The 51,173-nt window shown below is 66.8% G+C and carries 65 protein-coding genes and 2 tRNA genes (2 of these 67 running past the window's edge); 23 read left to right on the top strand and 44 right to left on the bottom strand.

The features are described from left to right. The 25 genes from secY to EOHIBHHM_RS11990 form a co-directional block, all read right to left on the bottom strand. Positions 1–351, bottom strand: the start of a protein-coding gene (gene secY / locus EOHIBHHM_RS12110; protein ID WP_497250896.1) for a preprotein translocase subunit SecY. 1,122 nt of this gene lie to the left of the window's left edge; 351 of the gene's 1,473 nt are visible here — the first part of the coding sequence; it begins with the start codon at positions 349–351; its stop codon lies beyond the left edge, outside the window. A 191-nt stretch (positions 352–542) separates the two neighbouring features. Further along, positions 543–1,034: an uL15m family ribosomal protein gene (locus tag EOHIBHHM_RS12105; RefSeq protein WP_497250894.1), complete on the bottom strand. Its 492-nt coding sequence runs from the start codon at positions 1,032–1,034 to the stop codon at positions 543–545. Next, positions 1,034–1,498 (bottom strand): 50S ribosomal protein L30, encoded by a 465-nt coding sequence (locus EOHIBHHM_RS12100; protein ID WP_497250892.1) that lies wholly within the window; start codon positions 1,496–1,498, stop codon positions 1,034–1,036. Before EOHIBHHM_RS12100 ends, EOHIBHHM_RS12105 begins: the two co-directional genes overlap by 1 nt. Further along, positions 1,495–2,148: a 30S ribosomal protein S5 gene (locus tag EOHIBHHM_RS12095; protein WP_497250890.1), complete on the bottom strand. Its 654-nt coding sequence runs from the start codon at positions 2,146–2,148 to the stop codon at positions 1,495–1,497. The genes EOHIBHHM_RS12100 and EOHIBHHM_RS12095 overlap by 4 nt, the downstream gene beginning before the upstream one ends. Next, entirely contained in the window at positions 2,145–2,699 is a 555-nt protein-coding gene (locus EOHIBHHM_RS12090; RefSeq protein WP_497250888.1) for a 50S ribosomal protein L18, read from the bottom strand. The genes EOHIBHHM_RS12095 and EOHIBHHM_RS12090 overlap by 4 nt, the downstream gene beginning before the upstream one ends. Next, positions 2,700–3,161 carry a 50S ribosomal protein L19e gene (locus EOHIBHHM_RS12085; RefSeq protein ID WP_089820831.1) on the bottom strand — a complete coding sequence of 154 codons (462 nt, stop codon included), beginning with the start codon at positions 3,159–3,161 and terminating at the stop codon, positions 2,700–2,702. Further along, the gene (locus tag EOHIBHHM_RS12080) at positions 3,158–3,871 is read right to left on the bottom strand and encodes a 50S ribosomal protein L32e (protein ID WP_497250886.1); all 714 of its coding nucleotides are present in this window, start codon (positions 3,869–3,871) and stop codon (positions 3,158–3,160) included. Before EOHIBHHM_RS12080 ends, EOHIBHHM_RS12085 begins: the two co-directional genes overlap by 4 nt. Further along, a complete protein-coding gene (locus EOHIBHHM_RS12075) occupies positions 3,872–4,408 on the bottom strand; it encodes a 50S ribosomal protein L6 (RefSeq protein WP_497250884.1) in 537 nt (178 codons plus the stop codon). Position 4,409: 1 nt separating this feature from the next. After that, the gene (locus tag EOHIBHHM_RS12070) at positions 4,410–4,802 is read right to left on the bottom strand and encodes a 30S ribosomal protein S8 (protein ID WP_089820828.1); all 393 of its coding nucleotides are present in this window, start codon (positions 4,800–4,802) and stop codon (positions 4,410–4,412) included. 2 nt (positions 4,803–4,804) lie between these two features. After that, positions 4,805–4,981 (bottom strand): 30S ribosomal protein S14, encoded by a 177-nt coding sequence (locus EOHIBHHM_RS12065; RefSeq protein WP_089820827.1) that lies wholly within the window; start codon positions 4,979–4,981, stop codon positions 4,805–4,807. Then, positions 4,978–5,502: a 50S ribosomal protein L5 gene (locus EOHIBHHM_RS12060; protein ID WP_497250881.1), complete on the bottom strand. Its 525-nt coding sequence runs from the start codon at positions 5,500–5,502 to the stop codon at positions 4,978–4,980. Before EOHIBHHM_RS12060 ends, EOHIBHHM_RS12065 begins: the two co-directional genes overlap by 4 nt. Then, positions 5,499–6,230 (bottom strand): 30S ribosomal protein S4e, encoded by a 732-nt coding sequence (locus EOHIBHHM_RS12055; protein WP_497250879.1) that lies wholly within the window; start codon positions 6,228–6,230, stop codon positions 5,499–5,501. Before EOHIBHHM_RS12055 ends, EOHIBHHM_RS12060 begins: the two co-directional genes overlap by 4 nt. Further along, positions 6,227–6,583, bottom strand: coding sequence for a 50S ribosomal protein L24 (gene rplX, locus EOHIBHHM_RS12050; RefSeq protein ID WP_497250877.1), 357 nt, complete (start codon positions 6,581–6,583; stop codon positions 6,227–6,229). The genes EOHIBHHM_RS12055 and rplX overlap by 4 nt, the downstream gene beginning before the upstream one ends. A 1-nt stretch (position 6,584) precedes the next feature. Next, positions 6,585–6,983 carry a 50S ribosomal protein L14 gene (locus EOHIBHHM_RS12045; RefSeq protein ID WP_497250875.1) on the bottom strand — a complete coding sequence of 133 codons (399 nt, stop codon included), beginning with the start codon at positions 6,981–6,983 and terminating at the stop codon, positions 6,585–6,587. After that, complete coding sequence (locus tag EOHIBHHM_RS12040) at positions 6,983–7,405, bottom strand: 30S ribosomal protein S17 (protein ID WP_497250873.1); 423 nt, start codon at positions 7,403–7,405, stop codon at positions 6,983–6,985. Before EOHIBHHM_RS12040 ends, EOHIBHHM_RS12045 begins: the two co-directional genes overlap by 1 nt. Further along, the gene (locus EOHIBHHM_RS12035) at positions 7,396–7,926 is read right to left on the bottom strand and encodes a ribonuclease P protein component 1 (RefSeq protein WP_497250871.1); all 531 of its coding nucleotides are present in this window, start codon (positions 7,924–7,926) and stop codon (positions 7,396–7,398) included. The genes EOHIBHHM_RS12040 and EOHIBHHM_RS12035 overlap by 10 nt, the downstream gene beginning before the upstream one ends. 3 nt (positions 7,927–7,929) lie before the next feature. Further along, positions 7,930–8,136 carry a 50S ribosomal protein L29 gene (rpmC, locus tag EOHIBHHM_RS12030; RefSeq protein ID WP_497250869.1) on the bottom strand — a complete coding sequence of 69 codons (207 nt, stop codon included), beginning with the start codon at positions 8,134–8,136 and terminating at the stop codon, positions 7,930–7,932. Next, positions 8,136–9,074: a 30S ribosomal protein S3 gene (locus tag EOHIBHHM_RS12025; protein ID WP_497250867.1), complete on the bottom strand. Its 939-nt coding sequence runs from the start codon at positions 9,072–9,074 to the stop codon at positions 8,136–8,138. Before EOHIBHHM_RS12025 ends, rpmC begins: the two co-directional genes overlap by 1 nt. Then, complete coding sequence (locus EOHIBHHM_RS12020; RefSeq protein ID WP_497250865.1) at positions 9,075–9,533, bottom strand: 50S ribosomal protein L22; 459 nt, start codon at positions 9,531–9,533, stop codon at positions 9,075–9,077. Between the two features lie 3 nt (positions 9,534–9,536). Then, entirely contained in the window at positions 9,537–9,959 is a 423-nt protein-coding gene (locus EOHIBHHM_RS12015; RefSeq protein WP_089820817.1) for a 30S ribosomal protein S19, read from the bottom strand. Beyond that, positions 9,959–10,690, bottom strand: coding sequence for a 50S ribosomal protein L2 (locus EOHIBHHM_RS12010; protein ID WP_497250863.1), 732 nt, complete (start codon positions 10,688–10,690; stop codon positions 9,959–9,961). Before EOHIBHHM_RS12010 ends, EOHIBHHM_RS12015 begins: the two co-directional genes overlap by 1 nt. Positions 10,691–10,693: 3 nt before the next feature. Further along, the gene (locus EOHIBHHM_RS12005; protein ID WP_089820815.1) at positions 10,694–10,945 is read right to left on the bottom strand and encodes a 50S ribosomal protein L23; all 252 of its coding nucleotides are present in this window, start codon (positions 10,943–10,945) and stop codon (positions 10,694–10,696) included. Next, positions 10,942–11,688, bottom strand: a complete 747-nt coding sequence (rpl4p, locus tag EOHIBHHM_RS12000; RefSeq protein ID WP_497250861.1) for a 50S ribosomal protein L4 — start codon at positions 11,686–11,688, stop codon at positions 10,942–10,944. The genes EOHIBHHM_RS12005 and rpl4p overlap by 4 nt, the downstream gene beginning before the upstream one ends. A 3-nt stretch (positions 11,689–11,691) precedes the next feature. After that, positions 11,692–12,708 (bottom strand): 50S ribosomal protein L3, encoded by a 1,017-nt coding sequence (locus EOHIBHHM_RS11995; RefSeq protein ID WP_497250859.1) that lies wholly within the window; start codon positions 12,706–12,708, stop codon positions 11,692–11,694. Positions 12,709–12,712: 4 nt separating this feature from the next. After that, the gene (locus EOHIBHHM_RS11990) at positions 12,713–13,561 is read right to left on the bottom strand and encodes a putative RNA uridine N3 methyltransferase (protein ID WP_497250857.1); all 849 of its coding nucleotides are present in this window, start codon (positions 13,559–13,561) and stop codon (positions 12,713–12,715) included. 236 nt (positions 13,562–13,797) lie between these two features. Between EOHIBHHM_RS11990 and EOHIBHHM_RS11985 the strand changes: the two genes are divergently transcribed. Both EOHIBHHM_RS11985 and EOHIBHHM_RS11980 read left to right on the top strand, forming a co-directional pair. Continuing rightward, positions 13,798–13,868, top strand: a tRNA-Gly gene (locus tag EOHIBHHM_RS11985). An 18-nt stretch (positions 13,869–13,886) separates the two neighbouring features. Then, positions 13,887–13,957, top strand: a tRNA-Gly gene (locus EOHIBHHM_RS11980). A gap of 418 nt (positions 13,958–14,375) precedes the next feature. On the opposite strand, the gene EOHIBHHM_RS11975 is transcribed toward EOHIBHHM_RS11980, so the two are convergent. Next, on the bottom strand, positions 14,376–14,669 hold the full coding sequence (locus tag EOHIBHHM_RS11975; RefSeq protein ID WP_497250855.1) for a hypothetical protein: 294 nt from the start codon (positions 14,667–14,669) through the stop codon (positions 14,376–14,378). 55 nt (positions 14,670–14,724) lie between these two features. After that, the gene (locus EOHIBHHM_RS11970; RefSeq protein ID WP_497250853.1) at positions 14,725–15,798 is read right to left on the bottom strand and encodes a YhjD/YihY/BrkB family envelope integrity protein; all 1,074 of its coding nucleotides are present in this window, start codon (positions 15,796–15,798) and stop codon (positions 14,725–14,727) included. 201 nt (positions 15,799–15,999) lie between these two features. Between EOHIBHHM_RS11970 and EOHIBHHM_RS11965 the strand changes: the two genes are divergently transcribed. The 4 genes from EOHIBHHM_RS11965 (at position 16,000) to EOHIBHHM_RS11950 (ending at position 18,779) form a co-directional block, all read left to right on the top strand. Next, on the top strand, positions 16,000–16,314 hold the full coding sequence (locus EOHIBHHM_RS11965; RefSeq protein WP_497250851.1) for an MTH1187 family thiamine-binding protein: 315 nt from the start codon (positions 16,000–16,002) through the stop codon (positions 16,312–16,314). A gap of 178 nt (positions 16,315–16,492) precedes the next feature. Beyond that, complete coding sequence (mch, locus tag EOHIBHHM_RS11960) at positions 16,493–17,425, top strand: methenyltetrahydromethanopterin cyclohydrolase (RefSeq protein ID WP_497250849.1); 933 nt, start codon at positions 16,493–16,495, stop codon at positions 17,423–17,425. After that, complete coding sequence (locus EOHIBHHM_RS11955) at positions 17,422–17,916, top strand: double winged helix-containing putative transcriptional regulator (RefSeq protein WP_497250847.1); 495 nt, start codon at positions 17,422–17,424, stop codon at positions 17,914–17,916. The genes mch and EOHIBHHM_RS11955 overlap by 4 nt, the downstream gene beginning before the upstream one ends. A 140-nt stretch (positions 17,917–18,056) precedes the next feature. Continuing rightward, on the top strand, positions 18,057–18,779 hold the full coding sequence (locus EOHIBHHM_RS11950) for a P-loop NTPase (RefSeq protein WP_497250845.1): 723 nt from the start codon (positions 18,057–18,059) through the stop codon (positions 18,777–18,779). Between the two features lie 60 nt (positions 18,780–18,839). On the opposite strand, the gene EOHIBHHM_RS11945 is transcribed toward EOHIBHHM_RS11950, so the two are convergent. Continuing rightward, positions 18,840–20,450 (bottom strand): GTPBP1 family GTP-binding protein, encoded by a 1,611-nt coding sequence (locus tag EOHIBHHM_RS11945; RefSeq protein WP_497250843.1) that lies wholly within the window; start codon positions 20,448–20,450, stop codon positions 18,840–18,842. 137 nt (positions 20,451–20,587) lie between these two features. Then, positions 20,588–21,094, bottom strand: coding sequence for a J domain-containing protein (locus tag EOHIBHHM_RS11940; RefSeq protein ID WP_497250841.1), 507 nt, complete (start codon positions 21,092–21,094; stop codon positions 20,588–20,590). A gap of 132 nt (positions 21,095–21,226) precedes the next feature. Between EOHIBHHM_RS11940 and EOHIBHHM_RS11935 the strand changes: the two genes are divergently transcribed. After that, entirely contained in the window at positions 21,227–21,442 is a 216-nt protein-coding gene (locus EOHIBHHM_RS11935; protein WP_497250839.1) for a hypothetical protein, read from the top strand. 75 nt (positions 21,443–21,517) lie between these two features. After that, complete coding sequence (locus tag EOHIBHHM_RS11930) at positions 21,518–21,646, top strand: C2H2-type zinc finger protein (RefSeq protein ID WP_497250837.1); 129 nt, start codon at positions 21,518–21,520, stop codon at positions 21,644–21,646. A gap of 12 nt (positions 21,647–21,658) precedes the next feature. On the opposite strand, the gene pyrF is transcribed toward EOHIBHHM_RS11930, so the two are convergent. Continuing rightward, entirely contained in the window at positions 21,659–22,456 is a 798-nt protein-coding gene (pyrF, locus tag EOHIBHHM_RS11925) for an orotidine-5'-phosphate decarboxylase (protein WP_497250835.1), read from the bottom strand. Positions 22,457–22,591: 135 nt separating this feature from the next. On the opposite strand from pyrF, the gene EOHIBHHM_RS11920 reads away from it, so the two are divergent. Beyond that, complete coding sequence (locus EOHIBHHM_RS11920) at positions 22,592–23,488, top strand: winged helix-turn-helix domain-containing protein (protein WP_497250833.1); 897 nt, start codon at positions 22,592–22,594, stop codon at positions 23,486–23,488. 102 nt (positions 23,489–23,590) lie between these two features. Next, positions 23,591–24,400, top strand: coding sequence for a formate/nitrite transporter family protein (locus EOHIBHHM_RS11915; protein ID WP_497250831.1), 810 nt, complete (start codon positions 23,591–23,593; stop codon positions 24,398–24,400). A gap of 13 nt (positions 24,401–24,413) precedes the next feature. Here EOHIBHHM_RS11915 and nadC read toward each other — a convergent pair whose 3' ends face one another. The 4 genes from nadC to EOHIBHHM_RS11895 form a co-directional block, all read right to left on the bottom strand. Next, positions 24,414–25,235, bottom strand: a complete 822-nt coding sequence (gene nadC / locus EOHIBHHM_RS11910) for a carboxylating nicotinate-nucleotide diphosphorylase (RefSeq protein WP_497250829.1) — start codon at positions 25,233–25,235, stop codon at positions 24,414–24,416. Further along, positions 25,222–26,802: an L-aspartate oxidase gene (locus EOHIBHHM_RS11905; RefSeq protein ID WP_497250827.1), complete on the bottom strand. Its 1,581-nt coding sequence runs from the start codon at positions 26,800–26,802 to the stop codon at positions 25,222–25,224. The genes nadC and EOHIBHHM_RS11905 overlap by 14 nt, the downstream gene beginning before the upstream one ends. Continuing rightward, complete coding sequence (gene nadA, locus EOHIBHHM_RS11900; RefSeq protein WP_497250825.1) at positions 26,799–27,929, bottom strand: quinolinate synthase NadA; 1,131 nt, start codon at positions 27,927–27,929, stop codon at positions 26,799–26,801. The genes EOHIBHHM_RS11905 and nadA overlap by 4 nt, the downstream gene beginning before the upstream one ends. A gap of 181 nt (positions 27,930–28,110) precedes the next feature. After that, entirely contained in the window at positions 28,111–29,658 is a 1,548-nt protein-coding gene (locus EOHIBHHM_RS11895; RefSeq protein ID WP_497250823.1) for an amidohydrolase, read from the bottom strand. A 90-nt stretch (positions 29,659–29,748) separates the two neighbouring features. On the opposite strand from EOHIBHHM_RS11895, the gene hmgA reads away from it, so the two are divergent. Together hmgA and EOHIBHHM_RS11885 are read left to right on the top strand one after the other, a co-directional pair. Next, the gene (gene hmgA / locus EOHIBHHM_RS11890) at positions 29,749–30,960 is read left to right on the top strand and encodes a hydroxymethylglutaryl-CoA reductase (NADPH) (protein ID WP_497250821.1); all 1,212 of its coding nucleotides are present in this window, start codon (positions 29,749–29,751) and stop codon (positions 30,958–30,960) included. A gap of 214 nt (positions 30,961–31,174) precedes the next feature. Further along, the gene (locus EOHIBHHM_RS11885; RefSeq protein WP_497250819.1) at positions 31,175–31,309 is read left to right on the top strand and encodes a hypothetical protein; all 135 of its coding nucleotides are present in this window, start codon (positions 31,175–31,177) and stop codon (positions 31,307–31,309) included. A 10-nt stretch (positions 31,310–31,319) separates the two neighbouring features. Here the strand turns inward: EOHIBHHM_RS11885 and EOHIBHHM_RS11880 are convergent, their stop codons facing one another. After that, complete coding sequence (locus tag EOHIBHHM_RS11880) at positions 31,320–31,850, bottom strand: DUF5817 family protein (protein ID WP_497250817.1); 531 nt, start codon at positions 31,848–31,850, stop codon at positions 31,320–31,322. A 157-nt stretch (positions 31,851–32,007) separates the two neighbouring features. On the opposite strand from EOHIBHHM_RS11880, the gene EOHIBHHM_RS11875 reads away from it, so the two are divergent. Beyond that, positions 32,008–32,748, top strand: a complete 741-nt coding sequence (locus EOHIBHHM_RS11875; RefSeq protein WP_497250815.1) for a YihY/virulence factor BrkB family protein — start codon at positions 32,008–32,010, stop codon at positions 32,746–32,748. Positions 32,749–32,770: 22 nt separating this feature from the next. Here the strand turns inward: EOHIBHHM_RS11875 and EOHIBHHM_RS11870 are convergent, their stop codons facing one another. Continuing rightward, a complete protein-coding gene (locus EOHIBHHM_RS11870) occupies positions 32,771–33,439 on the bottom strand; it encodes a hypothetical protein (protein WP_497250813.1) in 669 nt (222 codons plus the stop codon). 145 nt (positions 33,440–33,584) lie between these two features. Between EOHIBHHM_RS11870 and EOHIBHHM_RS11865 the strand changes: the two genes are divergently transcribed. Both EOHIBHHM_RS11865 and EOHIBHHM_RS11860 read left to right on the top strand, forming a co-directional pair. Next, complete coding sequence (locus EOHIBHHM_RS11865) at positions 33,585–33,929, top strand: cupin domain-containing protein (RefSeq protein ID WP_497250811.1); 345 nt, start codon at positions 33,585–33,587, stop codon at positions 33,927–33,929. Between the two features lie 113 nt (positions 33,930–34,042). Further along, a complete protein-coding gene (locus EOHIBHHM_RS11860; RefSeq protein ID WP_497250809.1) occupies positions 34,043–35,275 on the top strand; it encodes an ABC transporter substrate-binding protein in 1,233 nt (410 codons plus the stop codon). Between the two features lie 205 nt (positions 35,276–35,480). Here EOHIBHHM_RS11860 and icd read toward each other — a convergent pair whose 3' ends face one another. Beyond that, entirely contained in the window at positions 35,481–36,737 is a 1,257-nt protein-coding gene (icd, locus tag EOHIBHHM_RS11855) for an isocitrate dehydrogenase (NADP(+)) (RefSeq protein ID WP_497250807.1), read from the bottom strand. Positions 36,738–36,860: 123 nt separating this feature from the next. Further along, on the bottom strand, positions 36,861–38,246 hold the full coding sequence (locus EOHIBHHM_RS11850; protein WP_497250805.1) for an outer membrane protein assembly factor BamB family protein: 1,386 nt from the start codon (positions 38,244–38,246) through the stop codon (positions 36,861–36,863). Positions 38,247–38,418: 172 nt separating this feature from the next. Between EOHIBHHM_RS11850 and EOHIBHHM_RS11845 the strand changes: the two genes are divergently transcribed. Then, complete coding sequence (locus EOHIBHHM_RS11845) at positions 38,419–39,345, top strand: isoaspartyl peptidase/L-asparaginase (protein WP_497250803.1); 927 nt, start codon at positions 38,419–38,421, stop codon at positions 39,343–39,345. A 12-nt stretch (positions 39,346–39,357) separates the two neighbouring features. Here EOHIBHHM_RS11845 and EOHIBHHM_RS11840 read toward each other — a convergent pair whose 3' ends face one another. After that, the gene (locus tag EOHIBHHM_RS11840) at positions 39,358–40,023 is read right to left on the bottom strand and encodes a helix-turn-helix domain-containing protein (protein ID WP_497250801.1); all 666 of its coding nucleotides are present in this window, start codon (positions 40,021–40,023) and stop codon (positions 39,358–39,360) included. Between the two features lie 111 nt (positions 40,024–40,134). Between EOHIBHHM_RS11840 and EOHIBHHM_RS11835 the strand changes: the two genes are divergently transcribed. Together EOHIBHHM_RS11835 and map are read left to right on the top strand one after the other, a co-directional pair. Beyond that, the gene (locus EOHIBHHM_RS11835; protein ID WP_497250799.1) at positions 40,135–41,790 is read left to right on the top strand and encodes an NADH-quinone oxidoreductase subunit D; all 1,656 of its coding nucleotides are present in this window, start codon (positions 40,135–40,137) and stop codon (positions 41,788–41,790) included. 107 nt (positions 41,791–41,897) lie between these two features. Beyond that, entirely contained in the window at positions 41,898–42,791 is an 894-nt protein-coding gene (gene map, locus EOHIBHHM_RS11830) for a type II methionyl aminopeptidase (protein WP_497250797.1), read from the top strand. A 72-nt stretch (positions 42,792–42,863) separates the two neighbouring features. Here map and EOHIBHHM_RS11825 read toward each other — a convergent pair whose 3' ends face one another. Continuing rightward, positions 42,864–43,064, bottom strand: a complete 201-nt coding sequence (locus EOHIBHHM_RS11825; RefSeq protein WP_089820784.1) for a DUF7835 family putative zinc beta-ribbon protein — start codon at positions 43,062–43,064, stop codon at positions 42,864–42,866. A gap of 237 nt (positions 43,065–43,301) precedes the next feature. Between EOHIBHHM_RS11825 and EOHIBHHM_RS11820 the strand changes: the two genes are divergently transcribed. Next, entirely contained in the window at positions 43,302–43,841 is a 540-nt protein-coding gene (locus EOHIBHHM_RS11820) for an HIT family protein (RefSeq protein WP_497250795.1), read from the top strand. A 94-nt stretch (positions 43,842–43,935) separates the two neighbouring features. Then, entirely contained in the window at positions 43,936–44,892 is a 957-nt protein-coding gene (locus EOHIBHHM_RS11815) for a cation diffusion facilitator family transporter (protein ID WP_497250793.1), read from the top strand. Between the two features lie 208 nt (positions 44,893–45,100). Here the strand turns inward: EOHIBHHM_RS11815 and EOHIBHHM_RS11810 are convergent, their stop codons facing one another. The 3 genes from EOHIBHHM_RS11810 to EOHIBHHM_RS11800 form a co-directional block, all read right to left on the bottom strand. After that, entirely contained in the window at positions 45,101–45,505 is a 405-nt protein-coding gene (locus EOHIBHHM_RS11810; protein WP_497250791.1) for a CBS domain-containing protein, read from the bottom strand. Between the two features lie 68 nt (positions 45,506–45,573). After that, the gene (locus EOHIBHHM_RS11805) at positions 45,574–46,188 is read right to left on the bottom strand and encodes a S26 family signal peptidase (RefSeq protein WP_497250789.1); all 615 of its coding nucleotides are present in this window, start codon (positions 46,186–46,188) and stop codon (positions 45,574–45,576) included. Positions 46,189–46,245: 57 nt separating this feature from the next. Beyond that, positions 46,246–46,830 (bottom strand): S26 family signal peptidase, encoded by a 585-nt coding sequence (locus EOHIBHHM_RS11800; protein WP_497250787.1) that lies wholly within the window; start codon positions 46,828–46,830, stop codon positions 46,246–46,248. A gap of 177 nt (positions 46,831–47,007) precedes the next feature. Here EOHIBHHM_RS11800 and EOHIBHHM_RS11795 point away from each other — a divergent pair, with 177 nt between their 5' ends. After that, positions 47,008–47,757 carry a winged helix-turn-helix transcriptional regulator gene (locus tag EOHIBHHM_RS11795; RefSeq protein WP_497250785.1) on the top strand — a complete coding sequence of 250 codons (750 nt, stop codon included), beginning with the start codon at positions 47,008–47,010 and terminating at the stop codon, positions 47,755–47,757. A 2-nt stretch (positions 47,758–47,759) separates the two neighbouring features. Here EOHIBHHM_RS11795 and EOHIBHHM_RS11790 read toward each other — a convergent pair whose 3' ends face one another. Next, positions 47,760–49,010 (bottom strand): tRNA (N(6)-L-threonylcarbamoyladenosine(37)-C(2))-methylthiotransferase, encoded by a 1,251-nt coding sequence (locus EOHIBHHM_RS11790; RefSeq protein ID WP_497250783.1) that lies wholly within the window; start codon positions 49,008–49,010, stop codon positions 47,760–47,762. 121 nt (positions 49,011–49,131) lie between these two features. Between EOHIBHHM_RS11790 and EOHIBHHM_RS11785 the strand changes: the two genes are divergently transcribed. Then, on the top strand, positions 49,132–50,337 hold the full coding sequence (locus EOHIBHHM_RS11785) for an outer membrane protein assembly factor BamB family protein (RefSeq protein WP_497250781.1): 1,206 nt from the start codon (positions 49,132–49,134) through the stop codon (positions 50,335–50,337). Positions 50,338–50,381: 44 nt separating this feature from the next. After that, a protein-coding gene (locus EOHIBHHM_RS11780; protein ID WP_497250779.1) for a PQQ-binding-like beta-propeller repeat protein crosses the window boundary here: on the top strand, positions 50,382–51,173 show its 5' portion. 309 nt of this gene lie beyond the right edge of the window; the window shows 792 of its 1,101 coding nt (coding positions 1–792); its start codon is at positions 50,382–50,384; the stop codon falls past the right edge of the window.

The following is a 51,173-nucleotide window of genomic DNA, read 5'->3' as shown; positions in this document are numbered from 1 at the left end:
CAGCACCTTCTGGAGACCCTGATAGAGGATCTGGTCGCGGGGGTCGTTGGTGTCGAGTCCCAAGAGGTCGGCCCCGCCGAGCAGCTGGAGGACGATGCTCGCCGTGACGATCGGTCCGATCCCCAACTGGAGGATCGACCCTTGCGACCCGGCGAGGATCGATCGGAAGTTGCCGTAGAAGTCACCGCTGACGTTACCGAGTCCGAACAGGGTGACGTTCGTCAGGAAGAAATACAGTACCAAGATACCCGCTGTCCAGCCGAGTTTCCGTCGGAAGGGTACGTGACCTTCCGGACGGGCAACTGACGGCATACGCGTCAGCACTGGTTCAGCGGCTTCTTTCCATCCCATATACGGACATACTCTACACCGTGGTTTGTAGGTGCTTCGCTTTAGCCCCTTTTGGAGTGTACAGAACTGATCTGTCGCTCAGTGAGAAATAAAACCCGACAGCGCCCCCCGGCGGCTGGAGACCGCTGGCGCTGGCCAGTTGTCGAAAAATCGAGAAGTGTGCGAAACGGTAGCGTTCGGCGTGCGACGAGTTACTCGTCGGCTTCGGCGTCTTCGGCGTCAGCCTCGTCGGCCTCTTCCTCGGCGCGCTCCGAGAGGTCGGCGCTACCGCCGGCCTCTTCGATGAGTTCGACCGCGCCCGCGGTGAACGCATCGGCGACGACGTGCAGTTCCTGACGGACCTGCCCGCTGCCGAGCACCTTCACGGCGTCGGCGTCGTAGCCGTCCTCGACGACGTCGCGCGCGTCGATGTGGTAGGCGTCGCCGTCCTTCTCGGCGAGACCGTCTGCGGCGAGCAGCGCGGCGTCCTCGTCGAGCTTCTGGACGGTGACCTCGAGGACAGTCGTCTGGGCGTCCTCGGGACGCTTGAAGCCGTACTTGCCGAGCGGTTCGTAGTTGTGGAACTCGTGCTTGGCGCGACCCGCGCGGCCACGGCCACCGCGGTGACCGGCACCACGCCGGTTCTTGTGGGTACCGCCGCCGTGCGTGCGGGAGCCACGCTGGCGTCGTTTCTTGTTCGTCATTATCGCATCGCCTCCAGGAGGTCGTCGATCTGCTCGTCGTCGTGCTTGCCGAGCTGACCACCTTCCTTCGTCGGATGCTTGATGCCGTCGTGGCCACCGCGCGGCGGGTGGAGACGGAGCACCGGGGAGAGACCCTGCTCTCTCAGCGTGGTCTCTTCCTCGACGAGCGCCTCGGCGAGTGCGCCGAAGTCGTCGTAGTCGGTGTTCTCCGAGAGCCACTCGGCGTCGACGTCTTCCTTGCCCTGGAACGGTTCCGCGCGCTTCTGCAGGAGCGTCTCGACGACGTCGACGCTGGGTTCGCCGTAGGCGACCCAGTCGTTGACCTTCGTCACCATCCCACGGTACGTGTCCGTCCACGGGACGAGCGTACAGTGGTTGACGCGGTGGAGGTTGAGCATGCCGAGCGTGTCGCGCACGTCGGAACTCTGGTCGATCTCACCGCGGAGCTGGACGACCGCTTTCATCGGTCGCTCACCTCACGCTGCTTCTCGCGAGCGCGACGGGGCGTCCGCGACTGCGAGGCGTTCTGCAGTGCGTTGTAGGTCGCCTTCGCGAGGTTGACCGTCGTCCGGGTGTTGCCGTCGGACTTCGTCCAGGCGTCCTGCACGCCGGCGAGTTCGAGGATCTTCCGGACGGTCTCTGCGGCCGCGAGCCCCAGCCCCATCGGGGCGGGGATGATCTCGACGGTGACCGAGCCGGCTTTCCCCTTCGCCTTCCGCGTCAGCGAGTGGGTGCCGCCGGGACGGTCCTCCCACGAGCCCGAGCCGCGGTCGACCTTGATGATGTTCAGCTTCGCCACTTCGATGGCCTTCTGGATGGCGCCACCGACCTGGTCGTCGCGGGCCTCGGCGTAGCCGAGATAGCCGTCGCGGTCACCGACTGCGCAGACGCAGCGGAACTTGACGCGGCGGCCGGAGTCGGTCATGCGCTGGACCATGTTGATGTCGAGCACCTCGTCGTCCAGTCCACCGAGGAGCTGGTCGACGATCTCCGGCTCCTTCAGCGGGAGACCGGATTCGAGTGCCTGGTCCATCGAGCTGATGTCACCGTTCTGTACCTTGCGGCCGAGTCGTGTCCGCGGCTCCCAGCCGTCGTTGTTGTTTCGTCTGCTCATGCGTCCTCCTGAAGTCGCTCGAGCACGTCGTCGAAGTGCCCGGGCAGTTCAGTGGCGTCGAACTCCCCGCTGTAGAGCGGCTCGTCGAGCTGCTCGGCGTACTCGGCGATGTGCTCGCCGCGGTTACGCGACCAGTCTGCGAGTACGCTCTCGTTGTGCGGGATCTCGAGCCCTGCGTCGATTGCTCCTTCCTGTACTGCGAACACCTTGTTGCCGGGCGTCGCCGTGTTCAGACCGATGTCGAGGACCGCCTCCTCGAGTCCAGCGTCCAGCGCGCGCTTGCCGGCGAGATACCCCGTCAGGTACGCACTCGGGAGATTGCCCGTCGGGGCCTCCCAACCGTACTCTGCGAGGTCTTCGCTGGAAGCGGCGGCGTGGATCTCGTCACCCTGCGGTCCGGGAGTAGCCAGCTGCGCCCTGACGTGCTTGTTGCTCACGCGAGCGACAAGGCGGGGCTTGCCCGATTTCAACAGGCGCAACCTCTGGTGGTAATCCGTCCGGACCTCACGGCGGCGCCGCATCGGCACCTTGTATCGTGGTCCAGTTGCCATTTAGTTGTCCTCCAGTTCGATGTCGTAGTTGTTCTGGATGAACGCCTCGAGACGGTCGACGCTGTCGAACTCGCCACCGCTCGCCTTGTTGTAAAGCGTGCGGTACTGCGTCCGGTTCAGCGGACCGTCGTCGCGGAGTTCCTTCAGCCGGCGTCGCTGTGCGCGAATCCGGCTGACCCATTCGTCCTTCGAGTCACGCCGACCGCCCTTCTTCCCTTTGCGGGAGCCCGGGCCCTTGCGGTGGCCGTACGCACGCTTGTCTGCGCGCTCACGAGCGCGGCCGCGAGAGTTGCCTTTCGCGTCCTTGGCACGGATGGTGCCCTGCTCGATGAGTTCGCGGATGTCCTCGCGCGTGATGGCGTCGGCGATCTCGCCCTGTGCTTCGGGGTCGAACCAGACGCGGCTCTTGCCGACGTCGAGTTCGTCCGCGGCGAGTCGCTTCTGTGCTCTCAGGTTGCTCATTCCTCGACCTCCACTTCGACGTAGGTCGGGTTGAGGACGCGGATCTCGCGGTCCTCGGCGACCTCCTCGATGCGCTCGCGCTTGCGAGCGCCGACCTTGCTGGCGATGCGGACGGCCTGGGTGTCACCGTCGACGCCCTCGAGGTCGTCCACGTTGTTGACGTAGACCTCCTCGAAGCCGCTCGGGTGCAGCCCACGGGCACGTTTCGGCGTGCGGTAGCCGGCCTCGACCATCGGGCCCTTGCCCTTGATTCCACGGCGCTGCTTCGAGAGGTTGCCGCGGGGCTTGCGCCACGAGGTGGGGGTGCGCTTCTTCTTGTGGTAGTCCTGCCGGTTGAACTGCGGCATGCCCTCGCGGTGCTTCTGTGCGAGCGCGCGGGCCGTGTCCGCGTCCAGTTCGGGCGTCTTGTCGGCGTAGCCGCGCGGGCGCAGCTCCGTCTCGACGTCCTCTTCCGGCTCTTCTTCTTCGGCTTCGGTCTCGTCTTCGACCTCTGCCTCGGTCTCTTCTTCCTCTTTGACCTCGAGGCCACCGACGTCGGCCTTGATACGAGCGGCGAGGGCGTTACCGATACCTTCGACCTCGGCCAGCTCCGACTGGCTCGCGGCCTTCACGTCCTCGACGGACTCGTAACCGGCCTCACGCAGTGCCTCGGCCTTCGAGGGACCGACACCGCTGATGTCTTCGAGTTCCTGAATGTCGTCTTCAGCCATCTAGGCACCTCCTGCGGTGGGCTTCTCTACGATGTAGACGCCGTCTTGGAAGACACGAGTGTCCTTGTCCGAGACGCGCGTCAGCTGTTCAATGTCGGCGGCTGTCTGCCCAACGTCCTCCTTGTTGGGACCGGAGAGCGAGATCTCCTCGCCGTCGACCTGTACTTGTGTGTCGCCGCGAATCTGTGCGCGTCGCGGCGCCTTCTCGCCGAGGAAGTTCGAGATGACGACTTCGTCGCCCTCGACTTTGACCTGCATCGGGAAGTGAGCGTAGAAGACTTCCATCTTGTACTCCCATCCGTCGGTGACGCCGTGAACCATGTTCTTGACGTGGCTCTCGAACGTACCGATGGTGGAGTTCGTCTTCGCGTTCTCCTCGTCGGAGGCGACGACGACGTGGTCGTCTTCGACGCTCACGGAGACCGACGGATACCAGAGGCGTCGCGTGACGCTTCCGTTCGGTCCCTCCACGGTCAGGTCGAGATGGTCGACCTCGGCCGAGACGTCTTCTGGGATTTCGATTTCGACTCGACTCATGTTAGTAGACGTATGCGATGACTTGGCCACCGATGCCCTGTTCTCGGGCGTCGTAGTGGCTCATGACGCCGTGGCTCGTCGTGACGATGAGCGTCCCGTAGTCACGGGCGGGGAGGAACCGCTTCTCCCACTTCTCGAACTCGTCTGCGCCCGCGGAGTAGCGGGGCTTGACGGCGCCACATTCGTTGATCGCGCCTTTCAGTTCGACCTCGAACCGACCGGACTTGCCGTCGTCGACGAACTCGAAGCCGTCGACGTACCCGCGGTCGTAGAAGACCTCGAGGACGGAGCCGATCATGTTCGAGGCGGGCTCAACCGTGTGCGACAGATGCCCAACACTCTCGGCGTTGTTCACACCGGAGAGGGCGTTGCTGAGGGGGTCGTTGCCTGCCATTGTTATCGATACTTCTTGAAGCCCATGCTGCGGGCGACCTCGCGGAAGCACTGCCGACACAGGTTGATGTCGTACTTGCCGACGAGGCCCTGCTTTCGGCCACATCGACGACACTCGTTCTGCTGGCCCGTGCGACGCGTCGCGTGCTCGCCCGTGGCTTCACTTTCGCTTTCGCTCATTCTGAGACCTCCACGTCGAACGTCTGTTCGAGGAACGCCGCTGCGTCCTCGGGTGTCAGGCGGTGGCTCGACGGGATCGAGCGCGCCACCTTGTCACGCTTCGTGATGCGGTAGCCGGGGCGGACCATGTTGACCGTGACGTCCAGCCCGTAGATACCGATCTGCGGGTCGTACTCCTGGCTCGGGAAGTCGGTGTGCTCCTCGACGCCGAAACTGAAGTTGCCGTTGTCGTCGAACTGCGACGTCTGCAGGTCGGTGAGCGGCAGCGCCGTCTCGAGGAACTCGTGGGCCGCCTCGCCGCGAAGGGTGACCTTCGCGCCGACGGGCGTCCCGCGGCGGACACCGAAGTCCTGTCCCGCGCGACCGGACTGCGTCCGGACGCTCTGTTGGCCGGTGATCGCTTCGAGGATCTCCTCGGCCTGCGCGAGCGTGCGACCACCCTCGCCGACGCCCATGTGGACGACGACCTTCTCGACGCGCGGCTGGCGCATCTCGTGGAACTCGCCTTCGCTCTCGCTCATTCGTCATCACCCGTCGTGGTGACGGCCTCGTCGTCGTCGCCGGTGAAGTTCTCGTCGATGACGACGACGTAGTCTTCGACCGTCTCGAACTCGCCGTCGTCGGTCTCGACGCGGACGGTGTTCGGACCGCTGCCGGGCGTGACGGTGATCTCGGCGAGCGTGCCGATCTCGCCGGCGTGGCTGCCGGCGACGGCGGTGACGAGCGCACCCTCCTCGTAGGCGAAGTGCGCGACGATCTCCTTGGACTCGTTGTCGACGACGATCGAGTCGTTGGTGCCGTACTCGCTGCCCTCGTCGACGCGGACGTTCGTTCCGTCGTGGAGCTGCAGCTGGAAGGCACCGCCGGAGACCTGCCGCTTGCCGGCGATCTTGCCGAGTCGGCTCGACGCCGAGTCGGCGTCGACGGGGGTGAGCGCGAGACGGCCACCCTCGTCGGGGAAGACGCGGTAGTACTCCTCACGCTGCGTGAACGCTAGGATGTCGAACATCCCGATGGGGCGGCGGTGGTCGACGGACGTCTCCCCGTTGACCAGCACCGTCCCCTCGTTCAGCGCGTAGCGCGCTTCTTTCACGGAGTCGACGTAGCCGAGCACGTCGCGCAGGATGATGACGAGCGGGACGCCCGCCTCACCGTGCGGTCCGGCACCGGCTTTGATCGTGAACGTCGATTCCTTTCGCTCGATCGGCCAAGAGTTCGGAACCGAGAGTCGCTTCTGGTGGTTACTCATTCGTTACCCTCCTCGAGACGCGCCTCCCGGCGGTCGTCCTCCAGGTCGAGTTCGACGACTCGAACGTTCGAGGCGTCGAGCGGCCGCGGCGTCTCCTCGCCGTCGGCCTTCGCGACGGTGACGTCCTCGACGTGGATGACCTCGTCTGCGAGGTCGACCTTGAGGACTTCACCTTCCGTCCCGGCGTAGTCGCCGCGGAGCACCTCGACGGTGTCGCCGGCGTTGACCCGGACGTTTCGCTGGCCGTACTCCTCGCGGAGGTCACCGGACAGCGTCGCGCGAACCTGCTTCTGCCGCTCGTGGAGCGGGGCGTCTCGCTTCTGGGTTCGCTGTTTGTGTGGTTGGCGGCTCATACTATACGATCATCGTTGCCGTGCTGGCGATGCTCCCGAAGCGTTCGGCGACTTCACGCGCGACGGGACCCTTGATCTCGGTCCCGCGAGGCTCTTCCATCTCGTCGATGATGACGGCGGCGTTGTCCTCGAACTTCAGGCGCGTTCCGTCGGGTCGCCGGATGGGTTTGCGCTGTCGGACCACGACGGCCTCCAGCACCTGACGCCGCATCTCCGGCGTCCCCTTGGTGACCGAGACGGTCACCTTGTCGGCGATCCCCGCTTTGGGGTGTCGATTCTTCGTTCCGGAGTAGCCCGAGACGCTGATAACCTTCAGCTGGCGGGCTCCGGTGTTGTCTGCACACGTGATGAGGGAGCCTTTCTCCAGGCCCTGCGTGACGTCGGCCTTCAGTGCCTCCATCAGGCATCACCCTCCGAGGCGCCGGTGACACCCTCCGCGACGTCGCTCGACGTGTCCTCTTTGGACTCGTCGGCGTGGGCGGTGTCACTCGGGACGCCGTCCGTGGCAGCTAGTTTCTCGACGACCACGTGTGACTTCGTCTTCGACAGTGGTCGGGTCTCTGCGATACGAACCGTGTCGCCTTCCTGAAGCTCCATGCACGGGGGTGCGTGGGCCGGAACGCGACTACGCCGCTTCATGTAGCGGTCGTACTTGGGAACGCGAACGTCGTATTCGCGTTCGATAACGACGGTTTTGTCCATGTCTGTGGAGGCAACGGTGCCCTCGAGCGTCTGACCGCGCACGGAAAGTGAGCCGTGGAACGGACAGTTCGCGTCGGAGCATGCTTCCTCCGGTTCTGGTACGTTCAATCCTAACGCCATTTCGAATCACCTGCGTTCTCGGTGCGGTGGGCGGGTCGTGAGAGCAGTCGTGCGCCATCCACCGTAACGTAGACCACGTCCTCGCAGTCACCGGGCGGAGACGAACGTCGTCCGTCTCCGTCCGGCGAGCCCGTCCGGGTCGAATCAGACTGACCGGGGAACCCCCCGGCAGTTTCCGACTCCCGTTTGAACGTGGACCCTGGGGCCTTGCGGCGGCGTCGAGCGATCGACGACTCGTCGAGCGATCGACGAGTCCCAGCGGCTTCATCTGTGCACTGATCCGGCGACGGATACACTCCGTCGGCGAACTCCGGCTCACCCGCGGTGAGCGCGAATTCGAGGGTCACCCCTCGCTTCGGCACCTGACGTACCCGAGTCCCGTCGTCGATATGCAGCGTCTGCATGGTCTCGACGACGACACGGCCGGCGATCCCGACGAGGTCGGGGTTCGCGGCGTCGACGACCCGCACCGAAAGGCCGTTGAGTTCGTGTCGTGTGAGGGTCTCGGGTGTCAGTGCCATGTGTTACTCGTGGTCGCCTTCTTCGTGCTGGATCGTCTTGATCCGCGCGATCGTCTTCTTGAGTTCCTTGACGCGACCGGGGTTCTCCGGCGCGCCACCCGCGGCCTGGACGGCCTTGGTGTTGAGCAGTTCGGTCTCGAGCTCTTCGAGCTCGGCCTCACGCTCTGCGGCCGTCATGTCGCGGATCTCGTCGTTGTAGAGGATCGCCATCAGTTATCCTCCTCCTCGTCTTCGTCTGCTTCCATCTCGGCGACGAGGTCGGCTGCTTCCTGTTCGACCTCCTCGTCGAGTTCGTCGAGCTCTTCTTCGACGTCGAGGTCCTGGTCGTCTTCCTCGTCGACGTCGCCGGTGGCGACCGGCTCCTCGCCGGTCTCCTCGACGACCTCTTCGACGACCTCCTCGTCGATGGCTTCCTCGGGTTCCTCGACGGCGTCCTCGTCGGGCACCTCGTCGGCGTCTTCGCCGACGTCCGGAACCTTCTCGTCTTCGGGCTCGTCGAGGAGTCCCTCGACGCCCTCGGTCTCTGCGACCTGTTCGACGGCCTCGACCTCGGCGTCCTCCGCGATGGCGAAGTCGTCGGGCAGTCGCGCGCCCGGCGGGATGATCTTCACCGTGACGCCGATGGTACCGAGCTTCATCACGGCGACGCCCTGACCCTCGTCGACGACCTCCTGGGCGGGTTCACCGTTGTGTTTGATGTAGCCACGGTTGAACTTCTCGATACGCGAGCGGGCACCGGTGACCTTCCCCGCGAGGACGATCTCGGCGCCGAGTGCGCCCGCGTCCATGATGCGGTCGATGGTCGTGTGACCCGCTTTGCGGAAGTACCAGCCACGCTCGAGCGCGTTGGCCAGTCGGTCCGCGACGATGCGCGCGTTGAGGTCCGGCTCGTCGACTTCCTGCACGTCGATCTGTGGGTCGTCGAGGTCGAACCGCTCCTGCAGTTCGCGCGTGATCTTGCGGATGTTCTTTCCGCCCTTGCCGATCACCATACCGGGCTTCTCGGCCTTCAGGACGATCTGTGTCCCCATCGGGGTCTTGGCGACGTCCATGCCGCCGTAGCCCGCTCGCCCGAGTTCGTCCGCGAAGAACTCGTCGATCTGGGACTTCTGGAGTCCGTCTTCGATGAATTGGTGTTCGTCTGCCATTTATTCGGCCTCCTCGATGATGAGTTCGACGTCACAGATCGGCGTGTTCCACGGGTCTGCACGCCCCATCGCGCGGGGCTTGCGACCCATCCGCTCGCCGGTCTTGTGTGCTGCGACGTGCATGATCTCCATCGACTCGCCGTCGAAGCCCTGCTCAGTGGCGTTGTTCTTGACGTTCTCGAGCAGTTTGAGGAAGTCCTTGCTGGCCTTGTTCGGGTAGCGACCCGCGTCCCAGCCGTCGATGTCGGAACGGTGGCCGACGCCGGTGTTGTGCTGCTTGAACGGGACGGAGCGCTCCTCGTTGATGACCGCATCGAGGTACTCCTCAGCCTCGGCGACGGTCATCCCCTTGATCTGGCGGGCGATGGCCTTGCTGTGCTTGATACTGATGGGCCGATCTCGGAGCATACCTTTGGCCGTGGTCTCCGGGTCGGCCTCGACGCTGTAGTTGATACCCATGGCTTACTTGAGTGGCACGAACTTCGAGGACCGGGTCGCGCCGATGCCGGCCTGGCCGTGGGTGACCGAACTCCGCGTGAGCTGGAACTCGCCGAGGTAGTGACCGATCATCTCGGGCTGGACCTTGACGCGTTCGAACTCCTGGCCGGTGTAGACGGCGAAGGTCAGTCCGACGAAGGAGGGGAGGATCGGCATGTCACGCAGGTGCGTGCGCACCGGATCGTTCGCCGTCTCCTCCTCGCTCTTGTCGCGGACCTTCTCGAGCAGCTTCTCGTGCTCGACGCCGAGTCCTCGTTTGATAGTTCGCCGCTGACGTGCGGGGAGCAGTTCTGCGACCTCGTCAAGCTCCATCTCCTGCAGCTCGTCGAGCGTGTGACCGCGGTAGGTGAACTCACCTTCACGGCCGGTTCGGTATTCCGAGCTCATTATTTGTTCCCTGCCTTACCGCCGCGACCGGTGCGCTTCGATGCGATGTCACCGACCTTGCGGCCTGGGGGTGCGTTTCGCGAGACGGACTTCGGCTTGCCGGGGTGCTGGCGGCCGCCGCCACCGAACGGGTGGTCGACGGCGTTCATCGCCACACCACGGACGCGAGGCCACTTCGTCCCGCGGGCCTTCATCTTGTGATGCTTGTTTCCTGCCTTGACGAACGGCTTCTCCGTGCGGCCACCGCCGGCGACCACACCGATGGTCGCGCGGCAGTCGGGGTTGAGCCGCTTGACCTCGCCGCTCGGCAGCTTGACGACCGCGACGCTGCGGTCGTGGCTGAGCAGCTGTGCGGAGACGCCCGACGACCGGGCGAACTTGCCGCCGTCACCGGGCTGACGCTCCACGTTACAGACCGGGACCCCTTCCGGGATCTCCGAGAGCGGGAGCGTGTTGCCGGGTTTGATCTCTGCTGTGACACCGACCTGGATGGTCTCGCCGACGGTGACACCCTCGGGGACGAGGATGAGCCGCTGGTCGCCGTCGTCGAACTCGACGGCGGCGACGGGCGCGCTCCGGGCGGGGTCGTGCTCGATGTCGACGACCGTACCGGAGACGGTGTCCGATTCTTCGGACTTCTTGTGCGACAGTTCGGCCTTGTAGCGGTGCGACGGAGCCCGGAAGGTGGGTCCACCGCGACCACGACGCTGGCCCTGAATGCGACGTCCCATAGATTAGAACACCCCGATTCGCGAGGCGACTTCCTGTGCGTCGTCGTCCTCGCCCAGCGTGACGATTGCTTTCTTCTTCCCCTTCGGGGTGACCTGCGTGTTGACCTTCTGGATGGTCACCTCGTAGCGGGATTCGATCTCCTCGACGATCTCGCCCTTTGTCGCGTCGATGTGGACGATGAACTGGAGCTTGTTGTCGAAGTCCATCTGGTTCATCGCCTTCTCGGTGACGAGGGGGTGCTCGATGACGCTCATCGGTCGGCCACCTCCTCGAGTGCGCTCTCGGTGAAGATCGTCAGGCGACCGGCGTGCGTACCGGGCGCGAGGTCCTCCGCGCTGACGTTCTCCGCCGTGGCGACGTCGGCACCGGCGAGGTTGCGCGCCGCGCGCGACGGTTCCTCGCTGGTGACGAAGAGGATCGACTTGGGTCGCTTGTACTTGCGACCACGCGTCTTCCCGCGGCCGGCCTTGACCTTCTTGTTCTCGTCGGAGCGCTCGATGTCGGCGTAGACGCCGAGCGTCTCGAGCAGCTCGACGACTTCCTGCGTCTTCAGCAGGTCCTCGAAGTCGTCGGAGACGACGAGCGGCAGTTCGAGGTCGTCGTCGAACTGATGACCGCGCTCGCTGACCAGTTCGGGGTTCGCCGTGGCGGCGATAGCCGAGCGGACCGCGAGTTTGCGCTCCTTGTCGTTGATCTTCTTGCCCAGTTCCTTCTCGACCTTCGGCGGGTGTGCTTTGCGCCCGCTGACTGCGTGCGGGACGCGTCGGGCGACGCCGTTCTCGCGTGGGTCGTGCGACATCCCGCGGCCGCTTCCCAGCGACTCGGCGGGGGTACGCAGCCCGGCGAACTCGTCTGCGCCGTAGGCCTGTTTCCGGTTTGCCTGCGCGGCGAGGACGGCGCGCTTGATGAGGTCCGGACGGTAGTGCGTCTCGAAGACCTCCGGCAGTTCAAGCGTGCCGGCGTCGTCGCCGTTCAGGTCACGAATTGTTGCCTGCATAGTTTATCCCTGGTTCGATGCGGTTGAAACGTAGCGCACCTCGGGGTCGAGGCGCGGTTGGTCGTTCGGTCGGACCGCCGGGCGGAAGCGGATGAGCCGCTTGTTCGGACCCGGCAGCGACCCCTTGATGAGCGCGTAGTTGCCGTCGACTTCGCCGTAGTTGACGAAGCCGCCGTCGACGCTCGCGTCGGAGCCCTCGCCGACGTCGATGAGACGCTTGTTGAGTTCCGTCCGCTGGTGGTAGCCCATCTGCCCCTGCTGCGGAACGGTCGAGCGAACGCGGCTCGGGTTCCACGGGCCGAGGTTACCGATGCGACGCCGCCATCCCTGACGGGCGTGCTTCCCTTTCCGCTTCTGGACGCCCCAGCGCTTGACGGGACCCTGCGTCCCCTTCCCCTTCGTGACACCGCTCACGTCGAGGTACTCGCCGGGACGGAACACGTCCTCCATGGAGTGTTCGCCGCCGTCCTCGAGGAGTTCGAGCGCGAAGTCCGCGCGCTCCTCGAGGGAGCCGCCACCGACGCGTGTCTCCATCACGTCGGGCTTCTTCTTCGGGACGTTCTTGAGCGCACTCGGGACGGTGTGGGTGATCATCCGCACGTCGTCGACCGTTCCGTCGTCGAGGAGTGCGCGCAGTTCGTCTGCGTCCTCGTCGAAGGTACTCTCCGCCGGCAGGTCGAGGGTCCGGTCGAGTTCCTCGTGGAACTCGGCCGTCCATACCTCGGTCACCGGCTTCTTTCCGTACGCCGTGTCTTTGTAGGCTCGCAGAGCGACCGCCCGCATCGGGGGCGTCTCGACGACCGTGACGGGAACCGACTCCTCCATCCCCTCGCGCGGGGAGTTGGACTCGTCGTTCACCATCACGACGTGGGTCATACCGGCCTTGTAACCGGCGAAGCCCTGCAACGCAGGCGAGCCCTCGTCGTCCGGCCAAGACCGGATACGAGGGACTTCACTCGCCGCGCGCTTGCGCGGGCCGAAGCCCATCGAGCCTTTTCGTGGTCTGCTTGGTTGTGGCATTGTTTCACTCCGTGAGTGTCAGGCAGGCGAGTGAGGCGAACATCGCTTCCTCCGTCCGCACCACCTCGCTGCCCTGTCGCGGAATCGTATTCAGCCAGAGGTCGAACCCGGTGTCGGGTCCGACGCTCGCCCCGCCGATACTGGCGGGGAGGTCCTCGACGTCGACGTCGAGGATGTCTGGAAGCCCTCGTCCGGGGGATCCGAAGACGACGGTCGTTCCGTCGTCGAGACGGCCGACGAGCGACGACAGCCGCGAGACGGAGAGTTCCTCTCCGTGCCGCGACGTCGCGATGCGGACGCCGGCGTCGTCCCGGGCGAGTACTTCCTCGAGGTCCATGCGTTCGACGACGTAGCCCGGTGGGGCGACGTCGACGATCCGCGCACGGACCGGCTCTCGCGAAGAGATCCTGACGGTGACGCGCTCTCCCTCGGCCACCTCCATTCCGTCGGGGGTGATGAGGGAGATCGGGTGTTGCATTCCGCAATTGACCCGGACGCGGCCTTCAGGTCCGACCTCGGTCACGATTCCCTGTGTTAACGACCCCGAATCGTCCGATCCGGAGCCGGTCTGTGGGGAGACGCGCAGGGGCGGGAGTACACCGACGTACTCGAGTTCGTCGCGGACGTCCCAGACCTCCTGACGGAGGTAGGGGGGCGTCACGGCGTACTCGAGTACGGTGGTGACGAACTCACCACCCCAGCGTTCCTCGCCTTCCCGGTCGGGGAAGACGACGAGTCTGTCCGCCCGGAACACCGTCGCCGCACGGGCGACGTAGCCGAGCTTGCGAGTTGCCTCGCGTTTGTCCTCGGCCTCCCGGACGAGCGAGGACGGCACGCAGACGGTCTGTGTCATGGCCGTCCTTTGGCGTCTCGCCACTAGACTGTAGCGATTGTACCGGAGCCTCCCCTAAAAGGGTAGCGAATGTAATTCGGAGTTGCGAGGCCGTCACATGCGCTTTCGTGGGGGTTTCGTGTGGAAGTGTCTCGTGCGAAAAACACTCACGCCGACCGCCCGTTCTAGGGGATTCCGGAACCCTTAATAAGTAATCTCGAGTTAGATGTAACTGTAGCACGACGCGGGACGGACGTGCACTGATAGTGTAGTGGTATCACGTGACCTTGCCATGGTCACAACCTGGGTTCAAATCCCAGTCAGTGCACTCCAACACCGCCTGCCTGCACTGATAGTGTAGTGGTATCACGTGACCTTGCCATGGTCACAACCTGGGTTCAAATCCCAGTCAGTGCACTTCTCCGAATCCAACACGACCCAGCACCGAGCTCGTCTCGGCGCAACGTCGCTGGTGCGGTGTGTGCGGTACACTGAGATATGAACCAGAGAGTGGAGCGAAGCGGAACGACCCTGGTTCAAATCCCAGTCAGTGCATTTTCCCGATTCTAACTCACGAGCGGCGCGTTTCAGCGCGCCGTGACTTAGTGAATCAGTGAAAATCGAGACGCTGGGATTTGAATCAGGGAACGGAGCGAAGCGGAGTGACCGTGGTTCACATCCCAGTCAGTGCAGTGCTCTCGGTTCCGGATCGCCGGAACGACTCTCGTCTCATGTCCGTCTTTCCCACACGCGCGACGCACGCGAACAAATTAAAACGAGTCGACTCGGCGAACAGGCCGAGAGAACGCCGGGCCGACGACCCCCTCCCACTCGTTCACTCGTCGCCGTCGACGTCGGTCGCGTCGGCGTCGAGGCCGAACGAGAGGGTGTCGGCCGTCTCGATGCGCTCGATCCCGTCGAGGTCACAGAGTTCGTCGACCGCTGCCTCGGGAAGCGTCACGAGGGACGCGGAGAAGCCGAGGTCGCGGTCGACCGACCCGTCGAGTTCCTCGACCGTCGATACGAGCACGTCGGAGCGGTCGTCGTCGTGAAGTTCGACCACGAGCGACACCGACTCCTCCGCCACGGGGTCCTCGCGGATGCGCCGGACCGGATGTGAGAGGTACATAGCGGTGAGAGACGGGCGGGCGAGAAAAAGCCGCGGTCTCGGTGTCGTGGACGCCTCACTCGACCGGGTCGCTGGCGGCGGCCCGGTCGGCGGCGTCGGTGTCGCGCGTCGACCACCGGAGTTCGAGCCCCACCGTCCCGTCGACCAACCCCAGCCGCGACGACTCGGTGTCCGTCTCGTAGCGATGCGGCGGTGGGAGCGTCACCGACTGGTCGCCGACGCTGACGACGACCGCTTCGTCGGTGTCGAACAGACGTTTCAGCTCGGTGAGCGAGTCGACCACCTCGTGTCGCGTCGGCCGGTCGCGGTCGTGTGCCGGTCTGACGCCGCCGACGACCGGTTCGATGTTGACGTCTGCGCTCCGGTTCGAGAGGACGGCGTTGACGACCGCGCCGAGGAGAATGACGAGGCCGCTGAAGTAGAGCCAGGTGAGGAGGACGAGGATACCGCCCACGACGCTCTTGTCACCACTCTGTGCGTAGAGGGTAAACAGCGTCTCGAAGGTGACGAGTCCGACCGCCGCGAACAGCGTCCCGGGGAGCACCTCGACGACACCGACGTCGGTGTCCGGAAAGATGTAGTACATCGGAAAGAACGTGACGGCGAGTCCGGCGACGAGTACGGCCCGCGAGAGCGTCCACGCGAGGAGTCCGTCGTCGCCGAGAGGGACGACCGACTGGACGACGACGGCGGTGACGATGGCGACGGCGAACGTGACGAGGACGATGAGGCCGTCCGAGAGTTGGTCGCCGAACGTGTTGGCCGTCTCCGTCTCGTAGATGTCCGAGAAGGCCGTATCGAGCCCGCGGAAGATACGCAGCGTCCCCCAGACGAGCACGAGTCCGCCGACGATGGTCACTCCCGTCGACCCGCCTGCCGTCTGCAGTTCCGTGACGAGCAACTGCTGTGCGCCCGGCGTGAGCACGGCTTCGATGAGCGTGATGAACCCCTCCTCAAGCGAGCGGCTGCCCGTCGCGGAGATGGCCGCCAACAGAAGGAACAACAGCGGCAACAGCGAGACGAACGCGTGGTAGGCGATGCTGCCGGCGAGGAACGTGATCTTCTCGGCGCGAATCTCCGTGACGATGGCTCTCCCCACCGTCAGGCCGCGCTCGACGCGTGTGTTCATCGACCCTCGTCTAACACGGCTGACGAGAAAAGTGCGTGGGGACAGCGCCGTCGCTGGAGGTCGGGCGTGGTCCGTCGCCAGCGTGTCGGTCGTAGTCCGTCGTCAGCGTGTTGAGCGTGGGCCGTCGCCAGCGTGTCACTCGTGGGCCGTCGCTCGTGGACGACCCCGACAGTTAGGCGGTCGGGCGTCGTACGGGGACGTATGACAGTCATCGCACTCCTGAGTGTCGCTCCCGTCGTCGAGGGCAGCATGTCCGAAGAGGTCGCCAAGGCGATCGCCGCGCTCGACGACTTCGACGTCGCCTACGAGACGAACCCGATGGGGACGGTCGTCGAAGCCGACGACGTCGACACCCTCCTCGCAGCAGTCGGGGCCGCACACAAGGCCGTCGACGGCGACCGCGTGAGCACGTTCCTGAAGATCGACGACAAGCGAACCAGCGACGGGACTGCCCGCGAGAAGGTCGACGCCGTCGAGTCGCATCTGGGCCGCCCGGCGAAGCGAGAACGCGAGTAGACTGCGGCGTCGGCCCGAGCGTCGAACTCGACCCCCCGAGTACGGCCGGCTGTGGGTGGCATTCGACGGGTCGACCTCGGTCGCGTCGTCGAGCAGGCGGGGTACGAGATCCACTAGACACTCCTCGGCGCTTCGCCGACTGACAAACCCTAAGGGCGAAACCGCCGAATCCGTCGGTATGGACAGCATCAACCGGATGGCCATCGAACTCGTCGACGAGGCGCTGGACTTCGCCGACGAACTCAACATCGCAGCCTACGAGCTCGACTCGGGGGCGACGGTGCTCGACTTCGGCGTCGAGGCCGACGGCGGGATGGAGGCGGGGCTGTTGCTCGCTGAGATCCAGACCGCCGGACTGGCGACCGTCCAGACGCGGATGGACGAAGTCGACGGCGCGCCGCTGCCGTACGTCGAACTGTCGAGCGACCACCCCGGCATCGCGCTGCTCGGGTCACAGAAGGCCGGCTGGGAGTTGGAGTTCGACGACTTCGACGGGCTCGGCAGCGGTCCGGCCCGCGCGCTCGTCGGTCAGGAGACCGACTTCGAGCGACTCGGCTACTACGACGAGTTCGACCTGACCGTCCTCGCCGTCGAGTCGGTCGAACTGCCCGACGACGAGGTCGCAGAACACGTCGCCGACCTCGCGGGGATCAACCCCGAGGCGGTGTTCCTGCCGACGTTCCCGGCCGGGAGCATGGTCGGGAGCGTCACCACGGCCGCCCGTGCGGCGGAGCTCGCCGTCTTCCGGCTGATGGAACTCGGCTACGACCCGCTCGACGTCGTCTCTGCCTCGGGGACGGCACCCGTCGCCCCCGTCAGCTACGACGAGGGCGTCGCCATGGGCCGGACGAACGACGCGCTCGCCTACGGCGGGCAGGTCTACCTGCACGTCCGCGAGGACTTCGACCGCTTCGACGAGATCGTCTCGACCGCTGCCGACGACTACGGGACGTCGTTCTACGAGATCTTCGAGGACGCCGACTGGGACTTCTACGAGGTGCCGGAGACGGTGTTCGCCCCCGCGCAGGTCACCGTCGACGTCGCGAACGGGCCGACCTACGTCCACGGCGAGACCGACGAGACGCTCGTCGCCGACTCGTTCGGTCTGTGAAGTTCAAACTGGTCCCGCCCGCCCCGGACGACCTCGCCGTCGTCGCCGACGCCCAGCGCGCCGTCCCGCTGGTGCCGGGGTCAGAGGACGACTGCTGTGCCCGCCTCATGCGTCGACTCGACCTCCCGAGTCGGGACGTCGCGCGGACCTGGCTCACGTTCCTCCGGGCGCTCGAACTCGCCGAGGAGACGCCGTCGGGGTTCAGACGCCTCCGGGTCGACCCCGCCGAGACGCGGCTCCGCGAGACGTTCCGACGGCGAGTGTTCGGTGCCGAGGAGATCGTGACGACGCTCGCGGCGGCCGACCGGCCGCTGACGGTCGACGACCTCTTCGAGACGTTCGCTGAGCGCGTCCCGGTCTGGGAACACCACAAGAACCCCACCGAGTGGGAGGACGTCTGGCGCGACCGCGTCGGCGAGATCCTCGAGTGGCTCGTCCTCCTGGGGGCCGCAGAGCGGACGGACGGCGGCTACGTCCCGGCGGCGGAGTGACAGCTGACGCCCCGGCCAACGCACATATCAGAAACGTTTAAATCGGCACAGTTAGGTGCGACAACTGGCGTACTCGTGACACGGACGAACAGTAGTATGACCCCGGAGGCGAGCGTATCGGAGCGGAGAGGTGAGAGCCGGTGACCGACGGCCGGAGCGTCGCCGTCGCCAGCCTGAAAGGTGGTGTCGGGAAGACGACAGTCTGTCTCGGTCTCGCGGCCGCGCTCGTCTCGCTCGACCGCTCGGTCGCCGTCGTCGACGCCGACGTCGCGACGCCCGACGTCGCCGACAGTCTCCAACTCGACGTGGAGAACCGGCCGACGCTCGACGACGTGTTCGCCGGCGAGGCGACGGTGTTCGACGCCGTCGCGGCCACCCCCTACGGGTACGACGTGCTTCCGATCTCGGACCCGCGGCGGGCCGCCGCCGGCGATGTCGACGCACTCCCTCGACTCGTCGACGTGCTCCGACACCGCTACGACCTCGTCTTCGTCGACTCGCCGCCGGCGATGGGGTACGGCGCCTCGCAGGCGTTCGGCGCGGTCGACGAGGCGATGCTGGTGACCAGTCCGCGACTCCCGGCCGTCCACGGCGCACGGCGGACGGCCGAGACGCTCCGGCGATACAGCGTTCGCTCCTGTGGCCTCGTCGTCAGTCGGACGGGGTCGGGAAACCACCCGAGCACCGAGCGAATCGCCGAGTTCGTCGGCGCACCGTTGCTCGGAGCGATCCCCGACGACGACGCGGTCCCGCTCGCGACCGACGCGGGGAAACCGGTTGTCGTCGACGCACCCGAGAGCGAGGCGGCGGCGGCGTTCCGCGACGTCGCCACCGCGTTCGTGGCGACCGCTCGGCGGGAGTGAGCGGCGCGAAACGGTGAGTGTGAATCGACGGCTGGCGCGAGACGACCCCGACCGTTCCACTCAGTCGCGGTCGACCCTCGTCACCGTCCCGACGCCCTTGCTCTGTCCCTCGCGGAAGACGAACCGCTGGCCCTCCTCGACGCAGTAGGGACGGAACTTGAACTCGACGCGAGCGTGGCCGGTGTCGCCCGGTAGGAGCTGTCCGTCCTCGGGATAGAAGACGGCTGCCTCGCTGACGGTCTCGAGGTGGATGACCGGTTCGTACCCCGCTCCGATTCGCGTCGGGTGGTTGAGCACCATCACGTCGGCCTCGAACGACCGGGTCGCGACGGGGTCGGTCTCGGGGTCGACCAGCACCATCCCGCGGTCGATCTCTCGCTCCTTGACGCCTTTGAGCGCGATGCCGACGATGCGGCCCGCCTTCGCGCGGTCGACGCGGTGGTAGTGCATCTCGATGGAGCGGACCTCCACCTCGCGGAACTCCCCGTCCTGCATCGGACCCAGGAGGAGCGTGTCGCCGGCCTCGACGCTCCCGGAGGTGACCGTCCCGGAGGCGACGGCGCCGACGCCCGTCACGCTGTAGGTCCGGTCGATGTACAGCCGGAACTGCCCGCCCTCGTCGCTGGTCTTCGGCAGTTGCTCGAACAGCTGGTCGAGCGTATCGAGCCCCTGCATCGTGACGGCGCTGGTCTGGACGATGGGGACGACGGCGGAGCTGATCTCGTCGACCGCCGCGTCGACGCCGTGGCGTTCGACGAGCAGCGGCGTCTTCCCCACGTCGCGCAGGAGGCGCTCGACCTCGCGTTCGACCTCCGACACGCGCTCTTCGCTGACGGCGTCGACCTTCGTCAGCGCGACGACGGTGGGCAGTTCGGTCGCGAGCAAGATGCCGAGATGTTCGCGTGTCGTCCGGGTCGGTCCGTCGTCGGCGGCGACGACGAGCAGGCCGTAGTCGAGCTTCTGGCCGACGAGGCCGCGGATCGTCGTCCGAAGCCACGGTTCGTGGCCGACGGTGTCGACGAAGGAGATCAGCCGGTCGGCCGTCTCGACGACCTGCGCCCGGTCGGTTCGGCGGTGCGGGTTGTCCATGTGGACCGGGCCGTCGCCGTCGAAGCCGTAGACGGCGTAGGAGAGGTCCGCCGAGAGGCCGCGTTCGACCTCGTGCGGTTGGACGTCGAGGAACCCCCGGGTGCCGCCGTTGCCGTCGTCGGGCTGGCCCGTGACGAGCGATCCGACGAGCGTGCTCTTGCCGTGGTCGACGTGACCGGCGGTGCCGACGATGATGTGGTTGTCGTCGGATTCGAGGTACGCACCCTCCCGAATCGTGGCGATGCCGACGATGCCGCGTTTGGCGTCGTCGCCGACGCCCCACGTCTCGACGTCGTCGATGTGGGCACCGGCCTCCTCGGCCAGGAGCGACAGGACGTCCATCGTCTCGGAGAAGGCGTCGGGCGAGATGCCGGCGATGCCGCCGTCGTCGGTGACGCCGACCACGTACGTGGCTTCGCCGTCGCCGGACAGTACACGGTGTCGCAGTTGGGCGGCGAGGCTCTCCATTCTGCCGTCGGCGAGGTGGAGGTCGCGAGAGAGGCGCTCTTTGAACTCGATGTTTCCGCCTTCCTCTTCGCCGCGCTCGAGGGCCTCGTGTAGGGCGGCCCGGTCCGCGCTCATGGACGGGGTTAGGTAACCGCTTCATATAGCCCTTTTCGTGTTGTGAATACCCATACCACAATAGGGCTCGGGTGTGTACGCGTCGCTCCGGAGTTGCGGACGTCGGATGTCACGAGAAGGAGTGGCGTCTCGGTCGGTCAGTCGGTTAGCGTCTCGTACGCTCGGTTGACGCGCTTGAACGCCTCCTCGCTTCCGTCTTCGGTGTCCGGATGGACCTCCTTCACCTTCGAGCGGTAGGCGCGTTTGACCTCCTCGGCGGTGGCGCTGGCGTCGAGTCCGAGCGCCCGGTACGCCTCCGCTCGGGAGGGGCCGGCTGTCGTCCTCGGCGCGCGACCCGTCTGCCGTCGCTCGCGTGCATCGTCGGCGGTCGCCCGTCGGTAGTTCTCCCGGACGTTCTCGCGACGCGCACCCGCTCCGAAGCCGGCGAAGCGCTCGCGCTCGTTCGGCCGCTCCTGTCGAACCCGACGGCGGGTGCGGTCGTCGAGCCGACCGCTGGCCTGGACCCACATGAAGTAGGCGGTGGCTCCGAACGCGAGGGCCAACACGAGGAGGAACGGCTGGTAGACGAGTCCGAGCACCGCCACGAGGACGGCGAGCCCTGCGAACACCGAGGCGAGCGCCATCACGAGCTGGTCGCGGTCCACACTCTGGCTATGGAGTCCACCGTTGTAAGGTTCTCGTCGGCGGCGACGGAACCGTCCGTGCCACCGCGCCGGCGACGTCGTCGCGGCGGGCCGGCCTCAGCGCTCAAGAGGCTGTGTCGCGAACGGCTGTGTATGAGTCTCAGTGGTCTCTGCCAGGTGTGTGAGTCGACGACCGCCGAGCACGCGTGCGACCAGTGCGGGACACAGGTGTGCGACGAACACTTCGACCGGACACAGGGCATCTGCGTCCGGTGTGCGTCAGTCCGCGACGAGGGCGGCGTCGACGAGCGCGAGAAACCCTCGGGGACGGGCCACGACGACACCGGGCCCGGGACGGGGATGCGCTGACGAGCGGCCAGACCGGCGTCCACGTCACGACACTCGACACGCAACGCTATCCCTCCCGCGTGCGTCTCTAGATACATGAACACCGTCCCGGAGACGACGAGCGACCTACGATCCGACGACTACCGGTGTGAGGTCTGCGGCCGAACGTTCCGAACGGAGGCTGCGCTCCTCGACCACGTCAACTCGGTCGGGTTGGTCTACTGACCGAACCGTCGCTCACCGGAACTGGTTCAGCCGTCGCTTGAGCCGACGGGCCGCCTGACCCGCCGCTCTGTCGAACGTCTCGCCCTCGCCCGCGAAGATGATCCCCCGCGAGGAGTTGACAAGCCCGACGCCCTCGGCGAGGCCGAACTCGACGGCCGCCTCGGCGTCGCCACCCTGTGCACCGACGCCGGGGACGAGAAACGGCAGCTCCGGCACCTGCTCGCGGATCGCCTCCAGCTCCTCGGGTGCTGTTGCACCGACGACCAGCCCGACGTTGCCGTGCTGGTTCCAGAGGTCTGCGAGCGCGGCGACCCGTTCGTAGATCCGCTCGCCCGAAGCGAGTTCGAGGTCCTGGAGATCCTCACCGCCTGGGTTCGAGGTCCGACAGAGGACGAACACGCCCTTGTCCTCTCGGTCGAGGAACGGCTGCAGCGAGTCGCGACCCATGTACGGGTTGACCGTGACGGCGTCGACGTGGTCGAGCAGTTTGGCGTACTGTCGCGTCGTGTTGCCGATGTCGGCACGCTTGGCGTCGAGGAGGACGGGGACGTCCTTCCCGTGGGCGTAGGCGATCGTCTCCCGGAGCGACCGCCAGCCGTCTGCGTCCTCGTAGAACGCCGCGTTCGGTTTGTAGCAGGCGGCGTGTTCGTGCGTGGCGTCGATGATGCGACGGTTGAACGCCCACTGCGGCAGCTCCTCGTCCCGGAGGTGTTCGGGGATTCGACTCGGGTCGGCGTCGAGACCGACCGAGACGACGCTGTCGACGCGCTCGATGCGGTCGTCGAGGCGGTCGAAGAAGTTCGAAGCCATTTATCGGGTCTCTCGGTCGAGGGGACTAAACGTTCTCCTTTCGGCCGGGTCGGAGCGTCGATGGGGTGAGTCACCTGTCGTTCGCCGCGCCGACCGACCGAACGATTTAGTGGTTCGACAGGAAACTGAACGGGTATGAGTCAACCGGCCGAGAGCGACCTACAGGAGGCGACCACCGAGCAGTCGAGCATCGCTCCGGCGGAGGCGTTCGCCCTCCTCGGCAACGACACCCGGATCGAGATCCTCCAGGCGCTGCTCGACGCCGGCGGCGACGACGCGCCCGTCGCCTTCTCGGATCTCTACGCCCGCGTCGACATCGACGACAGCGCCCACTTCAACTACCACCTGAAGAAGCTCACCGACCACTTCGTTCGGAAGACGGAGGAGGGGTATCGCTTCCAGTACCCCGGTCGGAAAGTCGTTCGGGCGGTGTTCGCCGGCACGTTCACCGACCACGCCGAACTCGACCCGTTCCCCGCACCGGGGTCGTGTTACGACTGCGAGGGCGACCTGCAGGCGTGGTACGCCGCCGAACATCTCACCATCGAGTGCGTCGACTGCGGCCGGAGCCACCTCAGCTACTCGTTCCCGCCGGGCGGCCTCGAAGACCGGACGCCGGAGGAGCTGCTCGACGCCTTCCACCACCACGTCCGACACCACTACTGTCTCGCCGCCGACGGCGTCTGTCCGGAGTGTATGGGGAAGATGGAGACGACGCTCGGACGCGACTGTGAGCTGCCTGGGTTGGAACTCCGCGTCGACCACGTCTGCACGCGGTGTCGGAACCACCTCTACTCCGCGGTCGGGGTGAACCTGCTGGACAACGCCGACGTGTTGACGTTCCACGCCAACCGCGGCGTCGACCTCAGCACCCGCCCGTTCTGGACGTTCGACTGGTGTGTCAGCGACGAGCGGACGACGGTGCTCGCCGAGGAGCCGATCCGGGTCCGACTCGACATCCCCTGTGCGGACGACACCCTGTCGGTGACGCTCGACGAGACGCTGACCGTCCTGGACGTCGACCGTCCCTGACGGCGAAAACACCTACCTTTCTGGGTCGAGAATCCCACTGTATGGAACGTCGGTTCACGACGACATCGACGTCGATCGTATCGAATTTCGGGAGGTGGAGGTGTGGCCACTGAGACCGAGGAGAACCCGGCCACACAGTCGCAGGCTCACTCACACGACATCCTCGACACGCAGATCAAGGAGGGGATGAACGAACTCGATCGCGAGTCGATCGGACTCTTTCTCTCTTCGCTCTCGGCGGGACTGGACATCGGGTTCGGACCGCTCCTCATCGCGGTCGTGGTGACGGTCTCGACGGGCCAACTCTCACCGCCGGTGATCGAGATACTGATGGCGAGTGCGTACTCACTGGGGTTCCTGTTCGTCATCCTGGGACAGACAGAACTGTTCACCGAACACACGACGCTGGCGGTGTTGCCGGTGCTCGACCGACAGGCGTCGGTCGTCGACCTCGGACGACTGTGGGGACTGGTCTACGGCGGCAACATCGTCGGCGGCACCCTCTTTGCGATCTTCGTGGTTCCCATCGGCATCTCGCTCGGCGTCGCAGAGCCGAGTGCGTTCGCGGAGGTCGCCACGAAGTTGACGGACCACAGTGCGTTCACCCTGTTCGGAGCGGGCATACTCGCCGGCTGGCTGATGGGGCTGCTCTCGTGGCTCGTCACCGCGTCGAGCGACACCATCGGCACCGTGGCGGTCATCTTCATCGTCACCGGCGCCATCGGCTTCATGCATCTCCCCCACAGCATCGCCGGCAACGTCGAGGTGCTCGCCGGCCTCGTCGCCACGAACGAGGTGACGTTCGTCGACTACGGTCGGTTCCTGGTCACCTCGACTCTCGGCAACGCCGTCGGCGGGACGGTGTTCGTCGCTCTCCTGAAGTACGGTCACGTCGTCCGCGGCGGGAGCTGATCCGTTCGGTTCCTCACACCGGTCGCTCTTCGGTCCGAAACGAGTAGTCGACCGACGGAGCGCTGTGCGTCAACGCGCCCATCGAGACGACGTCGACGCCCGTCTCGGCGTACGCGGGGACGTCGGCGAGCGTGATGCCGCCGCTGGCCTCCGAGAGCACGTCGGCCGGAAGCGCGTCGACGCCGTCGGCGACCTGTTCCGGGGCCATGTTGTCGAAGAGGACGATATCCGCACCGGCCTCGACGGCCCGGACGCCGTCTTCGGGACGCTCGACCTCCACCTCGATCTTCGTAACGAACGACTTGCGGGCACGGAGCCGTGCGACCGCCTCCTCCAGTCCCAGCTCCGCGACGTGGTTGTCCTTCACCATCACGAGACCCGAGAGGTCGAGTCGATGGGTGTCGCCGCCGCCCGCGGCGACGGCCCGCTTCTCGACGCCGCGCAGTCCGGGCGTCGTCTTCCGCGTCGCCGCGATCCGCACCCCGTCTGTCACCTCGGCGGCGGCGTCGACGGCGCGACGCGTCGCCGTCGCGACGCCGGAGGCGTGCCCGACGAGGTTCACCGCGACGCGCTCGCCACGGAGGACGTCCCGTGCGGGGCCGGTCACACGGAAGACGACGTCGCCGGGGGCGACTCGACTGCCGACGTCGACCGTCCGTTCGACGTCGACGCCGAGGTAGTCGAAGACGGCGAGCGCCTCCTCCAGCCCCGCGACCACGCCGCGCTCCTTCGCGACGAGTCGCCCGTCGGTGTCGCCGGGGACGTGGTTCGTCACGTCACGGTGGCCGAGATCCTCCCGGAGCCACCGCTCGACGGTCGAGTCAGCGACGAACACGGGCCTCCTCGACGTCGTCTCGACCGTCCAGCGTGGTTCCGTCTCGCTCGCCGTCGGCGACGACGCGGTGACAGCCCGCCGAAGGGTGCTCCGCAGCCGCCCGTGCGACGAGAAGTCCGGTGACGCAGGCGTTCCGGAGCTCGTACAGCTCCCGCGACGTCCGCGTCCGTGTGTAGGCGTCGACCTCGCCTTTGAGTCGTCGGAGTCCGGCGGTCGCCCGTCGGAGACCGTCCGGCGTCCGTTCGAGACCGACGTGTTCGTCCATCAGCGTCCGTAACCGTCGGAGCTTCGCCTCGGCGAACGACGGCGGGAGCGACGGGTCGCCGTCACGGGGGAGTGGGGCTTCGACCGTCTCGACCTCGTTGCCGGCGGCCGCCTCCCCCGCGCGCAGTCCCCAGACGAGCCCTTCGAGGAGGCTGGTCGAGGCGAGGCGGTTGGCGCCGTGGACGCCGGTCCGGGCACACTCGCCGACGGCGAACAGGCGGTCGAGCGTCGTCCGTCCCCGGTCGTCGACGGCGACCCCCCCACAGAGGAAATGTTCGCTCGGCGCGACGGGGATCCCGTCGGCCGGGTCGACGCCGCGTTCGTCACACAGCGCCGCGAGATCAGGGAACTCGTCGGCGAAGTCGAACGCGGAGACGTCGAGGCGAACCTCGCCGGTCCGCGCGCGTTCGCGGGCGACGGCGCGGGCGACCACGTCGCGCGGGGCGAGTTCGGCGTCGGGGTGGACGTCGGGCATGAACCGCTCGCCCGTCGCGTTCCGGAGGACGCCACCCTCGCCGCGGACCGCCTCGCTGACGAGGAACGGGTCGTCCTCGCCGCCGTCGTCCCGGTCACCACCCCTGTCGTCCTCGCCGCCGACGTACGCGGTCGGATGGAACTGCACGTACTGCATCTCTTCAATCTCGGCACCGGCGAGCGCGGCCATCGCGACGCCGTCGCCCGTCGTCCCGCCGGGATTCGTCGACCGGCCGTAGCAGGCCCCGACGCCGCCCGTCGCGAGCACCGTCGTCCCGGCGAACACGGGTTCGGCCGACTGACCAGGGTCGCTCGACTCGAGGTACGCGCCGTAGACCCTGCCCTCGTGGGTGAGGAGATCCAACACGGCCGTGTCGTCGCGTACCGTCACGCGGTCGTGTGCCTGCAGGTGACGGAGGAACGGTCGGAGGACGTGTCGGCCGGTGCTGGCGTCGACGTGGAGGATGCGACGCGAGGAGTGGGCCGCCTCGCGCCCGAAGTCGTAGCCGTCGCCGTCGGTGTCGAACGCGACGTCGAGGGTGTCCAGGAGGACGTCGTCGACGACCTCCCGAGCGTTCGAGACGAGCACGTCGACCGCTTCCGGGTCGGCCTCGCCGTCGCTGGCGGCGATGACGTCGTCGCGGAACGACTCGGGGTCGTCTCGGGTGACGGCGATGCCGCCCTGCGCCCAGTCGGAGGCGGCGTCTTCCGGTTCGCTGGCCTTCGTGACGACGAGCACCGCCGCGCCGGCACGTGCCGCGCCGAGTGCGGCGGCACAACCGGCGATCCCGCTGCCGACGACGAGAACGTCCGCGCTCTCACGAGTCATAGCTCCAACATCCGCTCCATCGCCACGGCGGCGAGTTCCTTCTCCCGTGGTGCGACCTCGACGACGTTCCGAGGGCGACCGGCGGCGAGTTCCTCCAGAATCCACGTCAGATAGTTCGGGTCGATCTGCCGCATCGCGTTGCAGTCCATGCAGGCGTCGCCGCAGAGCGGGACGACGTCAACCTCGGGATGCCACCGCTGGAGGTGGTTCACGAGGTGGATCTCGGTGCCGACGGCCCACGTCTCGCCGGGGTCGGCGTCGGCGACGGTGTCGCAGATCTCGCTCGTCGATCCCGATCGGTCGGCAGCCTCGACGACCTCGCGGCGACACTCGGGGTGGACGACGACCCGTGCGTCGTGTTCCCGTCGGGCCTGCTCGACGTGGTCGACGCGGAACCGCTCGTGGACCTGACAGTAGCCGTCCCAGAGGATCACCTCGGCGTCGGCGACGTCCGTGACCGCTCGCCCGTCGGCGTCCCACGGGTCCCACTCGACCACGCCGTCCTCGAGGTCGAGTCGGTGGGCGGTGTTCTCGCCGAGATGTTTGTCGGGCAGAAAGAGCACGCAATCCCCGCGTTCGAACGCCCACTCGAAGGCGCGGTGGGCGTTCGAGGAGGTGCAGACCAGTCCTCCCTGCTCGGCGCAGAACGCCTTCAGGTCGGCGTAGGAGTTCATGTACGTCACCGGGACGACGTCGCGGTCGCCCGCCGCTTCCGTGAGTTCGGCCCACGCGGCGTCGACTTGGAGGGCTTCGGCCATCCCCGCCATCGGGCAGGAGGCCTCCATCGACGGCAGCAACACCGTCTGGTCGTCGTCGGTGATGATGTCGGCGCTCTCGGCCATGAACGTCACTCCGGCGAAGACGACGTACTCCGCGCTCGACTCGGCGGCGCGCTTCGAGAGTTCGTAGGAGTCGCCGACGAAGTCGGTGTACTCGACGAGTTCTCGCCGCTGGTAGTTGTGCGCGAGGACGACCACGTCGTCGCCGAGGTCGTCGCGGACGGCGCTCACGCGCTCCGTTCGTTCTCGCTCGGTCAGTTCACGATACGGGTCCGGCAGCGGCGCAAGGTTCCCGTACTTGAAGAGGCTGAGGTCGGTGTCGAGGTCGACTGTCTCTAACTTTGGCACTGGTTCTCACCTGTGTAGCTAGATGAGCCGTACGACGCACCCATTGAAAAAATTTTGTCTTCAATAGAGCTATCGTCACCAACTACTACTGAGTGGTGGCCTGGAGAAGTTAGCAGGCACTACCGAAGACACGAATCGGTGGAAATCAGTCTCTCGATCGTCGCCGTCCGTCTCGGCGACGTTACCGTCCGTCGTAGACGACGTCGCCGTCGACGACGGTCAGCGTGACGTCGATATCTGCGATCGACTCCGCGTGTTCCCACGGTGACCGATCGAGCGCGACGAGGTCGCCTCGCTTTCCGACCTCGACGGTTCCGAGTCTGTCCTCGTCGAACCCGGTGTAGGCGGCTCCGAGCGTGTAGGCCCGGAGCGCCTCGGTCACGCCGAGTCGCTGGCTCTCGGCGGGGGCGTTGACGGCGTGGTGAACGCCCAACAGCGGGTCGAGCGGCATACAGTCGCTCCCGAAGGCGAGCGGTGCGCCCGCGTCCAGCAGGGCCGGATAGCGGTTCGTCTCCGTCCGCCGGTCGCCGAGTCGGGCGGCGTAGAGTCCGTCCTCGCCGGCCCACTTCAGGAAGTTCGGCTGGACGGAGGCGACGACGCCCAGTTCTCCGAACCGGTCGACCGCCTCGTCGCTGGCGAGTTCGACGTGTTCGACCCGGTGGCGCGACTCGCCGGGGTTCTCGCAGTCCTCGTAGGCGTCGAGGACGGCGTCGATGGCCTCGTCGCCGATGGCGTGGGCGGTCAACTGAAAGCCGGCGTCGTCGGCGCGGGCGACGAGGTCGGCCAGCTCGTCGGGGTCGACGACCCACTGGCCCGTCGCCTCCGCGTCGTCGGCGTAGGGTTCCGAGAGTTTCGCCGTCCGGCCGCCGAAGCTGCCGTCGGTGTAGGTCTTGATCGCACCGGTCTGGACGAACTCGCTGCCGTGGTTCGTCCGTTCGCCCGTCTCGACGAGCGCGTCGAGGTGGTCCGCCCAGTAGTTGACCCGGACGCGGAGCGAGAGTTCGTCGGCGAGATCGAGCGCCCGGTAGACCTCCGGCGCACGGGACTTCCGAACCATGTCGTGGATGCCGACCACGCCGCGTTCGTTGGCGTACTGCTGAGCCGCCCGGACCAGTCGCTCGGTCCCCTCGGCGTCGGGTTCGATCGTCTCGTAGACCGGGTCGACGGCCTCCTCGACGACCACGCCGGTGGGGTCGCCGCCCTCGCGGTGGACGTCCGCGGCCGGCATCTCGTCGACGAGACGCTCCAGGGCGACGCCGTTGAGCGACGCGACGTGCATGTCCTCGCGGAAGGCGGCGACGGGGCGGCTGTCGCTGACGGCGTCGAGGTCCTCGCGGGTGAGATAGCGCGACTCGGTCCACGTGCTCTCGTCGTAGCCGAACCCGAGCACCCACTCGTCGCTCTCTGAACTCTCCGCCGTCTCGTCCGCTCGCGCCCGCAGCCGGTCGACGGCCTCCTCGGGGCCGGACGCCCCCGAGAGGTCGGCGTGGACGAGGTAGCGCCCCGTCGCGGTCAGGTGGGTGTGAGCGTCGACGAACCCCGGGAGGAGGACTCTCCCGTCCAGATCGACGACCTCGGTGTCGACGCCTTCGAGGAAGCGAACCTCGTACTCGGGACCGACGCGGACGATGCGCCCGTCGCGGACGGCGACGGCTTCGTGGGTCTCGTCGGGGTCGGTCAGCGTGTGGACCTCCGCGTTCGTCAGGAGGAGATCGGCGGCCTGCGTCATACTCTCGCAGGGTACGGGAGAGGGGAAAGAGGTTCGGGAAGAGGCCACAGAACCGACAGTCCTTAGCGACCGCCGCGACGACGACTCGGTATGAGCGACCCGGCAGACCTCGCAGCGAAGGTCGAGAGCGGCGACCTCCGCTTCCACGAACTCGAAGAGCACGCCGACGCCGACACGGCGGCGGCGGCCCGACGCCTCCTCGTCGAGGAGCAGTCCGGTGCCAGCCTCGACACCGTCGGTGACTACAGCTTCCCCGCCGAAGACGCCGACCACGCCATCGAGAACATGGTCGGCGCGGCGCAGATCCCGATGGGCGTCGTCGGCCCGGTCAGCGTCGACGGCGCGGCCCGCTCCGGCGAGACGTACCTCCCGCTGGCGACGACCGAGGGCGCACTCCTCGCGAGCGTCAACCGCGGCTGTTCGGTGATCGACGCCGCAGGCGGAGCGACCGCTCGCGTCACCAAGTCCGGAATGACCCGCGCGCCGGTGTTCCGCGTCGCCGACGTCGCCGAGGCCGAGGCGCTGGTCTCGTGGGTCCGTGACAACGAAGCGCAGTTGAGAGAGGCGGCCGAGGAGACGACGAACCACGGCGAACTGCTCGACGTGACGCCGTACGTCGTCGGCGACAACGTCTACCTCCGGTTTCGCTACGACACGAAAGACGCGATGGGGATGAACATGGCGACCATCGCCACCCGCGCGGCCGCCGACGTCGTCGAGGCGGAGACGGCAGCCAGCCTCGTCGCGCTCTCGGGGAACCTCTGTTCGGACAAGAAACCCGCCGCGGTCAACGCCGTCGAGGGCCGCGGCCGCAGCGTGACCGCCGACGTGCTGATCCCGCGCGAGGTCGTCGAAGACCGTCTCCACACGACGCCCGAGGCGATCGCCGAGATCAACACCCGGAAGAACCTCGTCGGCAGCGCGAAGGCAGGGAGCTTAGGGTTCAACGCCCACGTCGCCAACGTCGTCGCCGCGATGTTCCTCGCGACCGGGCAGGACGCCGCGCAGGTCGTCGAGGGGTCCAACGCCATCACGACGGCGGAAATCAAAGACGACGACTTGTACGTCTCTGTCTCGCTCGCCAGCCTCGAAGTCGGCACCGTCGGCGGTGGGACGAAACTGCCGACGCAGGCCGAAGGGCTGGACGTCGTCGGCGTCCGCGGCGGCGGCGACCCCGCCGGGGCGAACGCGGACGCGCTCGCCGAGTGCGTCGCCGTCGGCGCACTCGCCGGCGAACTGTCGCTGCTCGCCGCCCTCGGGTCGCGACATCTCTCCAGCGCCCACGAGAGTCTGGGTCGGTAGCGACGCTCGAACCGGGGTCACTTTCACTGCCGGTCGGCGACGACTTCGTAGGCTGCACCCTCGGTATCGTCGGGTCCAGCGGCACTGCCGCACGGTTCCCGTTCGCGCGCTACAGTTTCACTTTCACCGCACACGCGAGGCTCGATTTTAATTCCTGACACGTAAAACCGTAAAATGCGCTCGTCGGCGAGTACCGGCGGGCGTACCCACACCCATGTCCTGTGACTGCCCAGAGGCGTCCGACGACCTGGCCGACTCGCTCGCCTACCGATGGTTGCGAGTGCTGAAGGTCGCACTCGGGACGCTCGTGTCGCTGCTGACGGCGCTGAGACTGCTCGGCGTGCTCTGAACCGACCCGTTCAGAGCAGTCGGTAGCGGCCGCGACTCTCGCTAACCTCCCCCCGTCGTCGAAGTTTTTCGAGGAGTTCCCGGGCAGCGTCGGCCGGGACGCCGTGTTCGGCCGCGTACTCGACGACGTCCTCCTCGGTCGGTCGGTCCTGATCGCGGAGCGCGTCTGCGACGACGTCGCGTCGACTCCGCGAGGCGGACCCCGAGACGTCGCCGGCGGCCGTTATCTCGTCGATCTCGTCGGCGTCGAACCCCGACCGTTCGAGATACGCCCGGTCGTCGATGCCGGCGTCGTCCAACTGCCGTTCCATCTCGGCGACGGTGTCGATCTTCTGGAACGCCTCGTTGTCGCCCCGTTTCCCGGCGAGGATGGCGGCGCGTGCCTGCCGCGCCTCGGCGTGATTCTCGGATTCGAAGAACCGACGGAGCCTCTTCGTCTGGTGGGTCTTTCCGCAGCGAGAGCAGTTCGCCGTCTGCGCGGCGTCCGCGTCGGAGAGGAGCCAGAGGTTGCTGCAGTTGTTACAGCCGACGACCGCGTACATACGTCGACGTTCGTCCTCATCCCGTTTGAATCCCCGGACAGCGACGACGGAGACCCCTCGGATTCTCGGCAACAACGCTCTTTGAGGTGATGGACGAACGACTACGGAGTGAGACAGTGTGAGTGCGACTGAGACTGTTCGGTCGGTGATTCGAGTCGTGAGAGAACGAGACGTGACGTTCATGGCCGCGGGCGTCGCCCACTACGCGTTGGCGTCGTTCGTCCCGCTTCTCATCCTCGCACTCGCCTTGAGCACCTACTTCGGTGGCGAGGCAGTCGTCGACGCCCTGCTCCAGCGAGTCCAGTCGGTGCTCTCACAGAGCGGTCAGGAGGTACTTCGACGGGCGCTCTCCGGCAGCACGGGCCGAGCGGGTGCGAGTGTGGTCAGTCTGCTGGTCACGCTCTGGAGCGGCCTCAAGGTGTTTCGGGGGCTCTCGGTCGCCTTCTCGGAGATCTACAGCGAGCACACCTCGCCGTCGCTGCTCGAACAGATCCGCGACGGATTGGTCGTGATGGGGCTGGTCGTCCTCGCGGTCGCGTTGACCGTCGCGATGAGTGTCGCGGTGACGTACGTCCAACTGCCGTTCGGCTACCAGCGACTCGTCGGGACGCTACTGCTCCTCGCGACGCTCGCGCTGGTGTTTCTCCCCTTCTACTACGTGTTGCCGCCGGTTCCGGTGTCAGTTCGGGAGGTGCTCCCCGGGACCGTCTTCACTGCCGTGGGGTTGATCCTGTTGCAGGTGACGTTCCTCTTCTACACCCAGCAGGCCGGAAAGTACCAGGCCTACGGCCTCCTCGGGGCGATACTCCTCTTCATCACCTGGCTCTACTTCGGTGCCATCGTCATGCTCCTCGGTGGCGTTCTCAACGCGGTGCTCGGCCGTCGACCCGTCGTCTGAACGGACGGACGGTGAGCCCGGGTCAGCCGTCGAGTTCGGCCGCCGTCGTCTCCACCCCGTCGTGGACGAGTACCAGGTCGTCCGCGCTCCCGTCGGTGACCTCGAAGGAGTTGATCCGGCCGGTGTACTCGTAGACGTCGTCCAGCGTCGAGACCTGTCCGGAGACCGAGTGGAGACGGACGGTGTCGGTGTCTTCGAGGTCGGACCCCCAGACCGACCCGCTGACCGCGAGGTCGAAGCGTGTCACCGGGCCGGTGCCGCGGACTTCCAGCACGTGCGTCTCCAACTCCTCGATGGCGACTTCGTCGTCCGCGACGGTGGTCCCGTCACCCGCCGTCGGGAGTTCCTCGCCGTCGAGCGTCACCCGCACGTCGTCGGCGCTTCCCATCGTGATGGTGAACGACTCGAGGTCGCCGGTGAACCGATAGACGTCGTCGAGCGTCGAGACCTGCCCCTCGACCGCGTAGCCGTAGATCGTGTCGGTCGACTCGAGGTCGCTCCCGTACACCTCGCTCGTCGCCTCGAACTCGAAGCGGACGACGGGACCGGTCCCCTCGACGACGAGTTCGTGTTCCTCGCCGTCGGAGGCCGCCCCGACGACGCCGGCCGGGCCGCCGACCGCGGCGGCCGCCGAGAGCGTCTTCAGCACCGTTCGTCGCGAGACTGGCTGCGTCGAAGCCCGTTCGTGCATACTCCTCCCACGACCCGGGACTTGTTTATTATGCAGAAGATAAAGGCAATGAAACAGTCGTTTTGTACAACATAAGATAGCTCGTATCGGAGTGGCACAGTGACGAGAGATACGCTGATTACCCCGTGGGACGGAACACCGTGGTATGGAACGAGTCCCACTCGACTCGGTCGAACCGACGGAGGCCGTCCCGAGGGTCCACCTCGCCCAACTCGCCGTCGGCGACGAGATGAGCGTCCAGCACTTCGAGATCGGTCCCGACGAGGAGGTGCCGGTACACAGCCACCATCACGAGCAGACGGGGTACATCGTCGAGGGCGAACTCACCTTCCTCGTCGGCGACGACGGCGAGGAGGTCGTCGTCGTCCCCGGCGACTCCTACGTCATCCCGAGCGACGAATCCCACGGCGCCGAGAACCGCGGCGACGTCCCGGTGAAGGGTATCGACGTCTTCAGCCCCCCACGGACGAGCCCCGACTGGCAGGAGTAGCGCCGTCTACGCCCGCGCAACTCGCACCGGTAGTCGGCAATCGACGGTCGACGTCTGTTGTTGGCTCGCCAAAACATCGGAACCGCTTTGTGGATTTAGGCGAGCCTAAACTCATGAACGAGGACGAAGTCGAGACGACGACGCGACGCGACTATCTGAAGGGTGGCAGTGCGGTCGTCGCCGGCGGTGTACTCGCCGGCTGTCTCGGTGGCGACCGAGACACCGCATCGACGACCGGAAACTCGTCGAGCGCAACCGCCGCGACGGAGGGGTCGACGAGCGAGAGCGACACGCAGTCGCCTCACTCGGTGTCGATGTCGCCGATGGGGAACGTCGAGTTCGACGGCGTCCCCGAGAGCGCGTTCGTAATCTTCCCGCAGTACGCCGACATGGCCGTCGCCCTCGGTCACGGCGACGCGGTGAACGCCGTCTACGTCCCCGAGATGTCCGGGACGACGATGAACACCTACTACGACCGCCTCGACGGCGTCTCCTTCGACTGGGAGGGACTCCCGGACCCGCTCGCCGAGGGGATGAACAAGGAGCAGCTGTACAGTCTCGACAGCGACGTCCACTTCGTCGACCCGGCGTACGTCTCCACACAGGACGGGTGGGACGAGTCGGACCTCGACGAGGTCGCCTCGACCGTCGGGCCGTGGTTCGGCAACTTCTACAGCGGGACGAACGGCGGTGTCCCGAAAGGCTACCGCGAGAGCTACCAGTTCTACTCCCTGTGGGACGTGTTCGGGAAGGTCGCCGAAGTGTTCCGGGAACAGGCGCGCTACGAGGCGCTGAAAGCGATTCACGCGGAGACGATCTCGACCATCGAGAGCGACCTGCCGCCGAAAGAGAAGCGCCCGACGGCGGTCCGTGTGACGATGGGGCAAGAACAGTTCTACACGTACCACCTCAACGAGCCCGGCTACTGGCTGGCCGACACCCGCCCGCTCGGCGCGACCGACGCGTTCGCCGAGGAGGAGTGGCCGTCGCTGTGGGGGACCGTCGACTACGAGACGATGCTGGAGGCCGACCCCGACGTGATCCTCCACCTCTGGGGCGTCTCGCCGGGCTACTACGTCGACGGCGTCCGCGAACAGCTACGGAACCACCCCGTCGGGAGCGAACTCTCGGCGGTGCAGAACGACCGCGTCTACGCCGCCGGCATGCGCTATCAGGGGCCGATCATGAACCTGTTCCAACTGGAGATGGGCGCGAAGCAGCTCTACCCCGAGCAGTTCGGCGAGTGGCCGGGCTACGTCCGCGGCGAACCCTACCCCGAGATCCCGGCCGACGAGCAGCTGTTCGATCGCGAGCGACTGGCGAACGTCGTCGCCGGCGAGTTCTGAACGGGAGCGGGCGTCGGCTTCGAGACGAAAGAGAGAAACAGCAGAGACGTTCTGTCCGCGCGTGTTACACCGCGCGAGTTAGAGGAGCTCTCTACGAGAGCTTCTCGATGTTCCCAGAAATCGAAGATTTCCGGTGCTCGAAAAGCTCGCCTAAGCGAGCTTTTCGATGTCTTCGCGGCTGCGCCGCGAAGGTGGAAAAACTGGCTTACGCCAGTTTTTCAATATTCTCGACGACCTTGTCGGCGAACTCGCTGGTGGCGAGTTTGTTGCCGCCTTCGATCTGACGGTGGAGGTCGTAGGTGACCTCGCCCGAGGAGATCGTCTCCTCGACGGCGTCTTTCACGAGCTGACCGGCGTCCTTCCAGCCCATGTACTCGAGCATCAGACGGCCCGAGAGGATCATCGCGGTCGGGTTGACCTTGTCCTGACCGGCGTACTTCGGGGCGCTGCCGTGGACCGGCTCGGCGAGACAGCGGGCGGTACCGAAGTTGGCACCGGGAGCGATGCCGAGCCCACCGATCTGCGCACCCGCGGCGTCGGACATGTAGTCGCCGTTGAGGTTCATCGTCGCGATGACGTCGTACTCGTCGGTCCGCGTCAGGAGCTGCTGGAGCATGTTGTCCGCGATGCGGTCCTTGACGACGATCTTGTCCTCGGGGCGCTCGCCGTCGTGCTCGTCCCAGAGTTCGTCCTCGGTGATCGTCTCCTCGTACTCCTCCTCTGCGACCTCGTAGCCCCAGTCACGGAAGGCACCCTCGGTGAACTTCATGATGTTGCCCTTGTGGACGAGGGTGACGGTCGGACGGTCGTTCTCGATGGCGTAGTCGATGGCCTCGCGGACGAGACGCTTCGTCCCGAACTCCGTGATCGGCTTGATGCCGATGCCGATGGGGCCGTCGTGCATGACGTCGTCCTGACCCATCTCGTCTTCGACGAACTCCTTGACCTGCTGGACCTCGTCGGTGCCGGCCTCCCACTCGATGCCGGCGTAGACGTCTTCGGTGTTCTCACGGAACGTGACCATGTCCATCTTCTCGGGCGATTTGACCGGCGACGGGACGCCGTCGATGTGGTAGGTCGGGCGGACGTTCGCGTACAGGTCGAGTTTCTGACGGAGTGCGACGTTCAGCGAGCGGAAGCCTGCGCCGACCGGCGTCGTGAGCGGACCCTTGATGGCGACGTTGAACTCCTTGATCGCCTCGACGGTGTCGTCCGGCAGGTTCTCGTCGTACTTGTCGCGGGCGGACTCGCCGGCGTAGACGCGCATCCAGGAGATGGAGCGGCCGGTCGCGTCGGCGGCGGCTTCGAGGACTTTCTGCGCGGCGGGGCCGACGTCGGTTCCGATCCCGTCGCCGTGGATGATCGGGATGATCGGGTTCTCGGGGACGTCGAGTTCGTTCGTCTCCTCGTCGACGGTGATCTGCTGCCCCTCTTCGGGGACCTCGACCTTGTCGTAGCTCATGAACGATAAGTGATTTTCGACGCGGTGTAAAAGGCCTGCCGTTCTCCCGCGCGACGGGCAATAATTGTCCGAAGCAGCGTGTGTTCACACGACGTTCGGACGGTCGACGAGCGAGACCGATCCTCAACAGTCGTCGTCGCCGTCGGGACCGTCCGACTCGTCCGATTCTTCGGTTTCGCCATCCTCGTCGCCGTCGTCCTCGCTCTCTCCGCCGCCACCGCCAGTTTCCCCGTCACCGTCGCTTCCGTCCTCGGTCTCCTCGTCGTCTCCCGCTCCGTCGCTCCCGTCTTCGCTCGACCCGCGGAGTGCGAGCAGTCGGTCGTCCCGCGTCGTGACGTACAACGCGTCCGCCGTCGGGATCACCTCGCCACTGACGCCTTCGACGCCGTGTTCTGCGACGACGTCGCCGTCGAGCGAACGGACGACCAGCGACTCCGTCTCGTCGACCCCGTTGTACGTCGTGGAGTACATGACGTCGCCGGCGACGGTCGGCCCCGACGTACTCGGCGACGAGTCTTCCGTCCACTGCGCTTCGCCCGTCTCGGCGTCGTACGCGCCGAACTCCTCGTCGACGGTCGCGTAGACGACGCCCTCGCCGACCGCGTGCAGCGCGACGTTCTCGACCTCGCCGTAGTCGAGGCGTCCACCCTCCTTCGTCCACAGCGTCTCGCCGGTGTCGGCGTCGAGGGTGGAGAACTCGTTGGCCCGCCAGTAGTACACCTGGTCGTCGGTCGCGGCGACGAACCCGTAGTCGGACTCGAACGAACGGCTCCACAGCTCCGACCCGTCGTCGACCCGGAGGGCGACGACCAGCGACTCGTCGGAGCCGTCGGTCGAGACGTAGATCGCGCCGTCGACGACCGCGAACTGGAGCGTGACGTCGAGATCGCGACGCCACCGGACGCTCGCATCCTCGCGAGAGAGGACGGTGAGACCGCCGTTGGTGTTGCCGACGACGACCGAGTCTGCAGTCACCACGAGCGACATCCCGCCGGTGTCGGCCGACCAGCGCTCGGACCCGTCCTCGGCGTCGAGCGCGACGGTCCGACCGTAGGTACAGAAAAAGACCGTCCCGTCGACGACCGCTCCGGCGGAGCGGCCGAGCGCCCGCGACCCCGCGTACGCTTCGCTCCCGACCGCCGTCGTCCACAGGTCGGAGCCGTCCGCCGCATCGACGGCGTGGACCGTCGCCGTCTCGTCGCCGTCGACGCTGTAGTAGAGGCGTCCGTCGGCGACGAGGAACGGGCGGTCGGCGTCGTCTCGCTCCCACGCGACGGAGATGTCGGTCGTGGGGGCCGCCGTCCCGCTGTAGGTGGTGTGTCCGTTGTCGTAGTCCGGCTGTGGCCAGCCAGCGTCGTCCCGCGTCAGTTCGCCGTCGGCGACGGACGCGGTGGGAGTAGCGTCCCCCGAGGACTGCAACCGCGCGACGGCGGTCGAACTACCGAGGGCGCTCAGGGCAGCGGCAGCGAGTACCGAACGTCGAGTCAGACTCGTATTCGTCTCGGGCATATTCCGGGTTTTGATTTTCTGTTCGTCAAGAAATTATTTCTGGCCGATTGCTTTCGCCGGTACCGACACATGTGGGCATAGACCGCCAGGTGGGTACAGCAACCAACACGTGAACCACCACCGGAACAGACGAACCGACACGTCCATGTCGCGGACCCGCCACGCTCGAGACGTGCACGTCATCGTCCACGGCGGCGCGGGCGGCGTCCCCGACGCCCCCGACCCCCGACAGGCAGTGCTCGACGAGGCGGCCGAGACGGGCGCGGCCGAGTCGACACCACTCGACGCGGTCGAAGCCGCGGTACAGATGCTCGAATCGGACGTCCGCTTCAACGCCGGTGTCGGCGGTGCCGTCCAGTCCGACGGCGTCGTCCGCACCGACGCGGGCGTGATGACTTCCGACCGCGAGGCCGGGGCCGTCGCCGGGATGGCCGGCGTCGAACACGCCGTCTCCGTTGCCCGCGTCGTCGCCGAGGAGACGCCACACGTCTTCGTCGCGGGTGAGCACGCCGTCGACCTCGCCGCCGACTTCGGCGTCGACACCGACGTCGATCTCTTCACCGACGACACCCGCACGCGGTGGGAAGACGCCGACCCGCCGCAGGGCAGTCCCCGAGAACACCTCCAGTGGCTCGACTCACGGTTCGGCGGGTCGACGAGCGACCCGACGGCAGATGTGAGCGGCGACGACTCCGGAACGATCACCGACTCTGCCGACTTCTCAGACCACGATACGGTCGGCGCAGTCGCCTTCGACAGAGAACAGTTCGCTGCGGCCACCTCCACCGGCGGCCGCTGGTTCGCACTCGCCGGCCGCGTCGGCGACGTCCCGCAGATCGGGTCGGGGTTCTACGCCGCCCCCGCCGGGGCCGCGTCGGCGACGGGTGCGGGCGAGGACATCGCGAAGGTGACGCTCTCGCGGCGTGCGGTCCGCCACCTCGAGGCCGGGATGAGCGCCCAGCGGGCCGCCGAGACCGCCATCGACGAGTTCGGCGAGTTGACGGGGTCGTCGGCCGGCGTCATCGTCCTCGACGGCGAGGGCGGGGCGGGGAGCGCGTTCAACAGCGACGGGATGCAGACGAGCGTCGCCCGAGAGTAGTTCGAGCGGGCCTCACAGCCGTCGCTCGACCGCTCGCGACACGATCTCCGCCTCCGCCTTCCTGAGATGTTCCGCTGCCGTCGCCGTCGAGCAGTCGAGTGTCTCGGCGACGTCCGCCACGGACCCGTCCCGCGTCGCCCCGTAGTAACCGGCGTCGACGGCGGCGGTGACTGCCTCCCGCTGTCTCGGCGTGAGCCGGAGCATCGGGTCGACGGCTCCGGCGTCGTAGTCGGCGACCCGGAGGACGTCGACGCCGATCTCGTCGGGCGTCTCTTCGACCGCCGACTGCACCGCCTCCGTCGTCCCCACGAGACTGAACACCATCGAGCGGTCGCTCCGGTACTCGATGGGCGGGACGACGACGAGGTCCCCGCCGCTGAACACGCTCATCAACTGCGCGTCCGCCGCCGCCTGCTCCTCGCGGACGTAGACGTAGAACGACCCGCCGTCCCGAACGGAGAGCCGGTACTCCTCGATCGCCGCGACGTCGTCGAGCGCGGCGTCGTAGGCCTCCGGGTCGTCGCCCTCGACGTGGAAGATCATCGACGTCGTCCGCTCGACGTCGGGGTTCCAGTGGAGCAGTCGGGTCCGGGTGAAGTCGTCGCGTCGACAGACGAACTCGTGCATCGGGTGGGTCGTGGCTGCGCCGAGTTCGAGACGGAGACGCAGAGATCTCATCGCCCCGACGTATCACCCGGAGCTTAAAAATAGTCTCACTCGTGCGGCAGAACGCCCACCGGGGTCTACTGCGAACCGTCACGTGGCGCGACACCGAGCGCCCGAAGCACCATGGCCCGTTCACAGCATCCACTCGAGACAGACGCAGCCGCCGCAGACGACCTCTCGGTCCTCCTCGGGGACCGCGTGCTCGCCCGCGACGACCACCTGCACGCTCCCGGCTACGTGGTCCGACCGGACGAGGTACAAGACGTGCTCTTCGCGCTCCGCGACGAGGCGGGGTTCGACCACCTCTCGTGTGTGACGGCCCAGGAGTACGAGGACCGCTACGAGACAATCTACCACCTGAAGCAGTACGACGACCCCACGCGGGAGGTGAGCGTCGTCGTCCCGACGAGCAGGGACGACCCCGTGAGTCAGTCCGCAGCGCGGGTGTTCCGAACGGCCGACTGGCACGAGCGGGAGGCGTACGACCTCGTCGGCATCGAGTACGAGGACCATCCGGACCTCCGGCGCATCCTCCTCCCGGAGACGTGGCAGGGCCACCCGCTCTCGCTGGACTACGAGCAGGACCGCCCGCAGGTCGTCCCGTATCGGGAGAACGCCAACCCCATCGAACCGGACCAGGAGGGCGACGGCGGCGAGACGATGTTCCTCAACGTCGGGCCGCACCACCCGGCGACCCACGGCGTGCTCCACGTCGAAGTGACGCTCGACGGCGAGCAGGTCGTCGACCTCGATCCGGACATCGGCTACATCCACCGCTGCGAAGAGCAGATGTGTCAGCAGGGAACCTACCGCCACCAGATCATGCCGTACCCCGACCGCTGGGACTGGAGCGGTGCGGGCCTGCTCAACGAGTGGGCCTACGCACGGACGGCCGAGACGCTCGCGGACGTCGAGGTGCCCGAGTACGCACAAGTGATCCGGACGATGAGCGCCGAGTTGAGCCGGATCCTCGCGCACTTCCTCGCGGTCGGTGCCTACGCGCTCGACATCGTCGGCGACTTCACCGCGACGTTCATGTACGCCATCACCGACCGCGAGCGAGTACAGGACGTCCTCGAGAATCTCACCGGCCAGCGACTGATGTTCAACTACTTCCGCCTCGGCGGCGTCGTCTGGGACCTCCCCGAACCCCGCGAGGAGTTTCTCGACAAGGTCCGACGGTTCACCGACGAACTCCCGCGCCGACTGGAGGAGTACCACGACCTGCTGTCGAACAACGAGCTACTGCAGGCCCGCACGGTCGACACGGGCGTCTTGCCGCCGGAGGTCGCAAAGAGCTACGGCTGTACCGGCCCCGTGGCCCGTGGATCCGGCATCGACTACGACCTCCGCCGGGACGACCCCTACGGCTACTACGACCGACTCGACTGGGACGTCGCGGTCGAAGACGGCTGTGACAACTACGCCCGCCTGCTCGTCCGCCTCCGCGAGATCGAGGAGTCCGGGAAGATCGTCGAGCAGTGCGCCGACCTGCTGGAAGAGTGGCCCGAGGCGGACCGGACGATCCAGTCGAACGTTCCCCGAACGCTCAAACCCGACGACGACACCGAGGTCTACCGTGCCGTCGAGGCCGCCAAGGGCGAACTCGGCATCTACATCCGCTCGGACGGCACCGACAAACCCGGACGGTTCAAGATCCGCGGCCCGTCGTTCTCGAACCTCCAGGCGCTCCCCGAGATGGCGGAGGGCGGCTACGTCCCCGACCTCATCGCCTCGCTCGGGAGCCTCGACACCATCATGGGCGAAGTCGACCGCTGAGAGGGGTCGTCGCCGGAAACCTGTCGGGAGCGTGGCGGACAGAAACCCCGGGACTCGACGGGTTCGATGCCGGAACCTCTTTGCCCGCTTCGACGGTAACTGGTGCCATGAGCATCGGACCCCTCGACGACGAGACGGTCGACAAGCATCGCCAGGCGGGCGACGTCCTGCGGACGGTGATGGACGAGGCCGCCGAGATGGTCGAACCCGGCGTCACGCACCTCGAAGTGGCCGAGTACGCCGAGTCGCGCATCGAGGAACTCGCCGACGGCTGTGCGTTCCCCGCCAACATCAGCATCGACGAGGAGGCCTCCCACGCGACCCCCGGACGCGACGACGACGTCGAGTTCGGCGAGGACGACATGGTCTGTCTCGACCTCGGCGTCCACGTCGACGGCTACATCGCCGACGCGGCGACGACCATCGACTTCTCCGGCAACGACGAACTCGTCGAGGCCGCAGAGCAGGCGCTGGAGGCCGCACTCGACGTCGTCGCCGCCGGCGTCGACACCGGCACCGTCGGCGCCGAGATCGAAGACGTCATCCGCGGCTACGGCTACACGCCCGTGCTCAACCTCTCGGGACACGGCGTCCAGCAGTACGACGCCCACACCGGCCCGAGCATCCCGAACCGCGGCGTCGACCGCGGCACCGAACTGGAGGTCGGCGACGTCGTCGCCATCGAACCGTTCGCGACCGACGGTCGCGGGAAGGTGACCGAGGGGTCGAAAGAGGAGATCTTCGAGCTCCAACAGGAGCGGTCGGTCCGCAACCGCGGGGCGCGACAGGTGCTCGATCAGATCACCAGCGAGTTCGACGGTCTCCCGTTCGCCTCCCGGTGGGTCGACTCACCGCGCGCGGAGATGGCACTCCGACGACTCAAGCAGGCGGGCGTCGTCCGCGGCTATCCGGTACTCAAAGAAGAGAACGGCCGACTCGTCAGCCAGGCGGAACACACCGTCATCGTCACTGAGGACGGGTGTGAGATAACGACGGAGTAAGTCTCCGTCACGGATGACGCGTCGACCGCGTTACTGCGGTCGTCGCTGAAGAAGTACGATGCGGGTGAACGCTCAGGCGTTGTTCATCCGCTGGATCGTCTCGGTCTGACATTCCATGCAGGTCGCCACGCGATACGGCTCACGGGAGAACTCCGCGTTCTCCGGCTTCGAGCTCTCTGTTCGGAGCTCCACCCTGACCTCGTGGAGCGTCTCACGTGCGCATTCCGAGCATGATTCTGTGACTCCGTCAAGGTCGGATGGTTGCGTTGCCATAGCATTCTGTGGGACTCGCGGAGACCGAATAAAGGGAAACCTCCGTCCCGCATGATTTCAACCGTTCATCGCAAGACGGCGTCGGGTCGAGTCGGAGAAACGCTCTCAGAAGCGTCGAGAGTCTTTAGGAACGTCCCACAGGTCCTCTCGTCGTCGAGAGGGGCGCTTAGCAGGGGCATAAGCCGGATACTCCGCCGTATTGGACAGGTTGAAACGGCCGCTGTGAGTGGAGACCCCATGGATCAGATCTTCGCCCCGTGGCGAATCGAGTGGGTCGAACGCGACGACGAGGACGCCCTCGAGGGATGTCCGTTCTGTGTGTTACCTGATCGCACCGACGACCGGGAGTCGCGCATCGTCGCCCGCAGCGAGCACAGTTTCGTCCTCCTGAACAACTACCCCTACAACCCGGGTCACGCGATGGTGATCCCGCGCCGACACACCGGGGAGTTCGGCGACCTCTCCGACGAGGAACTGCTCGACCACGCCCGTCTGAAGGGACGAACGCTCGACGCGCTGCGCGAGGCGATGGACCCTGCGGGGTTCAACGCGGGCGAGAACCTCGGCGGCGACGCGGCCGGCGGTTCCATCGACGACCACCTCCACACGCACGTCGTCCCCCGGTTCGACGGCGACACCAACTTCATGCCCGTCGTCGGCGACACGAAGGTCATCGTCGAGGCGCTGGAGGACAGCTACGACCGACTCCACGACGCCTTCGCCGGGCTGCCGGGAGCGACGACGACCGGGGAGACGGACGCCGTCCGCTTCGACTGACCGGCGGCGCGTCGACTCGTCGACGGCGAAGCACTCAGTGACGTCGAACCGACCCCGAAGCGTCTTTTGCTCCCCCGGTCCAACTCGGAACCAGATGGACCGGAAGACGGCGGTGAGGCGTGTCGGACTGGTCGTCCTCGCGGTCAACGCGCTGCTCGTCGCGGTGAAGGGCGCGACGTGGCTCGCGACCGGGAGCCTCGCCGTCCAATCGGAGGCGATCAACAGCTTCACCGACACGGTCTACAGTCTCGTCGTCCTCGCCGGACTCTACCTCACCACCCAGCCGCCTGACTTCGAACACCCCCACGGCCACGAACGCATCGAACCGTTCGTGTCGCTGTTCATCGCGGTCGGCGTGTTCGCGGTGGGCGGCGCGGTGCTCTGGCAGTCGGTGACGACGGTGCTCGCGGGGAGCTACACCGGCGGCGGAAGCCTCCTCGCGGTGGGCGTGCTCGTCTTCGGTGCCCTCGCGAAGTACCTGCTGTATCGGTACTGTCTCGCGGTCGGCCAGGAACAGTACTCGCCGGCCGTCGTCGCAACCGCACTCGACAACCGCAACGACATCCTGACCGCGGCCGCCGCGCTGGTGGGCGTCGTCGGCGCGGGACTGGGCTACCCGGTCCTCGACCCGCTTGCGGCCGGCGTCGTCTCCTTCGGCATCCTCTACACCGGCGTCGAGATCGTCCGCGACAACGTCAGCTACCTCGTGGGAGCCGCCCCGCCCGAAGAGCTCCGCGCCGAGATCGTCCAGCGGGCGCTGTCGCATCCGGACGTCAGAGGTGCACACGACGTCATCGCTCACTACGTCGGCCCGGAGATCGACGTCAGCCTCCACATCGAGGTCGAGGGCGAACTGACGCTGCTGGAGGCCCACCGCATCGAGACGGACGTCATCGAGTCGATTCGAGAACTGGACGCCGTCGACGACGTGTTCGTCCACGTCGATCCGAAGGAACTGGGCGAGTGGAAGGAGGACGAAGAGACCGACCGACTCGCGAGCTTCGGCGTCGAGGAGTCACCCGTCGAGCGGCCGACCGGCGAGAACCGCTGACCGGTCGCCGTTCTCGGTCGGACGACGAGTGTCGACACCGACAGTTCGAAGAAATTGACAATTTTCGGAGATCGTTCGGATGGCGGGACCGTTACGGCCGTGTCGACGGCTGTTCGTAGGGTTGTCGTAGCCGGCCGGCAGACCAGAGCTCCCCGACGAATCGCAGGGTTCGGTTTTCACGGAGCAACCCGATGCGTTTCTGCGATACCTATTGGACGTCGTTACCGAGGTTCGTCTCCGAGAGGTAGGCCGTGAAGTCGGTCGTGGTGATGATGCCGACGACGCCCTCTGTCTCGTCGACGACCGGGACGTGGTGGAAACCGCGGTCGAGCATCGTCTCCGCGACGTCCGTGATGGTGTCGTTCGCCGTGGTCGTGACCACGTCTGTCGACATGTACTCGTGGACCTCCGTCTCCTCGGCCGGTTGGCCGTCCGCGGCGAGCGTGACGAAGTCCGTCGCCGTCAGGATGCCGTCGAGGTGACCGACGTTGTCGACGACGACGACCGAACCGATGCCGTTGTCGAGCATCAGCGTCGCGGCCTCCTGGATCGGTGTAGTTCGCGTGACGGTCCGGACGGGAGACGACATCAGACGACCGACGAAAACGTCCATACGGGTCGCACTCGGGTGAGGGAGATAAGAGTTGTCACCGCCTCACACTAAACCCGAGAGCGACGACGTCACGCCGACGACGCCAGTGACGACGGGAACGTCGCCTTCCCGCTCAGAAACAGTCGTACCCAGCCGAGTTCGGGGACTCTGATCCCCCCTTTCGACCGGATCCACCGGGTGCGGACGGGGGCGACCCGGTCGTGTGCCTGGTCGTAGTGCGGGTTGGCGTCGCCCTTCGTGATGTAGCCCGCGTGTGGGGCCGGACAGTTCAGGAGTTCGGTGCAGTCGTCGACACTGGCGGGGAGCGCCTCGGGGTCGGCCCGGACGTACCAGTTCTCGCCCGCCTCGACGTGGAACTGCGCTCGGTGGATGATGGGCGACCCCTCCCACTCGGGGGTATCGAAGACGATCACGTCGCCGGGACCGCCGAACCGCCGGTAGCCGTCCGCCTGCCGAGCGGTGACGACGCCGGAGTCGCTCGTCGCGGTCGCCGTCCAGCGGCTGGGTTCGGTGACGACGACGAGGTCTCCTTTCTCGATGTGCGGTCCCATGCTCCCGCTCTCGACGGCGACCATCGGCGGCCACACCCCGGTCACACCGACGAGAACCACACCCAGCACTGCGAAGACGGCGAGCGGACGGAAGAGCTCTCGAACCAGCGACGGACGGCCGTCTCCCGACATAGATATCGATACGTTGACGAATAATTAGTAGTTTGTGCCCGTTCTCGGCGCTGAGATTCAGACGACGGCGGCGGAGAGGAGTCGAAGCCACCCGAGCAGCGGCACGCGGAGCCGGCCTTTGGAGACGACCCACTCTTCCCTGATGGGCGGTGCGATGCCGTTCGCCTGGTCGTAGTGGGCGTTGGCGTCCCCCTTCGTCACGTAGCCGCTGTGCGGGGCGGGGCAGTGCAGGAGTCGAGCGCAGTCGTCGACGCCGGCGGGGAGCGACTCGGGGTCGGCCCGGACGTACCAGTCTTCGCCCGCCTCGACGTAGAAGTGAGCACGGTGGATGATCGGAGAGCCCCGACGGTCGGGGACGACGTAGACGACGACGTCACCGGGAGCGCCGAACCGCTCGTAGCCGCCCGCTCGGTCGGCCGTGACGACGCCGCTGTCGCGGGCGGTCGCCGTCGCCGTCCATCGGTCCGGTGCCGTGACGACGACGAGGTCGCCGCGCTCCATGTTGGGTTCCATACTCCCGCTCTCGACGGCGACCATCGGCGGCCAGACGCCGCTCGCCGCGAACAGGAGTCCCGCGAGGAGCGCGACGAGCAGGAGGGTCTGGAGTGTGTCCCGGAGGAGTCGCTTCGGGGACGCGTTCATCACACCTCATACCCTCGGCGTCGGCAAAACGTTGCCGCTGAGACGGCTGTCACCGAGTGACGCCGACCCGCGAAAACGGAGGCCTCAGACGCTGCAACTGTTGTTGCGACGGTGCAACAGTGTGAACGGAACCTTACGTCGAGCATTACTAACCCCGCAGTCGTCGTTGGTTCTGACATGGCAATCGACCCCGAGAGTGGACCACCGCCGTCCGCCCTGACGACGGACGCCGAGCGTGAAGACGTCCGTGAAGTCGCAGATATACTCGCACGCAAGTGGTCTCTCGAGGTCCTCACGCAACTCCAGCGGGACGGTCCCTTTCGGTTCAACGAGTTGAAGCGGCAGTTGGGTGTGACGCCGAAGGTGCTCACGGACCGTCTGCGCGAACTCACCGAGACGGGACTCGTCGAGCGAACGGTCCACAGCGAGTCGCCGCCGCACGTCGAGTACGACCTCGTAGAGCGGGGGTACGAACTGCAACAGATCGCGGCGGAGCTGGCGGCGTGGACGGGTGCGGCCGACGCCGTACCGACGGTGCTCGTCGTCGACGCCGCCGTCCCGACGAACGTCCGCTTCTCCGGGTGGCTCTCGGAGGGGTACACGGTCGAGCGCGTCTCCGAGATCGCCCACCTCTCCGGAGAGCAACTCGAGCGGGCCGACGTCGTCCTCTGTCACCACCATCGCCTCCTCGACGGTCGGACCGACCTCCTCGACCGACTGGAAGCCGGATCGACGGCCGCCGGCGTCGTCCACGTCACCAGTCACCGACAGTCGTTCGCGACGCAGGACCGGGTGGTCGAACTCGTCGAACCGGTGTTGAAAGACGAACTCCTGCAGGCGATCCGGACCGTCCTCCCGGACGGTGTCGAACCCGAGCGTGCGGAGTCGAGGAACGCGACGGGCCGAAGAGAAGAGCGAGCGCGGTAGGGTTACACTGGGGTTCCGAAGGCATAGACGGTCTGGTGGCTCGTCACCTCGACCTCGAGGAAGTCGCCGGGTTCGACGCCGTGTTCCGACGCGTTCTGGACGATGATCTGTCGGTAGGCGCTGTCACGACACTTCACGGAGTCACCGGTCCCCTCCTCGACGACGAGCACTTTCTGGGTGGTGCCGACCATCGACTCGTAGGCGTCGGCGACGATCTCCATCTTGGCTTCGCTCATCTCCTTCGAGCGTTCCTTCTTGATCGTCCCGCCGAGCCCCTTCATGTCGGCGGCGTCGGTGCCGGGGCGCTTCGAGAACCGTGTGACGTTGATCTTCTCCGGTCGGACCTCCTTCAGGAGCGCCATCGACATCGCGTGGTCTTCGTCGGTCTCGGTGGGGAAGCCGACGATGAAGTCAGTGGACAGAGTCCAGTAGTCGAGTCGCTCGTCGAAGACCTCGACGATGTCGAGGAACTTGTCGACGCGGTGCTGGCGGCGCATGTCTTCGAGCACGTCGTCGCTGCCGGACTGTACAGGGAGGTGAATGAAGTTGTAGAGCTTCTCGTTTCGGGCGAAGACGTCGACGAGTTCCTCCTGAATCCCGTGGATGCCGCCGGGGTTGGCCATCCCGACACGGACCCGGAACTCGCCCTCGATGTCGCAGATGCGGTCCAGCAGTTCGGGAAGCTTCCGGTCGCCCTCGTCCCAGCCGTAGACGCCAGTGTCCTGGCCGGTGATGCGGAGTTCCTTCGCCCCGGCGTGGACGAGCGCGCGGGCCTTCCGGACGTTCTCCTCCACCGAGGGAGAGTCGATGCGGCCGGTGGCGAACTTGGTGATGCAGTACGAGCAGTTCGACATACAGCCGCGGGCGATGGGGAGAATCCCCACAGTCCCGTCGAGGACGGGTTCGGTGTCGGGCGTGACGGTCGGACACTCGCCGTTCATCGCCGCCTGCGGGACGTCGTCCCAGTGGAGCACGTCGGCGTCGACGCCGGCCTCGCGGAACTCCTCGCCCTGCGCCAGCGCCATACAGCCGGTGATGATGAGATCGGCCGTCTCCTCCTCCAGCTCCTTCGCTCGGGTGAGCATGTTGCGCTCCGTCTTCTCGACGACGGTGCAGGTGTTGAGGATGGCCACGTCGGCGTCCGCCGGCCCGTCCGCGGGGTGGTGTCCACCGTCCCGCAGCGCCTGCTCGATGTGGCGGCTCTCACCCCGGTTCGACGTACAGCCGTAGGTCTCGATGTGGTATCGGGCCATTCAGTTACCGAAAGTTCCGGACGCGTGGCCAAAAGCACGACGGTCTGTGCCGTCTCGTGCGGTGGTCTCGTACGCGAGAGTGTGACAAGACATTTACTCGACGCGTCGGTAGCGTCGGCAGATGCCCTCCAGACGACAGGTTCTCACGACGGTCGGCGCGCTCTCGGCCGGGAGCGCGGCGGGCTGTCTCGGTGAGAGCGAGACCGCCGAGGCCGCCGCCGACAGTGACGGGACGACCGACTGGCCGATGGCGAACTTCGACACGGTGGCCAGCGGTTACAACCCGAAACCCGTCGGTCCGACGGAGAAGCCGACCGAACGGTGGAACGTCGAAGTCGGGTGGCCGACCGGTCGACCCGTCGTCGCCGACGGGACGGTCTACCTCCCCACGCAGACACACCTCCACGCTGTCGACGTCGAGAGCGGCGAGGAACGGTGGAACCGCGGACCCACCGAGAACACCGACGCGCCGGGATACACCGCTCCGGCAGTCGACGGCGACACCGTCTACGTCGGTGTGAGTCGCGGCGGCGGTCTCCTCGCGCTCGACGCCGAGGACGGGAGCCAACGCTGGCGCTACGAGACGGGCGACGAGCGGACCGGCGTCGACGTGCCACCGATACCCGACTACGTGGGCGACGGTGGGTGGTCGTCGCTCGTCGTCGCGAGCGACGACGGCGTCGTCCACCACCTCGACCTCGAGACGCAGGAAGCGAACTGGACGTTCGAGGTGTACGGCCGGGTCTCACGCCTCGTGACCCGTGGCAGCGTCGTCTACGCCGGAACCGAGGGCGGCGAGGTCTACGCACTCCACGCCGGCGAAGGGCTGTGGCGACGGAAGCTCCCGGGAAAGATCACGGCACTCGCCACCGACGACGGCGGCGACGTGTTCGCCAGCACGTTCGGCGGCGGCGTGTTCCGTCTCCGAGACGGCGCGCACGCCGGTCGGACGAGGTGGCACGCCGAGGACGGGCCGGTCGCACACGAGGCGTTCGTCGTCGCCCGCGGTCGAGTCTGCGGGACCGACCTCGCCGACGCGACGGTGCTCGACGAACGCTCCGGCGACGTCCAGTGGGAGGTCGACGGCGACTTCGGCGTCCCACCTGCCGCCGCTGGCGACACGCTCTATCTCGGCGGCGAGGACGGCGTCGTCGCCTACAGACTCGACGGAGGGTTCGGCGTCGACGACGTCAGGTTCGGCGGGAAACGATGGCACTACCCGTTCGCGGGGTCGGTCGGTGGCGGCGTCACCGTCGCCGACGGTGCGGCGTTCGCCGTCGACATGGGTGCCGAAGACGCTCCGAGTCGACTGGTCGCGCTGGAGTAGTGGCACCTGAAGACTGATTACACCTCCGGGGGAAGCGACGGCAAATGCCCTCCAGACGACAGGTGCTCGCCGGACTCGGGAGCGCCGCGAGCGTCGCACTCGCCGGCTGTACGACCGGCGAGGCCGACGGAGCAGGTGAGGACGAGCTGACGGAGAAGTGGCGGACGAACGTCGGCCCGGCGTCGGCGCAGGCCGTCGTCTCCGGCGAGACCGTCTTCGTCCCGGTGTCGTCGGACGTCCTCGCGTTGGACCGCGAGACCGGCGAGCGACGGTGGTCGGTGAACGCCGTCGTCGACGCCGCCGACCGACCGAGCGACGCCGTCACCCCCGCCGTAGACGAGTACACGCTCTACGTCACCGGCGGCGACGAGATAGTCCGGGCGATCACGATCGCCGAGCAGTCGGTGTGGTGGGAGTTCGAGATGGAGAGCGAGAGCTACGCGGCACCGGTGCTCGCCGGGGGTCGTCTCTACGTCGCCGGCGGCGAGTACGTCTCCTGCCTCGACGCCGACACGGGCGAGGCCGAGTGGTCGCGTCGACTGTTCGGCGCCGTCACCGGACTCGCACGCGAGGGGGAACTGCTGGTCGCCACGACGGCCGCCGGCGAGGTGTACGCGCTCGACACCACCGGCGGGCGCGGCGAGTGGCGAGCGTCGGTCCCCGCGGGCATCGAGACGGCGCCCGCCGTGAGTGGACAGCGCGTCGCCGTTAGCTGTCGGGACTTCGCCGTCTACGGCTTCGACACGGCGGGTCGACGCGCGTGGTCCGCAGAACTCGGCAACGTGGGGGGACTCACCGCGACGCACGAGACGGTCTACGCGAGCGAGAAGACCGAG

It is taken from the genome of Halogranum roseipondis (assembly GCF_059695585.1).
The sequence above is the reverse complement of the archived record's forward strand: the minus strand, read 5'-3'. Positions and strand labels throughout refer to the sequence as shown.

Excerpts from the sequence above, each read along its gene's own strand:
- EOHIBHHM_RS12105 (WP_497250894.1), bottom strand. The coding sequence starts at position 1,034 with ATGACGAACAAGAAACGACGCCAGCGTGGCTCCCGCACGCACGGCGGC.
- EOHIBHHM_RS12100 (WP_497250892.1), bottom strand. The coding sequence starts at position 1,498 with ATGAAAGCGGTCGTCCAGCTCCGCGGTGAGATCGACCAGAGTTCCGAC.
- EOHIBHHM_RS12095 (WP_497250890.1), bottom strand. The coding sequence starts at position 2,148 with ATGAGCAGACGAAACAACAACGACGGCTGGGAGCCGCGGACACGACTC.
- EOHIBHHM_RS12090 (WP_497250888.1), bottom strand. The coding sequence starts at position 2,699 with ATGGCAACTGGACCACGATACAAGGTGCCGATGCGGCGCCGCCGTGAG.
- EOHIBHHM_RS12085 (WP_089820831.1), bottom strand. The coding sequence starts at position 3,161 with ATGAGCAACCTGAGAGCACAGAAGCGACTCGCCGCGGACGAACTCGAC.
- EOHIBHHM_RS12080 (WP_497250886.1), bottom strand. The coding sequence starts at position 3,871 with ATGGCTGAAGACGACATTCAGGAACTCGAAGACATCAGCGGTGTCGGT.
- EOHIBHHM_RS12075 (WP_497250884.1), bottom strand. The coding sequence starts at position 4,408 with ATGAGTCGAGTCGAAATCGAAATCCCAGAAGACGTCTCGGCCGAGGTC.
- EOHIBHHM_RS12070 (WP_089820828.1), bottom strand. The coding sequence starts at position 4,802 with ATGGCAGGCAACGACCCCCTCAGCAACGCCCTCTCCGGTGTGAACAAC.
- EOHIBHHM_RS12065 (WP_089820827.1), bottom strand. The coding sequence starts at position 4,981 with ATGAGCGAAAGCGAAAGTGAAGCCACGGGCGAGCACGCGACGCGTCGC.
- EOHIBHHM_RS12060 (WP_497250881.1), bottom strand. The coding sequence starts at position 5,502 with ATGAGCGAGAGCGAAGGCGAGTTCCACGAGATGCGCCAGCCGCGCGTC.
- EOHIBHHM_RS12055 (WP_497250879.1), bottom strand. The coding sequence starts at position 6,230 with ATGAGTAACCACCAGAAGCGACTCTCGGTTCCGAACTCTTGGCCGATC.
- rplX (WP_497250877.1), bottom strand. The coding sequence starts at position 6,583 with ATGAGCCGCCAACCACACAAACAGCGAACCCAGAAGCGAGACGCCCCG.
- EOHIBHHM_RS12045 (WP_497250875.1), bottom strand. The coding sequence starts at position 6,983 with ATGGAGGCACTGAAGGCCGACGTCACGCAGGGCCTGGAGAAAGGCTCC.
- EOHIBHHM_RS12040 (WP_497250873.1), bottom strand. The coding sequence starts at position 7,405 with ATGGCGTTAGGATTGAACGTACCAGAACCGGAGGAAGCATGCTCCGAC.
- EOHIBHHM_RS12035 (WP_497250871.1), bottom strand. The coding sequence starts at position 7,926 with ATGGCACTGACACCCGAGACCCTCACACGACACGAACTCAACGGCCTT.
- rpmC (WP_497250869.1), bottom strand. The coding sequence starts at position 8,136 with ATGGCGATCCTCTACAACGACGAGATCCGCGACATGACGGCCGCAGAG.
- EOHIBHHM_RS12025 (WP_497250867.1), bottom strand. The coding sequence starts at position 9,074 with ATGGCAGACGAACACCAATTCATCGAAGACGGACTCCAGAAGTCCCAG.
- EOHIBHHM_RS12020 (WP_497250865.1), bottom strand. The coding sequence starts at position 9,533 with ATGGGTATCAACTACAGCGTCGAGGCCGACCCGGAGACCACGGCCAAA.
- EOHIBHHM_RS12015 (WP_089820817.1), bottom strand. The coding sequence starts at position 9,959 with ATGAGCTCGGAATACCGAACCGGCCGTGAAGGTGAGTTCACCTACCGC.
- EOHIBHHM_RS12010 (WP_497250863.1), bottom strand. The coding sequence starts at position 10,690 with ATGGGACGTCGCATTCAGGGCCAGCGTCGTGGTCGCGGTGGACCCACC.
- EOHIBHHM_RS12005 (WP_089820815.1), bottom strand. The coding sequence starts at position 10,945 with ATGAGCGTCATCGAGCACCCCCTCGTCACCGAGAAGGCGATGAACCAG.
- rpl4p (WP_497250861.1), bottom strand. The coding sequence starts at position 11,688 with ATGCAGGCAACAATTCGTGACCTGAACGGCGACGACGCCGGCACGCTT.
- EOHIBHHM_RS11995 (WP_497250859.1), bottom strand. The coding sequence starts at position 12,708 with ATGCCACAACCAAGCAGACCACGAAAAGGCTCGATGGGCTTCGGCCCG.
- EOHIBHHM_RS11990 (WP_497250857.1), bottom strand. The coding sequence starts at position 13,561 with ATGACACAGACCGTCTGCGTGCCGTCCTCGCTCGTCCGGGAGGCCGAG.
- EOHIBHHM_RS11975 (WP_497250855.1), bottom strand. The coding sequence starts at position 14,669 with ATGTACCTCTCACATCCGGTCCGGCGCATCCGCGAGGACCCCGTGGCG.
- EOHIBHHM_RS11970 (WP_497250853.1), bottom strand. The coding sequence starts at position 15,798 with ATGAACACACGCGTCGAGCGCGGCCTGACGGTGGGGAGAGCCATCGTC.
- EOHIBHHM_RS11965 (WP_497250851.1), top strand. The coding sequence starts at position 16,000 with ATGACAGTCATCGCACTCCTGAGTGTCGCTCCCGTCGTCGAGGGCAGC.
- mch (WP_497250849.1), top strand. The coding sequence starts at position 16,493 with ATGGACAGCATCAACCGGATGGCCATCGAACTCGTCGACGAGGCGCTG.
- EOHIBHHM_RS11945 (WP_497250843.1), bottom strand. The coding sequence starts at position 20,450 with ATGAGCGCGGACCGGGCCGCCCTACACGAGGCCCTCGAGCGCGGCGAA.
- EOHIBHHM_RS11935 (WP_497250839.1), top strand. The coding sequence starts at position 21,227 with ATGAGTCTCAGTGGTCTCTGCCAGGTGTGTGAGTCGACGACCGCCGAG.
- EOHIBHHM_RS11930 (WP_497250837.1), top strand. The coding sequence starts at position 21,518 with ATGAACACCGTCCCGGAGACGACGAGCGACCTACGATCCGACGACTAC.
- pyrF (WP_497250835.1), bottom strand. The coding sequence starts at position 22,456 with ATGGCTTCGAACTTCTTCGACCGCCTCGACGACCGCATCGAGCGCGTC.
- EOHIBHHM_RS11920 (WP_497250833.1), top strand. The coding sequence starts at position 22,592 with ATGAGTCAACCGGCCGAGAGCGACCTACAGGAGGCGACCACCGAGCAG.
- EOHIBHHM_RS11905 (WP_497250827.1), bottom strand. The coding sequence starts at position 26,802 with ATGACTCGTGAGAGCGCGGACGTTCTCGTCGTCGGCAGCGGGATCGCC.
- EOHIBHHM_RS11895 (WP_497250823.1), bottom strand. The coding sequence starts at position 29,658 with ATGACGCAGGCCGCCGATCTCCTCCTGACGAACGCGGAGGTCCACACG.
- hmgA (WP_497250821.1), top strand. The coding sequence starts at position 29,749 with ATGAGCGACCCGGCAGACCTCGCAGCGAAGGTCGAGAGCGGCGACCTC.
- EOHIBHHM_RS11885 (WP_497250819.1), top strand. The coding sequence starts at position 31,175 with ATGTCCTGTGACTGCCCAGAGGCGTCCGACGACCTGGCCGACTCGCTC.
- EOHIBHHM_RS11880 (WP_497250817.1), bottom strand. The coding sequence starts at position 31,850 with ATGTACGCGGTCGTCGGCTGTAACAACTGCAGCAACCTCTGGCTCCTC.
- EOHIBHHM_RS11870 (WP_497250813.1), bottom strand. The coding sequence starts at position 33,439 with ATGCACGAACGGGCTTCGACGCAGCCAGTCTCGCGACGAACGGTGCTG.
- EOHIBHHM_RS11865 (WP_497250811.1), top strand. The coding sequence starts at position 33,585 with ATGGAACGAGTCCCACTCGACTCGGTCGAACCGACGGAGGCCGTCCCG.
- EOHIBHHM_RS11860 (WP_497250809.1), top strand. The coding sequence starts at position 34,043 with ATGAACGAGGACGAAGTCGAGACGACGACGCGACGCGACTATCTGAAG.
- icd (WP_497250807.1), bottom strand. The coding sequence starts at position 36,737 with ATGAGCTACGACAAGGTCGAGGTCCCCGAAGAGGGGCAGCAGATCACC.
- EOHIBHHM_RS11850 (WP_497250805.1), bottom strand. The coding sequence starts at position 38,246 with ATGCCCGAGACGAATACGAGTCTGACTCGACGTTCGGTACTCGCTGCC.
- EOHIBHHM_RS11840 (WP_497250801.1), bottom strand. The coding sequence starts at position 40,023 with ATGAGATCTCTGCGTCTCCGTCTCGAACTCGGCGCAGCCACGACCCAC.
- EOHIBHHM_RS11835 (WP_497250799.1), top strand. The coding sequence starts at position 40,135 with ATGGCCCGTTCACAGCATCCACTCGAGACAGACGCAGCCGCCGCAGAC.
- map (WP_497250797.1), top strand. The coding sequence starts at position 41,898 with ATGAGCATCGGACCCCTCGACGACGAGACGGTCGACAAGCATCGCCAG.
- EOHIBHHM_RS11825 (WP_089820784.1), bottom strand. The coding sequence starts at position 43,064 with ATGGCAACGCAACCATCCGACCTTGACGGAGTCACAGAATCATGCTCG.
- EOHIBHHM_RS11820 (WP_497250795.1), top strand. The coding sequence starts at position 43,302 with ATGGATCAGATCTTCGCCCCGTGGCGAATCGAGTGGGTCGAACGCGAC.
- EOHIBHHM_RS11815 (WP_497250793.1), top strand. The coding sequence starts at position 43,936 with ATGGACCGGAAGACGGCGGTGAGGCGTGTCGGACTGGTCGTCCTCGCG.
- EOHIBHHM_RS11810 (WP_497250791.1), bottom strand. The coding sequence starts at position 45,505 with ATGGACGTTTTCGTCGGTCGTCTGATGTCGTCTCCCGTCCGGACCGTC.
- EOHIBHHM_RS11805 (WP_497250789.1), bottom strand. The coding sequence starts at position 46,188 with ATGTCGGGAGACGGCCGTCCGTCGCTGGTTCGAGAGCTCTTCCGTCCG.
- EOHIBHHM_RS11800 (WP_497250787.1), bottom strand. The coding sequence starts at position 46,830 with ATGAACGCGTCCCCGAAGCGACTCCTCCGGGACACACTCCAGACCCTC.
- EOHIBHHM_RS11795 (WP_497250785.1), top strand. The coding sequence starts at position 47,008 with ATGGCAATCGACCCCGAGAGTGGACCACCGCCGTCCGCCCTGACGACG.
- EOHIBHHM_RS11790 (WP_497250783.1), bottom strand. The coding sequence starts at position 49,010 with ATGGCCCGATACCACATCGAGACCTACGGCTGTACGTCGAACCGGGGT.
- EOHIBHHM_RS11785 (WP_497250781.1), top strand. The coding sequence starts at position 49,132 with ATGCCCTCCAGACGACAGGTTCTCACGACGGTCGGCGCGCTCTCGGCC.